Source organism: Pseudomonas sp. FW507-12TSA (genome assembly GCF_058781435.1).
In genome coordinates this window covers 1-55,636 of sequence record NZ_JBYSWT010000009.1, presented here as the reverse complement: position 1 = coordinate 55,636, position 55,636 = coordinate 1, and the positions used below count along the sequence as shown (strand labels likewise).

General features: G+C 63.8%; 54 protein-coding genes. 28 read left to right on the top strand and 26 right to left on the bottom strand.

The features are described from left to right. Nucleotides 1-96: 96 nt before the first annotated feature. Nucleotides 97-2,220 carry a DNA helicase RecQ gene (gene recQ / locus AC3WK8_RS10875; RefSeq protein ID WP_103324867.1) on the bottom strand — a complete coding sequence of 708 codons (2,124 nt, stop codon included), beginning with the start codon at nt 2,218-2,220 and terminating at the stop codon, nt 97-99. A gap of 332 nt (nt 2,221-2,552) precedes the next feature. Here recQ and AC3WK8_RS10870 point away from each other — a divergent pair, with 332 nt between their 5' ends. Together AC3WK8_RS10870 and AC3WK8_RS10865 are read left to right on the top strand one after the other, a co-directional pair. Further along, nucleotides 2,553-3,140, top strand: a complete 588-nt coding sequence (locus AC3WK8_RS10870) for a UPF0149 family protein (protein ID WP_053135167.1) — start codon at nt 2,553-2,555, stop codon at nt 3,138-3,140. A gap of 10 nt (nt 3,141-3,150) precedes the next feature. Beyond that, nucleotides 3,151-3,546: a YbaN family protein gene (locus tag AC3WK8_RS10865; protein ID WP_022642976.1), complete on the top strand. Its 396-nt coding sequence runs from the start codon at nt 3,151-3,153 to the stop codon at nt 3,544-3,546. 15 nt (nt 3,547-3,561) lie between these two features. Here the strand turns inward: AC3WK8_RS10865 and AC3WK8_RS10860 are convergent, their stop codons facing one another. Together AC3WK8_RS10860 and AC3WK8_RS10855 are read right to left on the bottom strand one after the other, a co-directional pair. Beyond that, the gene (locus tag AC3WK8_RS10860) at nt 3,562-4,158 is read right to left on the bottom strand and encodes a tRNA-uridine aminocarboxypropyltransferase (RefSeq protein ID WP_085595956.1); all 597 of its coding nucleotides are present in this window, start codon (nt 4,156-4,158) and stop codon (nt 3,562-3,564) included. Nucleotides 4,159-4,330: 172 nt separating this feature from the next. After that, entirely contained in the window at nt 4,331-5,224 is an 894-nt protein-coding gene (locus AC3WK8_RS10855; RefSeq protein ID WP_031321135.1) for a LysR family transcriptional regulator, read from the bottom strand. 357 nt (nt 5,225-5,581) lie between these two features. On the opposite strand from AC3WK8_RS10855, the gene speB reads away from it, so the two are divergent. From speB to AC3WK8_RS10830, 5 genes are all read left to right on the top strand, one after another. Continuing rightward, nucleotides 5,582-6,532 (top strand): agmatinase, encoded by a 951-nt coding sequence (gene speB, locus AC3WK8_RS10850; RefSeq protein WP_022642973.1) that lies wholly within the window; start codon nt 5,582-5,584, stop codon nt 6,530-6,532. Between the two features lie 10 nt (nt 6,533-6,542). Beyond that, nucleotides 6,543-6,911 (top strand): DUF4440 domain-containing protein, encoded by a 369-nt coding sequence (locus tag AC3WK8_RS10845; protein WP_103324868.1) that lies wholly within the window; start codon nt 6,543-6,545, stop codon nt 6,909-6,911. A 423-nt stretch (nt 6,912-7,334) separates the two neighbouring features. Further along, a complete protein-coding gene (locus AC3WK8_RS10840) occupies nt 7,335-8,714 on the top strand; it encodes a sodium:solute symporter family protein (RefSeq protein ID WP_103324869.1) in 1,380 nt (459 codons plus the stop codon). 280 nt (nt 8,715-8,994) lie between these two features. Beyond that, nucleotides 8,995-9,258, top strand: coding sequence for a hypothetical protein (locus AC3WK8_RS10835; protein ID WP_022642971.1), 264 nt, complete (start codon nt 8,995-8,997; stop codon nt 9,256-9,258). 27 nt (nt 9,259-9,285) lie between these two features. Beyond that, the gene (locus AC3WK8_RS10830) at nt 9,286-9,546 is read left to right on the top strand and encodes a hypothetical protein (protein WP_085595962.1); all 261 of its coding nucleotides are present in this window, start codon (nt 9,286-9,288) and stop codon (nt 9,544-9,546) included. 78 nt (nt 9,547-9,624) lie between these two features. Here the strand turns inward: AC3WK8_RS10830 and AC3WK8_RS10825 are convergent, their stop codons facing one another. Both AC3WK8_RS10825 and ptrR read right to left on the bottom strand, forming a co-directional pair. Further along, nucleotides 9,625-9,753, bottom strand: a complete 129-nt coding sequence (locus tag AC3WK8_RS10825) for a PA1414 family protein (protein WP_022642969.1) — start codon at nt 9,751-9,753, stop codon at nt 9,625-9,627. 134 nt (nt 9,754-9,887) lie between these two features. Then, nucleotides 9,888-10,781: a putrescine utilization regulator PtrR gene (gene ptrR / locus AC3WK8_RS10820; RefSeq protein ID WP_103324870.1), complete on the bottom strand. Its 894-nt coding sequence runs from the start codon at nt 10,779-10,781 to the stop codon at nt 9,888-9,890. Between the two features lie 104 nt (nt 10,782-10,885). On the opposite strand from ptrR, the gene AC3WK8_RS10815 reads away from it, so the two are divergent. Next, the gene (locus tag AC3WK8_RS10815; RefSeq protein ID WP_103324871.1) at nt 10,886-12,046 is read left to right on the top strand and encodes an MFS transporter; all 1,161 of its coding nucleotides are present in this window, start codon (nt 10,886-10,888) and stop codon (nt 12,044-12,046) included. A gap of 6 nt (nt 12,047-12,052) precedes the next feature. On the opposite strand, the gene AC3WK8_RS10810 is transcribed toward AC3WK8_RS10815, so the two are convergent. Then, on the bottom strand, nt 12,053-12,898 hold the full coding sequence (locus AC3WK8_RS10810) for an SDR family NAD(P)-dependent oxidoreductase (protein ID WP_103324872.1): 846 nt from the start codon (nt 12,896-12,898) through the stop codon (nt 12,053-12,055). A 175-nt stretch (nt 12,899-13,073) separates the two neighbouring features. Between AC3WK8_RS10810 and AC3WK8_RS10805 the strand changes: the two genes are divergently transcribed. Then, nucleotides 13,074-13,994, top strand: coding sequence for a LysR family transcriptional regulator (locus tag AC3WK8_RS10805; protein ID WP_103324873.1), 921 nt, complete (start codon nt 13,074-13,076; stop codon nt 13,992-13,994). Between the two features lie 47 nt (nt 13,995-14,041). On the opposite strand, the gene AC3WK8_RS10800 is transcribed toward AC3WK8_RS10805, so the two are convergent. Continuing rightward, nucleotides 14,042-14,878, bottom strand: coding sequence for a CvfB family protein (locus tag AC3WK8_RS10800; protein WP_103324874.1), 837 nt, complete (start codon nt 14,876-14,878; stop codon nt 14,042-14,044). Between the two features lie 349 nt (nt 14,879-15,227). Here AC3WK8_RS10800 and AC3WK8_RS10795 point away from each other — a divergent pair, with 349 nt between their 5' ends. From AC3WK8_RS10795 to AC3WK8_RS10785, 3 genes are all read left to right on the top strand, one after another. After that, entirely contained in the window at nt 15,228-15,416 is a 189-nt protein-coding gene (locus AC3WK8_RS10795) for a PFL_1563 family small protein (RefSeq protein ID WP_022642963.1), read from the top strand. Between the two features lie 192 nt (nt 15,417-15,608). Beyond that, entirely contained in the window at nt 15,609-16,328 is a 720-nt protein-coding gene (locus AC3WK8_RS10790) for a TorF family putative porin (protein ID WP_085595974.1), read from the top strand. A 66-nt stretch (nt 16,329-16,394) separates the two neighbouring features. Then, nucleotides 16,395-17,264 (top strand): DUF6279 family lipoprotein, encoded by an 870-nt coding sequence (locus AC3WK8_RS10785; protein WP_085595976.1) that lies wholly within the window; start codon nt 16,395-16,397, stop codon nt 17,262-17,264. 1 nt (nt 17,265) lies between these two features. Here AC3WK8_RS10785 and AC3WK8_RS10780 read toward each other — a convergent pair whose 3' ends face one another. After that, nucleotides 17,266-17,658, bottom strand: a complete 393-nt coding sequence (locus AC3WK8_RS10780; protein ID WP_103324875.1) for a transcriptional regulator — start codon at nt 17,656-17,658, stop codon at nt 17,266-17,268. 159 nt (nt 17,659-17,817) lie between these two features. Between AC3WK8_RS10780 and AC3WK8_RS10775 the strand changes: the two genes are divergently transcribed. Together AC3WK8_RS10775 and AC3WK8_RS10770 are read left to right on the top strand one after the other, a co-directional pair. Next, on the top strand, nt 17,818-18,564 hold the full coding sequence (locus tag AC3WK8_RS10775) for a DUF899 domain-containing protein (protein WP_103324876.1): 747 nt from the start codon (nt 17,818-17,820) through the stop codon (nt 18,562-18,564). 67 nt (nt 18,565-18,631) lie between these two features. Continuing rightward, nucleotides 18,632-19,576, top strand: a complete 945-nt coding sequence (locus tag AC3WK8_RS10770; protein WP_085595982.1) for an AraC family transcriptional regulator — start codon at nt 18,632-18,634, stop codon at nt 19,574-19,576. A gap of 210 nt (nt 19,577-19,786) precedes the next feature. Here the strand turns inward: AC3WK8_RS10770 and AC3WK8_RS10765 are convergent, their stop codons facing one another. Further along, nucleotides 19,787-20,368 carry a hypothetical protein gene (locus AC3WK8_RS10765; RefSeq protein WP_085595984.1) on the bottom strand — a complete coding sequence of 194 codons (582 nt, stop codon included), beginning with the start codon at nt 20,366-20,368 and terminating at the stop codon, nt 19,787-19,789. Between the two features lie 291 nt (nt 20,369-20,659). Here AC3WK8_RS10765 and AC3WK8_RS10760 point away from each other — a divergent pair, with 291 nt between their 5' ends. Further along, complete coding sequence (locus AC3WK8_RS10760) at nt 20,660-20,935, top strand: hypothetical protein (protein ID WP_085595986.1); 276 nt, start codon at nt 20,660-20,662, stop codon at nt 20,933-20,935. Between the two features lie 64 nt (nt 20,936-20,999). Here AC3WK8_RS10760 and AC3WK8_RS10755 read toward each other — a convergent pair whose 3' ends face one another. After that, nucleotides 21,000-22,343, bottom strand: coding sequence for a DEAD/DEAH box helicase (locus AC3WK8_RS10755; protein WP_103324889.1), 1,344 nt, complete (start codon nt 22,341-22,343; stop codon nt 21,000-21,002). A gap of 193 nt (nt 22,344-22,536) precedes the next feature. Here AC3WK8_RS10755 and AC3WK8_RS10750 point away from each other — a divergent pair, with 193 nt between their 5' ends. Continuing rightward, entirely contained in the window at nt 22,537-23,835 is a 1,299-nt protein-coding gene (locus AC3WK8_RS10750) for a mechanosensitive ion channel family protein (protein ID WP_022642952.1), read from the top strand. 216 nt (nt 23,836-24,051) lie between these two features. Here the strand turns inward: AC3WK8_RS10750 and AC3WK8_RS10745 are convergent, their stop codons facing one another. Then, nucleotides 24,052-25,296 (bottom strand): MFS transporter, encoded by a 1,245-nt coding sequence (locus tag AC3WK8_RS10745; RefSeq protein ID WP_103324890.1) that lies wholly within the window; start codon nt 25,294-25,296, stop codon nt 24,052-24,054. Nucleotides 25,297-25,570: 274 nt separating this feature from the next. Beyond that, nucleotides 25,571-26,434, bottom strand: coding sequence for a carboxylate/amino acid/amine transporter (locus AC3WK8_RS10740; RefSeq protein ID WP_103324877.1), 864 nt, complete (start codon nt 26,432-26,434; stop codon nt 25,571-25,573). Here AC3WK8_RS10740 and AC3WK8_RS10735 point away from each other — a divergent pair. Then, entirely contained in the window at nt 26,433-26,591 is a 159-nt protein-coding gene (locus AC3WK8_RS10735) for a hypothetical protein (RefSeq protein WP_158091410.1), read from the top strand. The two genes, AC3WK8_RS10740 and AC3WK8_RS10735, sit on opposite strands and share 2 nt — an antisense overlap. Nucleotides 26,592-26,645: 54 nt before the next feature. On the opposite strand, the gene AC3WK8_RS10730 is transcribed toward AC3WK8_RS10735, so the two are convergent. After that, a complete protein-coding gene (locus AC3WK8_RS10730) occupies nt 26,646-27,245 on the bottom strand; it encodes an FMN-dependent NADH-azoreductase (protein WP_022642949.1) in 600 nt (199 codons plus the stop codon). 158 nt (nt 27,246-27,403) lie between these two features. Beyond that, complete coding sequence (locus tag AC3WK8_RS10725; RefSeq protein WP_031321127.1) at nt 27,404-27,718, bottom strand: hypothetical protein; 315 nt, start codon at nt 27,716-27,718, stop codon at nt 27,404-27,406. Nucleotides 27,719-27,768: 50 nt separating this feature from the next. Between AC3WK8_RS10725 and AC3WK8_RS10720 the strand changes: the two genes are divergently transcribed. The 5 genes from AC3WK8_RS10720 (at nt 27,769) to aqpZ (ending at nt 33,196) form a co-directional block, all read left to right on the top strand. Beyond that, entirely contained in the window at nt 27,769-28,692 is a 924-nt protein-coding gene (locus tag AC3WK8_RS10720) for a PA3225 family LysR-type transcriptional regulator (RefSeq protein ID WP_103324878.1), read from the top strand. Between the two features lie 31 nt (nt 28,693-28,723). Then, complete coding sequence (locus AC3WK8_RS10715) at nt 28,724-29,527, top strand: alpha/beta fold hydrolase (protein WP_022642946.1); 804 nt, start codon at nt 28,724-28,726, stop codon at nt 29,525-29,527. A 3-nt stretch (nt 29,528-29,530) separates the two neighbouring features. Next, nucleotides 29,531-30,094 (top strand): peptidylprolyl isomerase, encoded by a 564-nt coding sequence (locus tag AC3WK8_RS10710; protein WP_022642945.1) that lies wholly within the window; start codon nt 29,531-29,533, stop codon nt 30,092-30,094. Nucleotides 30,095-30,326: 232 nt separating this feature from the next. Beyond that, nucleotides 30,327-32,159: an ABC transporter ATP-binding protein gene (locus AC3WK8_RS10705; RefSeq protein WP_103324879.1), complete on the top strand. Its 1,833-nt coding sequence runs from the start codon at nt 30,327-30,329 to the stop codon at nt 32,157-32,159. A 338-nt stretch (nt 32,160-32,497) separates the two neighbouring features. Continuing rightward, on the top strand, nt 32,498-33,196 hold the full coding sequence (aqpZ, locus tag AC3WK8_RS10700; RefSeq protein WP_103324880.1) for an aquaporin Z: 699 nt from the start codon (nt 32,498-32,500) through the stop codon (nt 33,194-33,196). A 3-nt stretch (nt 33,197-33,199) separates the two neighbouring features. On the opposite strand, the gene AC3WK8_RS10695 is transcribed toward aqpZ, so the two are convergent. Further along, nucleotides 33,200-34,324 (bottom strand): GNAT family N-acetyltransferase, encoded by a 1,125-nt coding sequence (locus AC3WK8_RS10695; RefSeq protein WP_085595994.1) that lies wholly within the window; start codon nt 34,322-34,324, stop codon nt 33,200-33,202. A gap of 70 nt (nt 34,325-34,394) precedes the next feature. Then, on the bottom strand, nt 34,395-35,303 hold the full coding sequence (locus AC3WK8_RS10690; protein WP_083456953.1) for a LysR family transcriptional regulator: 909 nt from the start codon (nt 35,301-35,303) through the stop codon (nt 34,395-34,397). Nucleotides 35,304-35,387: 84 nt separating this feature from the next. Here AC3WK8_RS10690 and AC3WK8_RS10685 point away from each other — a divergent pair, with 84 nt between their 5' ends. After that, complete coding sequence (locus AC3WK8_RS10685) at nt 35,388-36,758, top strand: MFS transporter (protein ID WP_103324881.1); 1,371 nt, start codon at nt 35,388-35,390, stop codon at nt 36,756-36,758. Next, complete coding sequence (locus AC3WK8_RS10680) at nt 36,739-37,140, top strand: nuclear transport factor 2 family protein (RefSeq protein WP_085595996.1); 402 nt, start codon at nt 36,739-36,741, stop codon at nt 37,138-37,140. Before AC3WK8_RS10685 ends, AC3WK8_RS10680 begins: the two co-directional genes overlap by 20 nt. A 95-nt stretch (nt 37,141-37,235) precedes the next feature. On the opposite strand, the gene AC3WK8_RS10675 is transcribed toward AC3WK8_RS10680, so the two are convergent. The 6 genes from AC3WK8_RS10675 to aceK form a co-directional block, all read right to left on the bottom strand. After that, nucleotides 37,236-38,570, bottom strand: a complete 1,335-nt coding sequence (locus AC3WK8_RS10675; RefSeq protein ID WP_103324882.1) for an OprO/OprP family phosphate-selective porin — start codon at nt 38,568-38,570, stop codon at nt 37,236-37,238. Nucleotides 38,571-38,920: 350 nt separating this feature from the next. Beyond that, nucleotides 38,921-39,154 carry an anti-sigma factor family protein gene (locus AC3WK8_RS10670; protein ID WP_022642937.1) on the bottom strand — a complete coding sequence of 78 codons (234 nt, stop codon included), beginning with the start codon at nt 39,152-39,154 and terminating at the stop codon, nt 38,921-38,923. Beyond that, entirely contained in the window at nt 39,148-39,762 is a 615-nt protein-coding gene (locus AC3WK8_RS10665; RefSeq protein WP_022642936.1) for an RNA polymerase sigma factor, read from the bottom strand. Before AC3WK8_RS10665 ends, AC3WK8_RS10670 begins: the two co-directional genes overlap by 7 nt. 79 nt (nt 39,763-39,841) lie before the next feature. Next, nucleotides 39,842-40,963, bottom strand: a complete 1,122-nt coding sequence (locus AC3WK8_RS10660) for a beta-ketoacyl-ACP synthase III (protein WP_103324883.1) — start codon at nt 40,961-40,963, stop codon at nt 39,842-39,844. A gap of 252 nt (nt 40,964-41,215) precedes the next feature. After that, nucleotides 41,216-45,127: an ATP-dependent RNA helicase HrpA gene (hrpA, locus tag AC3WK8_RS10655; RefSeq protein ID WP_103324884.1), complete on the bottom strand. Its 3,912-nt coding sequence runs from the start codon at nt 45,125-45,127 to the stop codon at nt 41,216-41,218. Nucleotides 45,128-45,218: 91 nt separating this feature from the next. Next, the gene (gene aceK / locus AC3WK8_RS10650) at nt 45,219-46,940 is read right to left on the bottom strand and encodes a bifunctional isocitrate dehydrogenase kinase/phosphatase (RefSeq protein WP_053135220.1); all 1,722 of its coding nucleotides are present in this window, start codon (nt 46,938-46,940) and stop codon (nt 45,219-45,221) included. Between the two features lie 251 nt (nt 46,941-47,191). Here aceK and AC3WK8_RS10645 point away from each other — a divergent pair, with 251 nt between their 5' ends. Next, a complete protein-coding gene (locus tag AC3WK8_RS10645; RefSeq protein WP_053135223.1) occupies nt 47,192-48,085 on the top strand; it encodes a DMT family transporter in 894 nt (297 codons plus the stop codon). 64 nt (nt 48,086-48,149) lie between these two features. Here the strand turns inward: AC3WK8_RS10645 and AC3WK8_RS10640 are convergent, their stop codons facing one another. The 3 genes from AC3WK8_RS10640 to cysK all read right to left on the bottom strand — a co-directional run bounded on the left by AC3WK8_RS10640 (nt 48,150) and on the right by cysK (nt 51,504). Beyond that, nucleotides 48,150-49,013 (bottom strand): DMT family transporter, encoded by an 864-nt coding sequence (locus tag AC3WK8_RS10640; protein ID WP_053135243.1) that lies wholly within the window; start codon nt 49,011-49,013, stop codon nt 48,150-48,152. A gap of 351 nt (nt 49,014-49,364) precedes the next feature. Next, nucleotides 49,365-50,303: an aspartyl/asparaginyl beta-hydroxylase domain-containing protein gene (locus AC3WK8_RS10635; protein ID WP_022642926.1), complete on the bottom strand. Its 939-nt coding sequence runs from the start codon at nt 50,301-50,303 to the stop codon at nt 49,365-49,367. 226 nt (nt 50,304-50,529) lie between these two features. Further along, nucleotides 50,530-51,504, bottom strand: coding sequence for a cysteine synthase A (cysK, locus tag AC3WK8_RS10630; protein WP_103324885.1), 975 nt, complete (start codon nt 51,502-51,504; stop codon nt 50,530-50,532). Between the two features lie 126 nt (nt 51,505-51,630). On the opposite strand from cysK, the gene AC3WK8_RS10625 reads away from it, so the two are divergent. From AC3WK8_RS10625 to AC3WK8_RS10615, 3 genes are all read left to right on the top strand, one after another. Next, nucleotides 51,631-52,704: a DUF748 domain-containing protein gene (locus AC3WK8_RS10625; RefSeq protein WP_103324886.1), complete on the top strand. Its 1,074-nt coding sequence runs from the start codon at nt 51,631-51,633 to the stop codon at nt 52,702-52,704. Between the two features lie 143 nt (nt 52,705-52,847). Continuing rightward, nucleotides 52,848-53,693 carry an AAA family ATPase gene (locus AC3WK8_RS10620; protein WP_085596012.1) on the top strand — a complete coding sequence of 282 codons (846 nt, stop codon included), beginning with the start codon at nt 52,848-52,850 and terminating at the stop codon, nt 53,691-53,693. Nucleotides 53,694-53,857: 164 nt separating this feature from the next. Further along, nucleotides 53,858-55,036 carry a vWA domain-containing protein gene (locus AC3WK8_RS10615; RefSeq protein WP_103324887.1) on the top strand — a complete coding sequence of 393 codons (1,179 nt, stop codon included), beginning with the start codon at nt 53,858-53,860 and terminating at the stop codon, nt 55,034-55,036. A 131-nt stretch (nt 55,037-55,167) separates the two neighbouring features. Here the strand turns inward: AC3WK8_RS10615 and AC3WK8_RS10610 are convergent. Further along, nucleotides 55,168-55,636, bottom strand: a 469-nt coding sequence (locus AC3WK8_RS10610) for a 5-oxoprolinase subunit C family protein (protein ID WP_492574069.1), incomplete at its 5' end; no start/stop codon positions are given.

Below are 55,636 nucleotides of genomic sequence, written 5' to 3'. Positions count from 1 at the left end.
TAAAGAAAAACTAATTATTAGTCAGCTAAGCATGCCCCTTGCCAGTAGGCAAGTTCTGTAAGGCACTGAATCGTTACAACATTGACGCACCCAAGTTTAAATCTCGAACTCCGATTGCAGCGCCGCACGCACGCAGTACAACACGCCCTCGGGCACCCGGCCGGCGAACAACTCGATCACCTCGGCCACGGGCGGCAACTCGCCTTCGCCATCGAGGAACGCGTCCTGGATTTCCCCCAGCAAGTCCTCGGGCAAATCCAGCGCCTGCTCCAGGGATAATTGCTGCTTGCCGATCGCTTCGGCGAGCAGGGTGTAGACGTTCTTTTCGGTGCATTGCAACTGGCCGGCGATCTGCACCGGAGTCATGCCGGCACGGGCCAGGGTGATCAGTTCATGACGAATATCGGCAACCACCTTCGGCGCCTCGGCAGTTCCGCCCAGCACCTCGAGGAACGCCGCACCATAGCGCTCCAGCTTGCGGGCACCGACACCGCTGACCCGAGCCATCTCGGCCTTGGACCCAGGCTGGCTGCGGAGCATTTCCAGCAAGGTCGAATCAGGGAAGATGACATAGGGCGGTACGCCGTGCTCTTCCGCCAGCTTGCGGCGCAACGCCCGCAGCGCTTCCCACTGCTCGCGCTCTTCGCCCCGAACCAGCTGGCTGGCCTGACTGGTGCTCTTGGCCGCGGTTTGCGGCTTGAGATCGCGGCGCAGCTCCAGGGAGACTTCGCCCTTGAGCAACGGCCGGCAACTGTCACTCAAGCGCAAGCCGCCGTAGCCTTCCAGGTCGATGTCGGCCAACCCGCGAGCCACCAGTTGGCGGAACAGCGAGCGCCACTCGCCTTCGCTACGGGCCTTGCCGACACCGAACACCGACAAGTGCTGATGACCGAAGCTGCGGACCTTTTCCGTGTCCTTGCCCAACAGCACGTCCACCAGGTGCCCGACGCCATAGCGCTGGCCGGTGCGGTAGATCGCCGACAGCGCCTGGCGCGCCGGCTCGGTGGCATCCCAGGTCTGCACTCCATCGACACAGTTGTCGCAATGACCGCAGGGCTGCGGCATGTCTTCATCGAAATAGGCCAGCAGCGCCTGGCGCCGGCAACGGGTTTCCTCGCACAGCGCCAGCATCGCGTCGAGCTTGTGCTGCTCGAGACGTTTGTGGCGCTCGTCGCCCTCGGAATTCTGCAGCATCTGCTTGAGCATCAGCACGTCCTGCAGCCCATAGGCCATCCAGGCATCGGCCGGCAGGCCGTCACGACCGGCACGCCCGGTTTCCTGGTAGTAGGCCTCCAGGGACTTGGGCAAGTCCAGGTGGGCGACGAAACGTACGTTGGGTTTGTCGATACCCATGCCGAAGGCGATGGTCGCCACCATGATCAGCCCCTCCTCGTTGAGGAAGCGCTTCTGGTTATAGGCGCGCAACTCGGCCGGCAACCCCGCGTGGTAGGGCAAGGCGGTGAAGCCCTGCTCGCAGAGGAACGCCGCCACCTCGTCGACTTTCTTGCGCGACAGGCAGTAGACGATCCCGGCATCGCTGCGCCGCTCGTTGAGAAATGCCTGCAACTGCTTGCGCGGCTGCTCCTTGGGCACGATCCGATAAAAGATGTTCGGCCGGTCGAAACTGGACAGGAAGCGCTCGGCGTTCTCCAGGTGCAGGCGATTGACGATCTCTTCGCGGGTTCGCTTGTCGGCGGTGGCCGTCAGGGCGATTCGCGGCACCTCGGGGAACATTTCCGCCAGTTGCCCCAGTTGCAGGTACTCGGGACGGAAGTCATGCCCCCATTGGGATACGCAGTGGGCTTCGTCGATGGCGAACAGGGCAATATCCAGGCTCTGCAAGAACGCCAGCATCCGCGGCTGGACCAACCGCTCGGGAGCGAGGTAGAGCATCTTCACTTCGCCACGCCGGATACGCACCGCCAGGTCACGCTGCTGCTCGGGGCTCAGGGTAGAGTTCAGCGCCGCGGCTGCGACCCCCAGCTCCTCCAGGGTGGCGACCTGGTCCTCCATCAGCGCGATCAATGGCGAAACCACCACCGCCAGGCCAGGGCGCAACAATGCGGGGACCTGGAAGCACAGGGACTTGCCGCCACCGGTGGGCATCAGCACCAGCGCGTCGCCACCGCTAGCCACGCGCTCGATGATCGCCCCCTGGCGACCACGGAAACTGTCGTAGCCAAAGATGTCCTTGAGGACGCGCTGAGCCTGTTCGAGCATGAAAAACTCCAAAAATTACGGAAATCACCAGGGGGACGCCGTTGCCCGGCCGCCTGTGCGATGGGGCTTGGCAAGGCGTCGCCGCCAGGTTGCAACGCCCACTTGCACCGGTGCTTGGAACCGCGGCACCTGCCTGGGCGGGCGGACCCGGCCTGGCCATCGGCCTGGCGGGTCACACGAAACGCGCGAGTATACCCGAGCCCTCCCCCGCAAAGGGCGCCGACAATGGACCGCTGGTAACCTTTGGAACCGCTCGCAGCTGCATCGTGGCTGGCCTGGGCGCTCAAGAAAGCCTAGAATTCAGCATCGTTTATTCCCCAAGGTAGCCGTCAATGTCCTTCGCTGAGCAACTAACCCGCCTGCAAGTCTTCCTCGATGCAGATGATCTGCACGACGAGGCGCTGGACTACGTGGCCGCTCACGGCTACCTGACCGCGCTGTCGATCTGCTCGGAAAGCGTCCCCGAGCGTGAATGGATCGACACCCTCTTCGCCGAGGAGCCGCACTACCGCGATGCCGCCGAGCGCGAAGCCATCGAATCGACCCTGCTGGCCCTGAAGGCGCACATCGCGCGCCAACTGGCCTCGGATGAAGAATTCGAACTGCCTTGCGATCTCGACCTGGGCGACGACCCGGACGACTCCGACCTGCGCGGCTGGTGCATCGGCTTCATGGAAGGCGTATTCCTGCGTGAAGCGGCCTGGTTCGAAACCGCCGAGGAAGAAGTCAGCGAGATGCTCCTGCCGATCATGGTGGGTTCCGGCCTGTTCGACGAACAGCCCGAGTTCTCCGACATTGCCAGCGATGCCAACCTGATGGACGACATGATCGTGCAGATTCCTGAAGCACTGACCGCGTTGTACTTGCTGTGCAACGCACCCGACGAAAAACCGGCACTGCTCAAGCCTCGCCACCACTGAGCCCGAGCCTATGGCCAAGCCCATAGGCCAGCGTCCCCTGCTGTTGCGTTACGTTCTACTGGCCATCGGCTGGTCGAGCGTAGCGCTAGGGGTACTCGGCATCTTCCTCCCGGTACTGCCCACCACTCCTTTCCTGCTGCTGGCGGCCGCCTGCTTCGCTCGCAGTTCTCCGCGCTTCTACCGATGGCTGGTAGACCACCCGCGCCTGGGTCCATGGATCCGCGACTATCTGGAAGGCAACGGCATTCCGCTCAAGGGCAAGATCTATGCGATCGGCCTGATGTGGCTGAGCATCGGCTTGTCCTGCTACCTGGTGCCATTGCCCTGGGCCCGCGGTTTCATGCTCACCAGCGCGGTGCTGGTGAGCATCTACATCCTGCGCCAGAAGACCCTGCGCCGGCCCTGAAAAACCCGAGCGGGATCAGGGCTTGGCGTGGTTGCGCTGGTAGGTTTCGGCGCCCATGGCGGCGATCTGGCCTTCGATCAAGGCGTCGAAGGGACGCAGCAGCGGCTCGAACGAAGCCGGTGCCTCTAGGGCCTGCAATGCCTCGACTATGGCCTCCAGGGTCGACAGGGCACCGGGACCGGGGGCCTTGCGCAGGCGATAGCGCGAGGCCGGCGTAGCCTCCAGGGTGACCCGGGGCAATTGCGCCAACAGCGGGTTGAGATGCAACAGCTTGCGCGCCTTGCGCCAGGTACCATCGGGGACCACCAGCAACATCGGCTCCTGGCTTGGCGAGTAGGCCCGCAGCGGTTGGGCAGCGTCCGCCGGAAACAGCAGGTGCGGCTGGTATCCGGGACGCCCGAGCAGCTCCGGCAGGTCCTCGAACACTTCCCCGACCCTCAGCTCGGCATTGCTCAGCCCCAGTGCCGCCAGCCGCGCGGTATTCAGGGCGTGATTGACCTCGCTCGGATGCTGCAACACCAATACCCGGGTGCGACTGGATAACCGTGGAATCAGCGGACACAGGCAATGGCCAGCTGGACGCAGGCATCGCTCGCAACGTGCTCGAGACATGAAAACTCCTTGCAGGCTGTTGAAAAATGTAGGCGAGGCAGCCAGCGCAGGGCGAAAACAAGCGAAAAAGCGCAGTTTACGCGTGGTAAATGAGCATTTTGACCAGGCTGGCGCACCAGCCTGTTTTCAACGCAGCGATGGCAACGCAGGTAGTTTTTTAACGACCTGCTAGCTAGACCTGGTTCAACTGGGCCTTGAGCAGGTCCCGGAAAGTCTGGATCAATGGCTCCCGGCCACGGCCACGGCGCATGATCATGGAAAACGGCGCCTGGTAACCGAAGGTCGCAGGCAGCAACACCCGCAGATCGCCCCTGTCGGCCCAGGCTTGGGCATAGTGCTCCGGCAGGTAGCCGATATAGGCCCCGGAGAGCACCAGGATCAACTGCGCCTCCATGCTCTCCACCGTCGCCGCGCTGTGCTTGAAGCCATGCCGGGCCAACTCGGCCTGGCTCCAGTAACCACGCCCCACCATGCGCTGCTGGGTGATCACCTGCTCGGGGATCCGCCGCTCGCTGTACAGCGGATGGCGGTTGCTGCAATACAGCCAGTGCTGCTCGCGGTACAGCGGCATGTACACCAGGCCGCTCATGCGCGTGGAAAAAGCCCCGATGGCCAGGTCCAGGCGATTGTCCTGCACCCCCAATTGCAGCTCGTGGGGGCTCATCACCGACAAGTGCAGGTGTACCGCCGGGTGTTCCTGGCTATAGGCGCCAATCGCTTCGGCGAACGGCAGGGCCTTGTCGCTCACGGTGGAGTCGATCACCCCCAGGTTCAGGGTGCCGCGCAACTCGCCCTTGAGCGCGGCGGCATACTGTTCGAAGCCCTCCAGCTCACCCAGCAGGCGCAGGGTTTCCTGGTGGAACAACTCGCCCTTGCTGGTCAGGCTGAACCCGCCCCGTCCCCGGTGGCACAACACCAACCCCAGGGACGCTTCCAGCTGGCTCATGTAGGTGCTGATGGCCGACGTCGACAGATTGAGCTCATGCTGGGCATTGGCGAACCCCTGATGCCTCACCACGCTGACGAAGATGCGCAATAGTTTCAGATCAGGTAAAGCGTTGGCCATGACAGGCTCCGCTAGCAGGTGAAAAAGACACCTTCCCTGTGGCGCACAGGCTCGCGACGCTGGGCGGTCGAGCAACTGCGATGACGTCCATGTGCACTTCAAATCAGCCCCGGCAACCCGGATGACGGCGACTGCATTACCAGCCGGGAGCGAGCGCCTGCGCCATGCAGGGCCTTGGAAAGCGCGCCAGAGTCTAGCCTGCCCGCTGCAATTAGTTTAGAAAAATCTGAACTAAGTATTTGCCCGTAGCGATTCTTTCCCCGCACTACATTTCGCAGAATCGGCCTCACTCGGTCGAATGGGCAGGACCTGCTGCGCCCTCGACCCCATAAATAGAACAACGATGAGGCCTATCCCGTGGACAAGACTCTCCACCAACCACTGGGCGGCAACGAAATGCCGCGTTTCGGCGGCATCGCCACCATGATGCGTCTTCCCCATGTCACCACCCCTGCCGGCCTGGATGCCGCATTCGTCGGCGTTCCCCTGGACATCGGCACCTCGCTGCGCTCCGGCACCCGCTTCGGCCCGCGGGAGATCCGCGCCGAATCGGTGATGATCCGTCCCTACAACATGGCCACCGGCGCCGCGCCGTTCGACTCGCTGAACGTGGCCGATATCGGCGACGTGGCGATCAACACCTTCAACTTGCTGGACGCCGTGCGCATCATCGAGGAAGCCTACGACGCCATCCTCGAACACAACGTCATTCCCATGACCCTGGGCGGCGACCACACCATCACCCTGCCGATCCTGCGGGCCATCCACAAGAAACACGGCAAGGTCGGCCTGGTGCACATCGACGCCCACGCGGACGTCAACGACCACATGTTCGGCGAGAAGATCGCCCATGGCACGACCTTCCGCCGCGCCGTGGAAGAAGGCCTGCTGGATTGCGACCGCGTGGTGCAGATCGGCCTGCGGGCCCAGGGCTACACCGCCGAGGACTTCAACTGGAGCCGCAAGCAGGGCTTCCGTGTGGTGCAGGCCGAAGAGTGCTGGCACAAGTCCCTGGCCCCGCTGATGGCCGAAGTCCGCGAGAAGGTCGGCAACGGTCCGGTGTACCTGAGCTTCGACATCGACGGCATCGACCCGGCCTGGGCACCAGGCACCGGCACCCCCGAAATCGGCGGCCTGACCACCATCCAGGCCATGGAAATCGTCCGTGGCTGCCAGGGCCTGGACCTGGTGGGCTGCGACCTGGTGGAGGTCTCGCCGCCCTACGACACCACCGGCAACACCTCGCTGCTGGGGGCCAACCTGCTCTACGAAATGCTCTGCGTGTTGCCCGGCGTGACTCATCGCTGAGAACCAAGGCATGAGCCACTGGCATTACGTGCTCGACGCCGCAGCCGGATGGCTCGCGGCGCCAACGGCCGATGCCGGCTTGCGTCACCACCATCCCCAACCGTCGCTGTCCCGTGATGCCGAACCGGCATCGCAGTGTCGGCGGCGGACCAGGGATGATTTCGCGGTACGGACACGTAGCGCGAACAACGTTGGCGCCGGCCTGCAAGCCGATGCCGGCGGGTTAATTCATGACGTGGCTACGATGTCGCGCATGCAAGGGGAGCAACACTTTAGCCAGGAGCGCGCCACCTTCGGGTTGCGCCAACAACAAGAAGGCCTATGGCTGGCCTGCCACGAATTTTTGTCCGCGATGCCGGAAGGGCTGCCACCCCCTTAGCCAATGTGATCGGAGCAGATCATGAATAACAAAAACAAAGAAACACGCCTTAGCGGTACTGAATTCAACAGGGTCGAACAGATCCCCGGTGGCGCACACAACGCGGGAGCCCGCGACCGCCTGCGCCCTATCTCCGCCGACATCCGACTTACTGTGCCCGAACGCCTCAGTGGCTCGCTGCGCGGCCTGTCGCCCTCCCTCGCCCCCTCTTCGCTAGGTAGCTGCGGCAACGCTCTGTCGGGCCCCTGCCCGAAACCTGCCCAGACCTCCCGCCCCGAGGATTCGTGCGACCACCAGCATGCCCGTCGTTGCCGGCGTAGCTCCCTGCGCCAAGTCGCCTGACCTGCGCGCGGTGGCGCGCCAGCCACCGCGGCACATGACCTGTTTGTTTCACATAAAAAAGATAATCGGAGACACGCCATCATGGCTCTAGATCTATTCGTCGTACTCATCTACGCCGCCGGCATGCTGGTGCTCGGCTACTACGGCATGCGCAAGGCCAAGACCCACGAAGACTACCTGGTGGCCGGACGCAACCTGGGACCGACCCTGTACATGGGCACCATGGCCGCCACCGTGCTGGGCGGCGCGTCCACCGTCGGCACCGTGCGCCTGGGCTACGTCCATGGCATCTCCGGCTTCTGGCTGTGCGCCGCCCTCGGCGCCGGGATCATCGCCCTGAACCTGCTGCTGGCCAAGCCGCTGCTCAAGCTGCGGATCTTCACCGTGACCCAGGTCCTGGAAAAGCGCTACAACCCCATGGCCCGCCAGGCTAGCGCGGTGATCATGCTGGCCTACGCGCTGATGATCGGCGTGACCTCGATCCTCGCCATCGGCACCGTGCTGCAAGTGCTGTTCAACCTGCCGTTCTGGCTCTCGGTGCTGCTGGGCGGCGGCGTTGTGGTGATCTACTCGGCGATCGGCGGCATGTGGTCGCTGACCCTGACCGACATCGTCCAGTTCGTGATCAAGACCGTCGGCCTGATGTTCCTGCTGCTGCCCATCTGCCTCTACCGCGTCGGTGGCTGGGATGAACTGGTGGCCAAGCTGCCGGCGGCGAGCTTCAGCTTCACCACCATCGGCTGGGACACCATCATCACCTACTTCATGATCTACTTCTTCGGCATCCTGATCGGCCAGGACATCTGGCAGCGGGTATTCACCGCCAAGACCGAGAAAGTCGCCCAGTACGCCGGCACCCTGGCGGGCTTCTACTGCGTGCTCTACGGCCTGGCCTGCGCCCTGATCGGCATGGCCGCCCACGTGCTGCTGCCGGATCTGGATAACGCGAACAACGCCTTCGCCGCCATCGTCAAGGCTTCGTTGCCGGACGGCATCCGTGGCCTGGTGATCGCTGCCGCCCTGGCCGCCATGATGTCCACCGCCAGCGCCGGCCTGCTGGCCGCTTCCACCACCCTGACCGAGGACCTGCTGCCACGGCTGCGTGGCGGCAAGCAATCGAGCCTGGGGATCAACCGCCTGTTCACCCTGCTCACCGGCATCGTGGTGCTGGGTATCGCGCTGGTGGTCAACGACGTGATCAGTGCCCTGACCCTGGCCTACAACCTGCTGGTAGGCGGCATGCTGATCCCGCTGATCGGGGCGATCTTCTGGAAGCGCGCCACCACCGCCGGAGCCATCGCCAGCATGAGCCTGGGGTTCATCACCGCCCTGGTGTTCATGTTCAAGGACGGCCTGGATGCCAACACTCCGATCTACTACAGCCTGATGGCGGGCCTGGTGAGCTTCGTGGCGGTCAGCCTGGCTTCGCGACGCACGGCCCCGCTGGCCAGCGCGATCTGAGCTGAAGAGCGGTAGCTGAAGTTTTTCTTCGACGGGTGCGGCGTCGGTGGCCGCACCCGTTTTTTTTACGCCCAGGCAACGCAGCACAAGGCTTGCGGCATTTCCCAGGGGACGAATGGTCACCCCTGCGGCAAAATTCCTGTGCTGTACTCTGACTCAGCGACGATCGTTCCTGCAGGAGAACGGTACAAGGATCGCTGGCAGCAACTGTGCGCGCTATCGCATCACCCTTGGACGGGGTCATAACAATAAAAACCTCTCCCCCTGCCCCGAGGTGTTTATGGACCGTTTCGACATCCAGCAAAGCATCCGCCAGGCCATCGAAGCCCAAATGGCGCAGAAATGGCGGACCCCTCCCAGCCAGGCGCAAACCAGCGACACCTACTCCCTGGACCTCAAGGCCCTGTTGCACAGCCTGGAAAACGAGTTCGACATCCGACTCGACGCCGAACACGACCTGTACTGGATCCACTCCATCAGCGAGCTGAGCCTGTTCATCCTGGAAAAGACCCGGCGCCGGGACCTTCGCCCCATGCATCCGTGACCCGCGATCATCGCCCAAGGCGGTCCGATGAACCGCAGCGAAGCCCGTCGGGCCGTGCATGCACTCATTCGCTGCTGGCTGGGCGAACGCACCTGCCTGGACGATGGCAGCGAGCTCAGGGACCTTGGGCTGGAGCGGGATGATCTGGAAGAGTTGCTGTGGCGCCTGGAGGATCGCTTCGGCCTGTGCGTTCCCACCGGCGAGGAACAGCGCGCGCTCCAGGAACTGCGCTGCGTTCAGGAACTGATCGAGTGGTTACTGGAGATGTCTCGGCGACAAGAGGATTGATTCGCAGGGCCGGCTTGCGGCCCGGCGTCAGGGAGCTGCGGGCGAGAGCCGGGGCCTGTCCCCGCTCTCGCAGCGAGATCAGCGACGACGTTGCCGACGGCGCCGCAGTTCTTCCTCGGTAGGAATCGGCACCGGTTGCAGCGGTGGCTCGATCAGGCCCAGTGCAACGCCAAGGTCGTGCAGCCAGCTTTGCAGTTTGTCTTTCATAGTGCCCCCTCAAGGGTCATGCCAAGCGGCTGTCATACGCCGCCTCAAGCAGATAATAGTCCTAAGTTTTCCCGCGCGCTGCCCTGTAATGGCAATGAACTGTTACTGGATTATGGCCAATCGCCCAGGACCGCTCATGCCAAGGCACGCACCGACTGCTCTATCGGACCAGCGGAGCCTTGTTGCAGTTCGATCCAGGCATTGAGGTTGGCCCCCACCATGCCCTTGCGCCACATCAGCCAGGTGGTGGAGTGGGCGAACGGCTCGGCCAGGGGATGCACCGCCACGCTTTCGCGCCCGGGCAGGCTATCGAGCATCGACCGAGTCATCAGGGCAATCCCGGAACCGGCGATCACGCAGGCCAGCATGCTCTGATAGGACTCGATCTCCATGGCCCGGCCCATTGCCGCATGGTAATGGGCGAACCACGACTCCAGGCGCATGCGATAGGAACAGCCCTGGCGAAAGGTGAATACCGCCCGCCCCTCGACATCCAGGGCCGTGTGCACCGGCGGATGATCGACCTCGCTGATCAACACCAGGTTCTCCTTGCACAAAGGCACGCCGTCCAGCCCCGCCAGTTCCATCGGCCCGTCCACCAGCGCGGCATCCAGGCGTCCGGCGAGCAGCCCTTCGAGCAGCTCGCCCGTGGGGCCGGATTGCACATGCAGGTTCACCGCCGGATAGGTACGGTGGTACCGCGCCAGGAGCCCCGGCAGGTGAATGGCCGCCGTGCTGTACATGGTACCCAGGACAAAATCGCCGGCCGGCTGCCCCCCCAGCACCGCCGCCTGGGCCTCGTCGTGCAGGGCGAACAGGCGCGCGGCATAGTCCAGCAACACCTTGCCCGCCGGCGACAGTTGCAGGCGCTGGCGCTCGCGCAGAAACAGCTCGACGCCCAGTTGATCCTCCAACTGCTTGAGCCGGGTGGACAGGTTCGACGGCACCCGGTGCAAGCGCTCGGCGGCCCGGGTGATAGAGCCTTCTTCGGCTACGGCCTGGAAGATACGCAGTTGGCTGAACTCCATGACCTTCTCCAAAACTGAACAAGTTGCTCAATATTATTCATTTTTAAAGAAAGTCAATCGGCTCTAGCCTGACGGTCATCCTCCCTGTCACTGGAACAACGACCATGTCTCCCCTGATCCGTCTGCTCGCCAGTTTCGTTGCCCTGATGCTGGCCATGGGCATTGGCCGCTTCGCCCTGACCCCGCAATTGCCGCACCTGATCAGCGAAGGCCAGGTCGACCTGACTGCCGGCGGACTGATCGCCGCCGCCAACTACCTGGGTTATCTCATCGGCGCCCTGGATGCGATGCTGGCACGACGCCCGTCCCAGGTGCGCGGGCGCCTGCTGGGAGGGTTGTGGCTGTGCGTGCTGCTGACCCTGGCGTCGTTCTGGGCCCAGGGCTTCTGGCCGCATTTGCTCCTGCGCTTCGGCACCGGGGTGGCCAGCGCCTGGGCTCTGGTGATGATCACCGCCTTGAGCCAGCCCCTGGCCCAGGCTGCCGGGCGCCCGCGGCTGGGAGCACTGGTGTTCGCCGGCCCCGGGCTGGGCATCATGCTCACCGGCCTGCTGGCCCTGGGCTCCAATCTGCTGGGGCACGACTCGGCCGAGCTGTGGCTGCTGTACGCCGCAGTGGCCTTGTTGATGCTGCTGGTCATCCTGCCGATCCTGCCCCAGGCCGGCACCGGCCCGCAGGCTGCCGTCCAGGCCAACCCCGTGAGCGAGCCTGGCGTGGGCCGCCTGGGACTGGTCTACGGTTTGTACGGCATGGGCTACATCATCCCCGCGACCTTTCTCGCGCAGATGGCCAGCGCCCAATTCCATGGCCAATGGCAGGCCGACCTGTTCTGGCCCGGGTTCGGCATGGCCGCCGCCCTGGGGGTATTGCTGGTCAGCCTGCGCCGGCACTATCCGGACAGCACCCGCCACTGGCTGGTCGCGACTTTGTGGCTACAGGCCATCGGCGTCTTTGTCTGCCTGCTGGACAGCGGCTGGGGGCTGTTGCTGGGGGTGCTGCTGTGCGGCACGCCGTTCCTGGCCTGCATGCAACTGGTGATGCAACGTTCCCGGGAGTTGGCGCCCCACGCCGTCCAGCGCAACACCGGCTTGCTCACCGCCTGTTTCGCCGTGGGCCAGTTGAGCGGCCCACTCCTGGCGGCGCTGAGCAGCCACTTCAGTGGCAGCCTGCAACTGGCCCTGCTGGTTGCGGGTGGCGGCCTGCTGCTTGGCGGGGGCCTGCTGCTGAGCCGACAACGGCTGCAGCCCTCGTGCGCGGCGCTGTCCTGAGACTGCTCAGCCTTCCTTGATTTGCTCCCACAGGCGGGCGACATCCTCGACACTGCTCGCCGCGACCCGAGCCAGGCTCCGGGGATAGTCGACCCCGGGGTTCTCACTGAAGCGGGTCGCGGTGAACTGGCCATTGCTGGCCCGCAGTACGTAGCCACTATCACGGCAAGCGGCGCTGGCCAGGTAGAGCACTCCCGGGGTCACCCATTCCGGCTTGAGCTCGACCGGGGCCTCGGTCACGCCCCACATCCGGGTCTTGGCCACCGGCGAGACGGCGTTCACCAGGATCCCGTGCTCCCGCCCCTCCATGCCCAGGGCATTCATGATGCCCAACTGGGCCATCTTGCCGGCCGCATAGGCCAACAGCCCGGGTTGGGCATACTGCTGATACATGGCCCGGTCCGAGGTGGTCAGGACCACCCGCGCCACGCCAGAGCGCTTGAGATAGGGCCAGGCGTGCTTGCACAACCAGGTCGGCGCCTGCACGTTGACGTCCAGCGCCCGCGAAAGAAACTCGCGGTCGGTGTCCTCGATGCCCTGGTAACCGACCCAGCCGGCGTTATGGATGATGATGTCCACCCCGGCGAAAGTATCGACGGCCAGGGCCACCAACTGCCGGGCCGTGGCTTCATCGGCCAGGTCGCCCGCATGGGCGACCACCTGCCCGCCTTCGGCCTGCAGCATGCGCGCCGCGGTGACGGCCACCTGCTCATCGGCGCCCGCGCCCAGGCGATCGGTGCCCAGGTCGCTGATCACCACCTGGGCGCCCAGCCCGGCCAACGCGCGGGCATAGTCCAGGCCCAGGCCGCGCCCGCCCCCGGTGACGATGGCAGTCCTACCCTTGAAATCCATGTTGGCCTCTCCTGTTGTGTCGCCCGCACCTTAACAACAAACAACGGGAGGACTTGATACTTTATCGATGCGCCACTGATACCCCGCAGCTATCAGCCCGGGCCCGGTTGGAGCCTGCCGGCGGCGCCTCTATGATGACGGCCTGTCGCTCAATGCCAACGAGGGAATGCGAGAAATGGTCGAGACCCGCCTGCTCAGGCAGTTCATCGCGGTCGCCGAGGAACTGAACTTCCACAAGGCCGCCAACCGCCTGTTCATGGCGCAACCGGCCCTGAGCCAGGCTATCCATCGCCTCGAGCAGAAGCTCGGCTTCGGCCTCTTCATCCGCAACCGGCGCGAGGTCAGGCTGACCCCGGCCGGCTCGACATTCCTCGATGTCGCCTACCGTACCCTGAAGGACCTGGAGCAGGGTATCGAGCAAGCGCGCCAGGTCGGTGCAGGTATTGCCGGCCAGCTCACCATCTGTACCCTGTCCCTGACCTACTACGATGGCCTGCTCCATGGCCTGCGGCGTTTTCGCGAAAGCTATCCCAAGGTCCGGCTGGTCATCCGCGAGATGCCCTCCGCCAGCCAGGCCAAGGCCCTGTTGGCGGGCGAGGCGGATATCGCCTTCATGCGCCTGTTGCCCTTGCCTGCCGACTCCATCGAATCACGCTTGATCCTCGACGAGCGGATCGTCATGGCCCTGCCTGCCGGGCATCCACTGGCCAACAGCCAGGAGGTGCGCTTGCAGGAGTTTGCCGACGAGGCTTTCGTGTTCACCCCCCAGCCCCTGGGCAGCGGATACCACAGCCAGTTGATGGGCCTGTGTGCAGCCGCCGGTTTCCAGCCCCGGGTGGCCCAGGAAGCGGCGCGGGTCCATACCCAGATCGGCTTGGTAGCCTGTGGTTTCGGAGTGGCGCTGGTACCGGAATCGGTGGCCGATACCACCCTGCGGAACAAGGTGGTGTTCCGCCCGTTGACAGCGCTGGAGCGCAAGCCGAATCCCGGCATCGGCCTGTACATGAGCCACAACCGGCTCAATGCTTCGCCACTGCTGGAGAACTTCATCGACTTGCTGGATTTTGCGCCACCGGCGTCCGCCGAAGTGGCCTGAGAGCCGCCCCGGGGACGCCAAGCCCCCGGAATGGAAGGGAACGAGCCTTAGCTGAGCTCGATACGATCGGCGTGGATGACGATCTCGCCCTGCTTGTAGAGGGCGCCGATGGCCTTCTTGAAATTGCCCTTGCTGACCCCGAACAGGCGGCTGATCAGGGCCGGGTCGCTCTTGTCGCTGACCTCCAGGGTGCCGTTGTTTTCCCGCAGCCTGGCCAGGATCTTGGCGTTCAGGCTGCTGGCGGCCTGGGCCCCCACAGGTTGCAGGCTGAGGCTGATCTTGCCATCGGCACGCAGCTCCTTGATGAAGCCCTTTTCCTGCATGCCGGAACGCAGGAACTTGAACACCTCGTTCTTGTGGATCAGGCCCCAGTGCTTGTTGTTGATGATCGCCTTGAAACCCATGTCGGTGAACTCCACCACCAGCAGGTCGACTTCCTGGCCGGCCTGGTAGTTGGCCGGGGTCTTGTCCAGGTAACGGTCCAGGCGAGCGGTGGCGGTGATGCGGCGGGTGTGGCGGTCCAGGTAGACATGCACCACGCAGTAATCACCGGCATTGAGCTGGCGCTTTTCCTCGGAATACGGCAACAGCAGGTCCTTGGACAGTCCCCAGTCCAGGAAAACGCCGATGCTGTTGACTTCGACGACCTTGAGGCTGGCGAACTCACCGACCTGGACTTTCGGCTTCTCGGTTGTTGCAATCAACTTGTCTGCACTATCCAGGTAAACAAAAACGTTCAGCCAATCTTCATCTTCACTGGGAATATCCTTGGGAATATAACGATTGGGCAGCAATATCTCGCCATCCGCACCGCCATCCAGATACAAACCGAAGTTGGTGTGTTTAACCACTTGCAAACTGTTGTAACGCCCGACTAAAGCCATTTCCAATACCCTCATTGCGTGGGCGGCATTCTACCTGTTTTCCATGGCCAGGTTGGCGCCGCTGTGGCACCGCGGCGGAAAATCCGCGCCAGGCAGCGGTTTTCCTGGCTTTGGCGACAGACTGCAGTCCATTCGTCAGGCCAGGGGGCACCGTCTTGGCCATTTTCCCTCGCGCCGCAGTCGCCACTGGCCGGGCAGGTCTTATTTAAAACAGCGACTTAGCGACATATTCGAGATACCGCTTCAGGAACAAGGATAAACTCCGACCTGCACTAACACCCGGGGAAACAAACAATTATCGGGCGACTCTGTTAAGATGGCTGGCCAAATTAATTTTCCCAAAGGTTAAATGGCAATCATGCGAGTAAAAAACTCCAGCAGCAAAGTCAAACCTGTCCCCGTGGTGGAAACCAGCGAATCGATCAATGAACAGGTCGCGGCCTTCCTGAAATCCGGTGGCCAGATCCAGCAGATCGCCAAGGGCGTCAGCGGCCAGACCTTCAGCCCGTCCAAGCAGATCAGCCTCGGCAAGAAGTAATACTCCCCCGCTTTTCCTGGTCCCCTGGCGCTTGCTCCAAGCGTCGGGGCCGGCGCTACCTTCTCCCCCCGCTCCAGCAAAAATCGACGAACGGCCCGAACCTGCAGGCCACGACCGGTATCCTTGCAGCCCTCTGGATAAATCGTTTCAGCCATCCCAGGCTGTCACTCCCCGTAGTCCAAGGAGTGCTGCATGCGCAAACTCACTTTCCTGGCCATCTGCCTGGCCCTGGCGTGCCCGCTGGCCCAGGCGCAGATCTTCCAGCGCGAGCTGGGCGACTTCGACCTCAAGCTGGGCACCAGCCCCAGTCGCAGCATGGCCCAGGGCCTGGTCAAACCATCTTCCAGCGGCTCCTTCCATGGCGGCCTCGACCTGGACCACGACAGCGGCTGGTACTTCGGCCAGTGGTCGCCAAGCCTGGGCCTGAGCCCCGCGAGCCGCCTGGAGGTCGATTCCTACCTGGGCTTCAAGCAGTCCCTCGACCAGAACCTGGGCTATGAACTGGGAGTGATCCACTACAACTATCCGCAATTGCGCACCCAGGACAGCCAGCAGCTCTACGGCGGCCTGAGCCTGCTGGGCAGCCGTTTCGGCGCGGCCTTCAGCAACGACCCGGACCGACGCAACAGCACCCTGTTCGCCGACTTGGGCGGCAACCCTCCGTTCGGGATCGGGGTCAGCGTCAAGTACAGCACCTACCGCCTGAACAATGCCGTGTCGGTGGCCAAGGGCGGCTACATCTCCAGCTTCAACGACTGGTCGATCAAGTTCTCCCGCCCATGGCTGGGGATCGATCTCAACCTGATCTACAGCGACTCCAGCCTCAACGGCAGCGATTGCCCGGCCTATTCTGGACACAACAGCCGCTGCGACGGCCTGCTGACCTTCAAGGCCGAGCGGAGCTTCTACTAGAAGCGCTGAACTGCCGGGGGCCTTCGGGGTTCAGATGCAGCAACCCGCACACCCAAGGACCTGGATATGTCGCGCCGGTGCTACCTCTTCATCGCCTTGCTGATCGCCAGCCTGCTGCTGGGTGCCTGTAGCCGGGTGGGCCTGGCCTACCGCAACCTGGACGTGATCATTCCCTGGACCCTTGACGATTACCTGGATATGAACAGCGAGCAGAAGAGCTGGCTCAACCAGCGCCTGCAGCAGCACCTGAGCTGGCATTGCAGCACCCAGCTACCAGGCTACCTGGACTGGCTCGACCGCCTGCAGTCGATGGTCCGCGACAACCAGGTCAATGATGCGGCGCTGCAGGCACGCACCCGTGAAGCCAAGCAAGCCATCGCCGAGATCGCCCGCCAGATCACCCCATCGGCCGTGGAGTTGCTGCAAGGCCTGGATGAGCGGCAAGTGGCGCAGATGAACAGCTCCCTGGCCAAGGACCTGCAGGAACACCGCGAGCAGTACCTCCAGCCGCCCCTGGCACGGCAGATCGAACAGCGCAGCCAGCGCATGGAAAAACGCCTCAGGGCCTGGCTCGGTACCTTGAACCCGCAACAACGCCTGCGTGTCGAGCGATGGTCCGTCTCTCTGGGCGAGCAGAACCGCCAGTGGCTCGCCAACCGCGCCCACTGGCAGGCGCTGTTCAGCACTGCAGTACAGCAGCGGCGGGCCAGCGACTTCCCGCAGCGCATCGAACAATTGCTGGTGGACCGCGAAAGCCTGTGGACCGCCAGCTACCGCCAGGCCTACGAGCACACCGAACAGGCCGCACGCAGCCTCGTGGTGGACCTGATGGCCAGCAGCAGTCCCGAGCAACGCCAGCGCCTGCTGAAAAAGATCGACGGCGTGCGCCAGGACTTCACCAACCTGAAATGCCTGCAGGACGCTCGCCGTCCCTGACTCAGGCGATCTGGGCCTTGGACGCCAGCTCGTCGAAGGTCAGTGGGTCCAGGGCATCGGCCTGTTCGTCCAGTACCTGGCGTGGATGCTCGTTGCCCGGAATGCTGCTGTCGAGCAAGCACAACAGGCTCGAGCCCCGGGGCGTGAGCATGAAGTTCTCGCCGTTACCGCCCTCCTGCTCCGGCCTGCTCTGGATGAACTCCCGGTCCAGCAGCAGTTTTTCGTATTCGGTGGCGGTGCTCTTCAGTTCATCCAGGTTACCCGTGGGCTCGCCTTCGGCGGCCATGGCCGCCGCATGCTGCTCGGCATAAGGCCGTGGGGTGAAGCTGTGGCCAGCACCGTTCTGCACTTCGTGCAGCAAGCGTTCTATCAGATCCCAGTTGTAAGTCGCCATTTCGATTCAACCTCCAGAATGCAGTGCCTTGCCTGGGTTGTGACCGGTGGCTACGCCAGCCGTTCAGGAATTTCGCACCACCTGGCAGCTTGTCGATCTGCTTGCCCACCAAACGACTAGCGTGTGTAGAACCCATCCCCCGCCCTGAGGAACGACATCATGGATATCAGCGATCATCCCGTGGTCAGCCGGGAACAATGGCTGGAAGCACGCAAGCAGCACCTGCTCAACGAAAAGGCATTCACGCGCCAACGTGACCGGCTCAGCGCCGAACGCCGGGCACTGCCCTGGGTGAGGATCGACAAGCCCTACCGCTTCCACGGGCCCCATGGCGCACTGACGCTGGCCGAGTTGTTCGGCGGTCGCAGCCAGTTGGTGGTCTATCACTTCATGTTCGCAGACGGCTGGGAAGAAGGCTGCAAGGGTTGCTCATTCCTGGCCGATCATTTCGATGGGGCCAACCTGCACCTGGCCCACCATGACGTGGCGTTGGTGGCGGTGTCCCATGCGCCCTACGAGCAGTTCCAAGCCTTTGGCCAGCGCATGGGCTGGCGCTTCGACTGGCTTTCCAGCGCCGGCGACGACTTCAACCAGGACTTTGGCGTCAGCTTCGACAGCGAACAGCTGGCCAGCGCCACAGCCAGCTACAACTATGCGCCAGTGAGCGGCAACGAGCTGGAGCTGCCCGGCTTGAGCGTGTTCTATCGCAACGAGCAGGGACAGATATTCCACACCTACTCCACTTATGCCCGGGGCCTGGACCTGCTGCTGGGGGCGTACAACTTCCTGGACCTCACGCCCAAAGGGCGCAACGAGGGGCCGATCATGAACTGGGTTCGCCACCATGACCGCTATGCGCCAACCCCAGTTGCAAAACAGGGGGCGAGATGCTGCTGCAACGACTGAACACTCGGCACGATCGACGGCGGGACCGCGCTAGCGGTTCCACCACAGCGCCAGCTAAGCTGTAGGCATGACCCCCGCCTACCACAGTCTCCACGAATACACCCTGCGCATGAACCGGGTGCTGGAGCATATCGACCAACACCTGGACCAACCCCTGGAGCTGGGCGACTTGGCGCAGGTGGCGCATTTCTCGCCTTATCATTTTCATCGCCTGTTCAGCGCCTGGGTCGGCGAACCCCTGGGCGTCTACCTGAGGCGCCGGCGCCTGGCCCGCGGCGCACACCTGCTGGCCAGCCGGCCTGAGGCCTCGATCCTGGAGATCGCACTGGAAGTGGGTTTTGGCTCCGGCGAGGCCTTTTCCCGGGCGTTCAAGCAGCACTTCTCGGTCTCGCCCAGCACCTGGCGCGATACCGAGCCCAAGCGTTGGCACCGCCGCCTGGACGACATTCGCGAACGCCGCCTGCGGCAATTGCGCAATCCTGATCAGACCCACATCCCGGCTTTCGACGATCCTGATGCCTTCATTCACCTGAAGGAGCTCACAATGAAGGTCACCATCAAGGAACTGCCCCCCGTACGCGTCGCCTACCTGCGCTATACCGGCGCCTACGGGCCGGGGATCGGCCTGTTCTGGCAGCAGGCCGTCATCCCCTGGATGGCCGAGAACGGGCTCATGGGCCGCGCACGCTACGGCATCGGCCATGACGACCCTTACGTCACCCCACCCGAGAAGTGCCGCTACGACGCCTGCGTCGAAGTCCCCCTCGACTTCAAGGGACGGGCTCCCGCGGTCGTCACCACCCTGCCCGGTGGCCTCTATGCGATCACGCACTATCAGGGCAAAGGCCCCGATATCGCCGATACCTGGAGCGAGTTGTGCCGCGATTGGCTGCCCAAGAGTGGTATGCAGCCCGACGCACGGCCGGCCTTCGAGCTGTATCCGATGGACGCCTGGAGCGATCGAACCGGTGATCTGGAGTTCGATATCTGCTTTCCGGTCAAGGCGCTGTAAGCCATAGAGAATCTGAATGCGCAGGAGGTAGCAGGCCGCCCGGATTCGAAGCTTATCCGGTGGATGCCCACCACGCTCCCTGCGTCGGTGGGCCGGAATGCCAGCCCGGCATGCGCTCACGGTCCTGCAGCCGCCAGTGCCGGAATGCAAACGGGGGAGCCTGTGCTCCCCCGTCATTTTTTTGCCAGGCCCATGACCAGCGGGCTTGCCTCAGCGGGACGGAATGGCCCTGATATCGCGCACGATGAAGCGCGGCAGAACCCGGACATAGAAGGTCTCCACATCGGAGTTACCGCTGTTGGTAATCACCCCAAGCATGGTTTTCATATTGCGTAACTGGCCCATTGCGCCGGCAGGCTGGAGCCCATCGCGTTGCTGGGCGAAGTGCAACACTTCGACACCGGCACGCTTGACCTGGACCTTGTAGCCGAAGTCGACACTGGCCAGGATCGTATTATCGTCGACGATCTTGGACACCAGCCCACCTTGGGAGTCACTGAGCCGGCGCTTGTACACCGCCTCTACATCCAGCAGGTAATCGGCACTGTCCTTGCTCGCCGCGTAGCGATTGGCATTGCCCAGTTGCTGGATCAACTCCGTGCCCAATTGCTGGCGCAGCTTGTCCTCAGGCAAGAAGCGCGGGCTCTCGCCGATCAGTTGCAGATCGAAATGGTCGATCCAGTAGGTGGCGTCGGCAGGAATCTGCACGGGTTTGGACGAGATGTAGTAATCCGGCCGGGAGGCACACCCGACGAGCAAGACACAGGTGAACAACAGCGACAGCAGGCGCATTAAGGATCTTCCTTGAAAGCGATTTCGTTGGGTGCACTGGCGCGGATCAAGGAAACGCATCCAGGCGCTTGGCGCTCGCCCATGACCCGGAACGCTTGAGGGGAGCGTGAAGATTCGCCCCTTCGGGACAGCAGCGATACCGGGAAAGGCGCGCGATATTAGTTCGCCACTATCCAGGCGTCAATTGAACCCAGCTTGCAGAACTGGCGTGCCGGGGCCGATCCAACTGAACTTTGCCCGTTCCAGGCGCCTCAACCGGATGTCCCCTGTCCACCACATGAGGCGCAGCCCATGAAAACCCTGAACCTGCTCATCCTCGCCGGCAGCCTGCTGCTGGCCCTGCCCGCCTGGGCCTGTACCCCGGACGAAGCCACCGCCAAGCGCGAGCAACTGGCCCGGGAGGTCAGCAAGATCACCGAGCAGAACCCGGCCAAGGCCAAGGAAATCAACGATGAGTTGCAGAAGATGAACCTGGGCAGCGCCAGCAAGGATCTGCCCGACGATTGCCAGTTGATCGACCAACGCCTCAAGGAACTGGCCGACGCCGAGAATAAAGCCGACCACTGAAAGTCCGGAAAACAAAAAGCCCGGACCAGGTCCGGGCTTTCTAACTGGCACTCAGGCCTGCACTTTACTCAGCAGCTGGTGCTGGCTTGCGGCGCTTGAGAGGCGCCAGGCCGTCCTGGCTGACCAGGGCCGGGCCGTCGCTCTTGGGCCGGTTGGCGCTCTTGCGCTTGGTCGGCGACTTGGCCAGGGACTTTTTCTTGTCGCCCTTGGCATCGGTCTTTTTCTTCTTGGTACCAGCGGCCTTGCCCGAGGCCTTGACCTTCTTCGGACCGCCGTAGGTGCCCTTGACCTCCTTGATGGTGCGACGCTCGAAGCTCTGCTTGAGGTAGCGCTCGATGCTCGACATCAGGTTCCAGTCGCCATGGCAGATCAGCGAGATAGCCAGGCCTTCGTTGCCGGCGCGGCCGGTACGGCCAATGCGGTGCACGTACTCGTCGCCACTGCGAGGCATGTCGAAGTTGATCACCAGGTCCAGGCCCTCGACGTCCAGGCCGCGGGCAGCGACATCGGTGGCCACCAGGATCTTCACCCCGCCCTGCTTCAGGCGGTCGATGGCCAGCTTGCGATCCTTCTGGTCCTTGTCGCCGTGGAGGACGAACGCCTTGTAGTCCTGGGCCACCAGGCGGCCGTAGATGCGGTCGGCCATGGCCCGGGTGTTGGTGAAGATAATGGCCTTCTGGTAGATCTCGTTGGCCAGCAGCCAGTTGACGATCTGCTCTTTGTGCTGGTTGTGGTCGGCCGTGATGATCTGCTGGCGCGTGGTCTCGTTGAGCTGGCTGACGCTGTTGAGTTGCAGGTGCTCGGGGTTGTCGAGGACCTTGGCGACCATTTCCCGCAGGCCGGAACCACCGGTGGTGGCGGAGAACAGCATGGTCTGCTGGCGGCTCGGGCACTCATCCACCAGGCGTTGCACGTCTTCGGCAAAGCCCATGTCGAGCATGCGGTCGGCTTCGTCGAGCACCAGCACTTCGACTTCCTTGAGGTCCAGGTTCCCGGCGTTGAGGTGTTCCAGCAGGCGACCCGGGGTACCGATGAGGATATCCGGCACCTTGCGCAGCATGGCGGCCTGGACCTTGAAGTCCTCGCCACCGGTGATCAGGCCGGACTTGATGAAGGTGAACTGGGAGAAACGCTCGGCTTCCTTCAGGGTCTGCTGGGCCAGCTCCCGGGTCGGCAGCAGGATCAGGGTCTTGATGCTGACGCGGATCTTCGCCGGGCCGATCAGGCGATTGAGGATCGGCAGGATGAAGGCCGCGGTCTTGCCGCTACCGGTTTGTGCCGTCACCCGCAGGTCACGCCCTTGCAGCGCGAGCGGAATAGCCGCGGCCTGTACCGGAGTCGGCTCGACAAATTTAAGCTCGGCCACGGCTTTGAGCAGGCGTTCGTGCAGGGCGAATTGGGAAAACACGGGTGCTACCTCGAAGATGTGCAAAAAAACAGCTGCATAGGGTAACGGTTTCGGAGGCCCAGGCCGAGTTTCTTTGTGCAAACGGTGGCAAAGAGTTGGTTTTTTGTTAGCCGATTTTTCTCAAGCCGTAACTTTGCCGGGGTTAGATGCTCTAATCCCCCCCTTGTGCCACACAGAAGAATCGTTTTAGCCCATGGACTTCAAACAGCTCTGGCTCGATACCCAGGACCTCTGGGGAGCCCTCGACCAACACCCGCTCCTCCACGCCGGCCTGGGCCTGGCCCTGTTGCTGGTGGTCGCCCTGGTACTCGGACGGGTGGCCCGCTACCTGGTGCTGCATGGCGTGCGGCTGCTGGGGCGGCAGCCGGCCCTGCACTGGCTCAACGACCTGCGCCAGAACAAGGTGTTCCACCGCCTGGCGCAGATGACCCCGTCCGTGGTGATCCAGTTCGGCCTGCACCTGGTGCCGGAGTTGAGCCAGGCCAGCCAGCTGTTCCTCGGCAACCTGGCCATGGCCTTCACCATCCTGTTCCAGCTCCTGGCCCTGAGCGCCCTGCTCAATGCCCTGCTGGACATCTACGCCCGCACCGAGCACGCCCGCACCCGCTCGATCAAGGGTTATGTGCAACTGGCGAAGATGGTGCTGTACGTGTTCGGCGCCATCATCATCGTCGCCACCCTCATCGACCGCTCGCCGCTGTTGCTGCTCTCGGGCCTGGGCGCCATGTCGGCGGTGATCCTGTTGGTGTACAAGGACACCCTCTTGTCCTTCGTCGCCAGCGTGCAACTGACCAGCAACGACATGCTGCGGGTCGGCGACTGGATCGAGATGCCCCAGGTAGGCGCCGACGGCGACGTGGTGGACATCACCCTGCACACGGTCAAGGTGCAGAACTTCGACAAGACCATCGTTTCCATCCCCACCTGGCGACTGATGTCCGAATCGTTCCGCAACTGGCGCGGCATGCAGCAGTCCGGCGGTCGGCGGATCAAGCGCAGCCTGTTCATCGACGCCAGCGGCGTGCGTTTCCTGCATGACGACGAAGAGGCGCGGCTGAGCGGGGTACGCCTGCTAACCGACTACATCGGGCGCAAGCAGGCCGAGCTAAAAAGCTGGAACGAGGCCCAGGGCAACGTTGCCGCACTGTCGGCCAACCGCCGGCGCATGACCAACCTCGGCACCTTCCGCGCCTATGCCCTGGCCTACCTGAAGAGCCACCCCGAGATCCAACCGAACATGACCTGCATGGTGCGCCAGATGCAGACCACGGCCCAGGGCATTCCCCTGGAGATCTACTGCTTCACCCGCACCACGGTATGGGCCGACTACGAACGGATCCAGGGGGATATCTTCGACTACCTGCTGGCGGTGATGCCGGAGTTCGGCCTGAGCCTGTACCAGCAACCCAGCGGCAACGACCTGCGCGCCGGCCTGCTACCGGCGGTTCTGGGTGCCAGCCATATCGGCCCGAGCCAGAAGCAGGCGCTCTGACTAATGCCGATCAGTTAAGGCAACGGTAGGAGCGAGGCTTGCACGCGATGGGCTTCAGAGCGCTGTGTTTACCCCGTAAGCAGGCGCTACCTTTGACGAACATCGCGAGCAATCGAGCGTCGACCGGCTGCTCCTGCAGGGGATCACCTCGCCTAACTGAGCGGCATTGGGCGCTCTGCGCCCAACGCAAACGCCAGTCCCCGATTCCTGGCGTTTTCAGGCTGCCGTCGGTGCTGCCTGCGACAGCGGGTCAGGCAGCGAACGGCAAGCCAGCAGGATGAACAGCACGGACAGCAACGCGCAGGCAGCCCCCAGGCAAATCGCCGCACCGTAGCCCTGGTACAGGTCGAACAGCCAGCCGGCGAGACTGCCGCCCAGCAATGCCGCGATACCTACCGACATGTACAGGGCGCCGAGTATTGCCCCCAGGTTGGCGGTGCCGAACCAATCGGCCGCCACCGCCGGGTAGAGCGAAATGCAACCGCCGTTGGCCACGCCAAAGCACAGGGCGAACAACGCCAGGGCCATGAAGCCGTCGGCCACCAGCCACAGCAGGTTCAACAGCACCAGGACCAAGGTCAGGGCGATCAGCAGGCGCCGGCTGCCGATCCGGTCGCCCAGGCTGCCGAGGAATAGGCGACCGCCGACGTTGCCAACGCCGATCAGGCCAATCAGCAAGTTGGCTGCGGAAACCCCCAGCCCTGCCTGCCGGGCATAGGGATTGATGTGCACCAACGCCACGAACAACCCCACCGAACCGCACAGGATCGCCGCGAAATACCACCAGAAGCGCGCCATGCCCAGGGCTTCGCTCAGGCGCAAGCCAGCCGTGGCCGCCTGGGGCCGCTCGGCCATGGCGGGCAGGCCGTCCGCGAACAGCCCCAGCTCCTGGGGGCCGCTGCGCATCAGGGCCGTGGCACCCAGGCCAAGCAGCAGGATCGCGCCGGCGAAGATCTGCAAGGTCGCCTCCCAGGAAAAATGCTCCATCAGCCAGCCGGCCAGCAGCGGCCCGGCAAAGGTCCCGACCCCGGTTCCCGCCAGGGCAAGGCCCGAGGCCTGGCTACGCCGCCTGACGAACCAGCGCTGGACCACCGCCACCGCCGGCACATACACCAGGCCGACACCCAGTCCCACCAGCACGCAGAAGCACAGCAGGAACCACCACAACGACCCGGACGCCAGGCTCGCGCAGAAAAAACCCAGGGCCAGGGACAAGATGCCGGCCCCCACCACCCGCCGGGTGGAAGTGCGATCGGCCAGCACGCCGGCGACAACCCCCATGGCGTAGTAGATCAACGCAGTCAGGGAAAACACCGAGGCCACGGAAAAGCTCCCCACCGCGAAATTGGCCTGGATCTGCGAGAAGAACGCACCGAAGGAATAGGCACCGCCAAAAATCAGCGCCAACAGCACATGGGTGGCCAACACCACATACCAGCCGTGGAATACCTGGAACTTCATGGCGCAACGCCCTCCCTTGCCTGGAGCCGGCTTCAGCAAAGCCAGCCCCATCTTGTAACGTCTTGTATATACATATGAATGCAATTTCATGGCCAGCCGCGTCACCTTGCGCTCGGCCCTTTGCTTCAACTAGCTAACTATTTGTTTTAAATGACAAAAACAGTGACAAAAAAGAACCCGCCGATGTGGCGGGTCCTGGGCAGAGCATCGCTCCTGGGGATGGGGGTAACAGCTGCGTAGAACCGCTACCCAATCTGGCTGGCGCCCGTAACCTTCACGCCACGGCCACCCTGCGCTGGCCATGGCGGCTGACCCACACCGCCAGCAGGATCACCAGCCCGCCAAGGGCCAGGCGTCCCAGGTCTTCATGGCGGTTCCAGATCAGCAAATTGAGCAACAGGCCCACCGGCACATGCAGGTTGTTCATCACCGCCAGGGTCGCGCCGGTGACCATGCAGGCGCCCTTGTTCCACCAGTACAGCCCCAGGGCCGTGGCCACCAGCCCGAGGAACAGCAGCACCGCCCAGGTCACCGGGGCATCCGGCAAGAAGTGCGCCTTGCCGAACAGCAGGAACGCCGGCAACACCACCAGCAAGGCTCCCAGGTAGAAGTAGCCGAAACGCCGGTAATGCGGCAGGTCGCTGGGGTAGCGGGCCACCAGGTGCTTGTACAGCACCTGCCCGGCGGCATAGGTGAAGTTGGCCAATTGCAGCAGCAAGAAACCCATGAAGAAGTCCGGGTTGATCCGGTCATAACGGATCACTGCGGCGCCCGCCACCGCCACCAGGGCCGCCAGCAGGCCCCAGGGATTGAAGCGCCGGTTCAGGGCGTCCTCGATCAGGGTCACGTGCAACGGCGTGAGGATGGTGAACAACAGCACCTCCGGCACGCTCAGCACCCGGAAGCTCAGGTACAGGCACACATAGGTAATGCCGAACTGCAGCGCGCCGATCAGCAGCATGCCGCGCATGAAGGCCGGCTCCACCCGGCGCCAGCGGGTCAGCGGGATGAAGACCAACCCGGCCAGCAGCACCCGCACCAGCACCGCGAAGTAGCTATCGACATGCCCGGCCAGGTACTCGCCGATCAGATTGAAGGAAAACGCCTGGATCAGGGTGACAACAAGTAGATAGCCCATGCTCGCCTCATCTTTGGATGGCGGCGACGATAACGGTTTTGCCGGCGCGGGTGAAATCGCCGGCAAAAAAAGCCCGATCTCGCAAGGCGTTCGATCGGGCATTGGCACTGAAGGAGCACGCAGTGCAAAGGGAGGTTCGATGCGCGAACCGGCTTGAAGGGGGTACGCAAGAGCTACTTGAACATCCTGCGATTATCTGGGGATTAACCCGTCAGGCCACCTGGGCCAGCCTGGCGTTGGCCTGGTTCAGGCCCTTCTCGTGGAAATCGCCACCCAGGTTCAGGCCCTCGGCATGGATGAACTGCACGTCGTGGATCCCGATGAAGGCCATGACCTGGCGCAGGTAGGGTTCCTGATGGTCAGTGCTGCTGCCGGCGTAGATCCCGCCACGGGCCGTCAGCACGAAGGCACGCTTGCCAGTGAGCAGGCCCTGGGGACCGGTCTGGGTGTACTTGAAGGTGACCCCGGCGCGCAGCACATGGTCGAGCCAGGCCTTGAGGGTGCTGGGGATGGCGAAGTTGTACATGGGCGCCGCCATCACCAGGACGTCGGCCGCCAACAGCTCCTCGGTCAGCTCATTGGAGCGTTGCAGCGAATCCTGCTCGGCGGCGTTGCGTTGCTCGGCAGGCTTCATCCAGCCGCCCAGCAGGTTGGCGTCCAGGTGCGGCACCGGGTTGCGAGCCAGGTCGCGCACGGTGATCGAGTCCGCCGGATAGGCCGCTTGCCACTGCTGGATAAAGGTCTGGGTCAGTTGGCGGGATACGGAATCCTGTTGGCGGGCACTGCTTTCGATGATCAGGACGCGGGACATGGGTGAAGCCTCCATCGGGGTATGCGTAAGTCGATGGGGCGCAGATTAAACAGAGATATATCGATGAAAAAGCGCAAATAACTGCTATAACCAATCAATAATTTCGTTTATAAGCGAAGCCAGTCCCAACGTTGTCGTCGACCCTGGCTTCACTGGAGTCACTTGGCCTGGCAGCTCAGGTCCAGGCGCAGCTTGATGATCTTGCGGTTGAACTTGGCGGTGACGTTCCGGCTCTGCCCCGCCGCGACCTCCACCCGGCGGGTGCGAGGCGATTCGGGACCGTTGCGAAACACCACGGTGCAGGTAGCGTCGGTCTTGCCATAGTTGTTCAACTGGATGGAACCGATGTCCTCATCGGTGTCGTAGGCGGTGTAGTCGATGCCCAGGCCGTTGAGTTGCTTGTCGACATCGATGGGATAGGCCCAGGCCCCCAGGGGCAACAGGGCCAGCAGCACACAACAGAATTTTCTCATTCGGCGCTCTCCAATGCGGGAGCGCCAGCTTAGGACAAGAGGAGCCCCTCATGAAAGCGCCCCGCGTGAGCCTGGATCAATGGCGCACCCTGCAGGCCGTGGTCGATCACGGCGGCTTCGCCCAAGCCGCCGAAGCCCTGCATCGTTCGCAATCCTCGGTCAGCTATACCGTGGCACGCATGCAGGACCAGCTCGGCGTGCCGCTGCTGCGTATCGATGGGCGCAAGGCGGTGCTCACCGAAGCTGGCGGCGTGCTGCTGCGCCGCTCCCGGCAGTTGGTCAAGCAGGCCAGCCAGCTCGAAGACCTGGCCCATCACATGGAGCAGGGCTGGGAAGCCGAGGTCCGCCTGGTGGTGGATGCCGCCTACCCCAATGCGCGCCTGGTCCGCGCCCTTACCGCATTCATGCCGCAGAGCCGCGGCTGCCGCGTGCGCCTGCGCGAGGAAGTGCTGTCCGGGGTCGAGGAAGTGCTGCTCGAGGGCGTTGCCGACCTGGCCATCAGCGGTTTCAACATCCCCGGCTACCTGGGGACCGAGATGAGTTCGGTGGAATTCGTCGCCGTGGCCCATCCCGAGCACGCCCTGCACCGCCTGCAACGACAACTGGCCTTCCAGGACCTGGAAAGCCAGTTGCAGGTAGTGATCCGCGACTCCGGCCGCCAGCAACCGCGGGACGTGGGCTGGCTGGGTGCCGAGCAGCGCTGGACCGTGGGCAGCCTGGCCACCGCCGCGAAGTTCGTCAGCAGCGGCCTGGGTTTCGCCTGGCTGCCACGGCACATGATCGAGCGCGAGCTGAACGAAGGCCTGCTCAAGGTGCTGCCCCTGGACCAGGGCGGCAGCCGCCATCCGACCTTCTTCCTGTACTCCAACAAGGACAAACCCCTGGGCCCGGCGACGCAGATCCTCGTGGAACTGCTGCGCACCTTCGACACCGCGCCGCTGGACGCGCCGTTCGCCGCCCCCGAGCAAGCCTGAAGTCCCAACCACCAGAACAAGGAGTTCTGCCATGGCGTATTTCGAGCATGAAGGTTGCACCCTGCACTACGAAGAATACGGCCGGGGCGAGCCCCTGCTGCTGGTCCACGGCCTGGGTTCCAGCGCCCAGGACTGGGAAAAGCAGGTCCCGGAACTGGCGACCCGCTATCGCCTGATCATCCCGGACGTACGCGGCCATGGCCGCTCCGACAAGCCCCGGGAACGCTACAGCATCCCCGGATTTGCCGCCGACCTCATGGCCCTGGTCGAACACCTGGGCCTGGGGCCGGTGCACTATGTCGGGCTGTCCATGGGCGGCATGATCGGCTTCCAGCTGGCAGTGGACCAGCCGCACCTGTTCAAGAGCCTGTGCATCGTCAACAGCGCGCCCGAGGTCAAGCTGCGCTCGGCCGACGACTATTGGCAGTGGTTCAAGCGCTGGAGCATGTCCCGGCTGCTGAGCATGGCGGCCATCGGCAAGGCCCTGGGCCAGCGACTGTTTCCCAAGCCCGAGCAAGCCGAGTTGCGGCAGAAGATGGCCGAACGCTGGGCAAGAAACGACAAACGTGCTTATCTCGCCAGCTTCGACGCCATCGTCGGCTGGGGAGTCCAGGAACGCCTGGGCCGTATCACCTGTCCAACCCTGGTCGTCAGCGCCGACCACGACTACACCCCGGTGGCGCTCAAGGAGGCTTACGTCAAACTGCTGCCGCACGCGCAGCTGGTGGTGATCGAGGACTCCCGGCACGCCACACCGCTTGACCAACCGCAGCGCTTCAACCAGACCCTGCTGCACTTCATCAATACAGTCGACACCACCACCCAGGATCACTGACCCATGCTGAAAAAAATCGCCCTCGTCGCCGGTTCCGTACTCTTCGCCGCCAACCTGATGGCAGCGCAACCGGCCAAGGCACCCCACGTCATGCTGGACACGAGCTTCGGCAAGATCGAGATCGAACTGGATCCGGTCAAGGCGCCGGTCTCCAGCAAGAACTTCCTCGACTACGTCGACAGCGGCTTCTACTCCAACACCATCTTCCACCGGGTGATCCCCGGCTTCATGGTCCAGGGCGGTGGCTTCACCGCGCAGATGGTGCAGAAGGACACCCGTGACCCGATCAAGAACGAAGCCTCCAACGGCCTGCACAACGTGCGCGGCACCCTGGCCATGGCCCGGACTTCGAACCCCAACTCGGCCACCAGCCAGTTCTTCATCAACGTCGCCGACAACGCCTTCCTCGATCCGGGCCGCGATGCCGGCTACGCGGTATTCGGCAAGGTGGTGAACGGCATGGAAGTCGTGGACCAGATCGTCAACTCCCAGACCACCACCAAGCAAGGCATGCAGAACGTCCCGGTCGACCCGGTACTGATCAAGTCGGCCAAGCGCATCGACTGATCACGCAGCCTGTCCCCGACGGCGGCGCCCTACCCGGCCGTTTAAAAACCTAGGCGAGGCAGCCAGCGCAAGGCGAAAACAGGCGAAAAAGCGCAGTTTACGAGCGCTAAATGAGCATTTTGAGCCTGTTTTCAACGCAGCGATGGCAACGCAGATAGTTTTTCAGCGGCCTGCTACCCGGCGCCCCGTCCGCTATAGCACAGGAGAGCCCGTACAACGGGCTGCAGACCCCATGCTCTATCGTCGTTTCGAACAACTGATCGATATCTTCCGCGACACCCCCGCGACCGCCCCGCCCAACCGGGTCCTGCCCTTCTATTTCCACTACATCAAGCAAGTCTGGCCGAGCTTCGTCGCCCTGCTGGTGGTGGGCCTGTTCGTGGCCCTGATCGAGGTGTCGCTGTTCAGCTACCTGAGCACCATCATCGACCTGGCCCAGGGCACGCCCAGCGTCCAGGTCTTCAGCGACCATGGCCTGGAACTGGCCTGGATGGCGGTGGTGGCGCTGTTGCTGCGCCCGCTGATGGTCGGCCTGCACGACCTGCTGATGCACCAGACCATCACCCCCGGCATGACCAGCCTGATCCGCTGGCAGAACCACAGCTATGTGCTGCGCCAGAGCCTGAACTTCTTCCAGAACGACTTCGCCGGGCGCATCGCCCAGCGCATCATGCAGACCGGCTACTCGCTGCAGGACTCCTCGGTGCAGGTGATCGACGCCCTGTGGCACGTGACCATCTACGCGGTCGGCGCCCTGGTGCTGTTCGCCGATGCCGACTGGCGCCTGATGATCCCGCTGCTGCTGTGGATCGTCGGTTTCATCGGCGCCATGCGGTTCTTCGTGCCGCGCATCCAGAAACGCTCGGTGGATGCCTCCGACGCCCGCTCCAAGCTCATGGGGCGGATCGTCGACGGCTACACCAACATCGCCACCCTGAAGCTGTTCGCCCATACCCATTTCGAGCAGAGCTACGCCCGCGAGGCCATCGCCGAACAGACCGAGAAGAGCCAGTTGGCCGGTCGCGTGGTGACCTCCATGGACGTCACCATCACCACCCTCAACGGCCTGTTGATCGCCGGCACCACGGGCCTGGCCCTGTGGTTGTGGAGCCAGTCGCTGATCAGCGCCGGGGCCATCGCCCTGGCCACCGGCCTGGTGATCCGGATCGTCAACATGTCCGGCTGGATCATGTGGGTGATCAACGGCATCTTCGAGAACATCGGCATGGTCCAGGACGGCCTGCAGACCATCGCCCAGCCGCTGCAACTGACCGACCGCGAACAGGCACCCAAGCTCGAAGTGACCCGAGGCGCGGTGAACTTCGAGCATGTCGAGTTCCACTACGGCAAGGCCAACAAGGTCATCAGCGATCTCAACCTGCACATCCGTCCCGGGGAAAAGATCGGCCTGATCGGCCCCTCCGGGGCGGGCAAGTCGACCCTGGTCAACCTGCTGCTGCGCCTCTACGACCTGCAGGACGGGCAGATCCTGATCGACGGCCAGGACATCGCCGGGGTGACCCAGGAAAGCCTGCGCGAGCGTATCGGCATGATCACCCAGGACACCTCGCTGCTGCACCGCTCGATCCGTGACAACCTGCTCTACGGACGTCCCGACGCCACTGACGAGGAACTCTGGGAAGCCGTGCACAAGGCCCGCGCCGACGAGTTCATCCCGCTGTTGTCCGACGCCCAGGGCCGTACCGGCTTCGACGCCCACGTGGGCGAGCGCGGGGTCAAGCTGTCCGGCGGCCAGCGCCAGCGCATCGCCATCGCCCGGGTGCTGCTCAAGGACGCGCCGATCCTGATCATGGACGAAGCCACCTCGGCCCTGGACTCGGAAGTCGAGGCGGCGATCCAGGAAAGCCTGGAGACCCTGATGCAGGGCAAGACCGTGATCGCCATTGCCCACCGGCTCTCCACCATCGCCCGCATGGACCGCCTGGTAGTGCTGGAACAGGGCCGCATCGCCGAAACCGGCACCCATGCCGAACTGCTGGCCCACGGCGGCCTGTATGCGCGGCTGTGGCAACACCAGACCGGCGGCTTCGTCGGCATCGACTGAGCGCTGAGCAGCGGCTACAGGTGGTTGGTGTAGCCGCTGCCGCAGGCTACGTACGGGCGCATAGCGGCCGCAGGATCGGGTAGCCACCACCACCGCAGGAAGGCCCTTCGGGCCTTGGCGCAGCTTCGCAGGCCCAGCAGCGGCTACAGACTCAGCACAACATCCTGAAAAGACGCCAGAGCCCCAGCCCACGGGGCCTGGCGTTTTTCATGGGTGGGTGGAATTGCCGCCAAAGCCTGCTGTACTGAGCCTAGGTTGCGGAGCGAAACCTGTAGTTAATCTGCTGGATGCATAACAGCTGTAGCGCGTTGATAGGTCGACCTATCAAGGACTCTCCCATGTCGTTGTTCAAGCGTTCCATGACTGAAATGCTCGGTACCTTCTGGCTGGTGTTGGGCGGTTGCGGCAGCGCCGTACTCGCGGCAGCCTTTCCCAATGTCGGCATCGGCCTGCTGGGGGTCGCCCTGGCCTTCGGCCTGACCGTCCTGACCATGGCCTTCGCCATCGGCCATATCTCCGGTTGCCACCTCAACCCCGCGGTATCCGTGGGCCTGGTGGTGGGTGGACGCTTCCCGGCCAGGGAACTGCCGGCGTACGTGGTGGCCCAGGTGATCGGCGCAGTGATCGCCGCGGCGTTGCTGTACTTCATCGCCAGTGGCAAGCCCGGCTTCGAGCTGGCCTCGGGGCTGGCCGCCAATGGTTATGGCGAGCACTCGCCCGGCGGCTACTCGCTGGCTGCGGGTTTGGTCTGCGAACTAGTGATGACCGCCATGTTCGTGGTGATCATCCTCGGCGCCACCGACAAACGCGCCCCGGCGGGGCTTGCGCCCATCGCCATCGGCCTGGCACTGACCCTGATCCACCTGATCTCGATCCCGGTGACCAACACCTCGGTCAACCCGGCCCGCAGCACCGGCCCGGCCTTGATCGTCGGCGGCTGGGCGCTGCAGCAATTGTGGTTGTTCTGGCTGGCGCCGATCCTCGGCGCGGTGGTCGGTGGCCTGGTCTACCGCTGGCTGGGCCAGGAAGACCGCTGAGGCTCAGGCCTGGCGGTAGGGCAAGGCGTCCCTGGCCTGTTCGGCATAGGCCTGGACGCCGGCCCGCTCACGCTGGAGGAAATCCTGCACCGCAGTCTTCAACCCGGGATGGCGCAGGTAATGCCAGGAGCGGGTGAGCACCGGCTCGAAACCGCGAATCAGCTTGTGCTCGCCCTGGGCTCCGGCGTCGAAGCGCTGCAGCCCATGGGCGATCGCATAGTCCATGCCCTGGTAGAAGCACGTCTCGAAATGCAGGCGGTCGAACTCCGCCAGGCAGCCCCAATAGCGCCCATAGAAACTGCCGCCCCCGACCAGGCTGAAAGCCATGGCCACCGGCCGCCCGCCCTGGCAAGCCAGGACCACGCGGATCGCCTCGGGCATGCGTTCGGCCAGCAGGCTGAAGAAGTCGCGGGTCAGGTAGGGTGACTGGCGGCGCACCGCATAGGTGTTGGCGTAGCAGGCATAGACGAAGTCCCACTGCGCCTCACTGAGTTCGGCCCCCTCCAGCCACTGGAAGTCCATGCCCTGCCCCGCCACCTGCTCGCGCTCCTTGCGCATTTGCTTGCGCTTGCGCGAACTCAGGGTATCGAGGAAGTCCTGGAAATCCCGATAGCCGCGATTGTGCCAGTGGAACTGGCAGCCCAGGCGCAGCATCCAGTCCGCCTGGCGCTCCAGGGCCTGGTCGCTGAAGTCGTCGGTGAAATTGACATGGGCACTGGATAGCCCCTCGATCTCCAGGTAGCCGGGCAAGCTCTTGAGCAGCTCCAGCGCGTCGGCCTGGGTCGCCGCCAGCACCCGCGCACCGCTCACCGGGCTGAACGGCACCGCGCTGAGCAACTTGGGGTAGTAGTCGATACCCGCTCGCTCGCAGGCCTCGGCCCAACCATGGTCGAACACATATTCACCGTAGGAGTGCCACTTGCGATAGCTGGGCAGCGCCGCCAGCAGCCGGCCATCTTCCACATGCAGCAGGTGTTCGGCTTGCCAGCCGGAACGCGGCCCGAGGCTGCCGCTGTCTTCCAGGGCACTGAGAAAGGCGTGGCGGACGAAGGGTTGCCCATCCTTGAGCAGTCCATCCCATTGCACGGGATCGACGGCGGAAAGGCTGTTCAAGGATTGCAGCGGCATCAGGTTCCCCGGGAGTCAGCTCGAACGACCCGCCGAGTATATCCCCCCATCGACGGCCGCGCCGAGACACTCAGGCAGGGCCCAGGTGCTCGGCCAGGAAGTCGATGAACACCCGGGACTTGCGCGGCAAGTGCGGGCTGTTGGGAAACAGCACATGGACCGGCTGCCGGGCCAGGCTGTAGTCGGGCAGCACCCGTACCAGCCGTCCCTCGCCCAGGTCGCCCAGGACCAGCCACTCCGGCAACACCGCCAGGCCCATCCCGCCCAGGGCCATGGCGCGGATCGCCGACGCCGAGTTCGACTCGTGCCCGGGCGTGACCCGCACCTGCACCTCGCCCCGGCGCGGGTGGCTGAAGGTCCAGCCCGGCGGCCCGCCCAGGTTGCTGTTGCCGATCCAGGGGCAGTTCGCCAACTCCTCGGGGCGGCTCACGGCGAGGCTCTCCTGCAACCCCGGGCTGGCCACCAGAACAATGCCGTAGTCCGCCAATTGGCGGCCCTTGAACCCCGAGTCGACCAGGTGCCCAAGGCGGATCACCAGGTCGAGCTTCTCCGCCACCAGGTCGTTCAACGACGAGTTGAAGTGATAACTCAGGCGCACCTCGGGATAACGCGCGGTGAACAGCGGCAGCAGCGGCAGGATGAAGGCCTGGGCGTATTCGGCGGTGGAGCTGATGCGCAACTTGCCCGACACCCGGTTGCGCCCATGCAGCACGTTGTCGAAGGCCGTATCGATATTGGCGACAATTCCCTTGAATTCATCGTAGAGATCCTGGCCGGTCTCCGTGAGGGCGATATGCCGCGTGGTCCGGGTCAGCAAGGGCGTCGCCAGCACTTGCTCCAGGGTCTTGATATGCAGGCTGGCCATGGCCTTGCTGATCCCCAGGTAATCCGCGGCACGGGTATAGGAGGCAAAGTCCACCACCGCGAGAAAGGTCTGGATCCGGTGCAACTGGCCGTGAAGGTTCTCGTTCACTGTCAAATTTCCTAGAACAATGAATCAAGTATAGGCGCCTCGACAGGCTCGGCCCAGGCTCCCTAAGCTGCGGGCAAAACGGGAGGCGGCATGACCTACAGATATAAAGTGGCGGTGGTATTCCTCCTCGGCTTCTTCATCGATTGCGTGAACATCTTCATGTCGGCGGTGGCGCTGCCCAGCATCGCCACCCAGTTGCAGGTTTCCAGCGCCAGCGTGGCCTGGGTGGCCAACGCCTACATCCTCGGCCTGACCCTGGTGATCCCCATCAGCCCCTGGCTGGCGGCACGCCTGGGCAACCGCCAGGTCATCGCCGCCTCGATGCTGCTGTTCAGTCTCGCCGGGCTGTTCTGCGGGCTGGCCGAAGGCTTCCTGCCGCTGGTGGCCTGGCGCTTGCTCCAGGGCATGGCCGGCGGCCTGTTGATCCCCCTCGGGCAGGCCCTGACCTTCAACCTGTTCCAGGGCTCGCAGCGGGCGCGGATCTCGACCCTGGTGATGGCGGTGGCGCTGCTGGCGCCGGCGCTGTCGCCGACCCTGGGCGGGACCATCGTCGACCTGGGTTCCTGGCGCTGGGTGTTCTTCGCCAGCCTGCCCCTGTCGCTACTGACCGCGCTGCTGGCCTGGTGCTGGATCGCCAATGAAGACCGCCAGGTGGCCAGGCGCCCGGATCTGCGCGGCCTGTTGCTGGTCAGCGGCGCCCTGGCCGGACTGCTCCTGGGCATGTCGCTGTACGGCAGCGGATATCCAACCCAGCAGGCCCTGGCCTGCCTGGCCGGCGGCCTGGCGTTCGCCCTGGCATACCGCTGGCATTGCCGGCGCAATCCACAGCCCATCGTCGACCTGCGCCTGCTGGGCAATGTCCGCCTCGGCCTGTCGGTGGCGATCTACCACGCCATTCCCGGGATCTTCACCGGGGTCAACCTGCTGAGCCTGTTCTTTCTCCAGGACAACCTGCACCTGAGCGCCCGGCACAGCGGGATGTTCATGCTGCTGTACGCCGCCGGCGCGCTGTTGGCGATGCTGGCCTGCGGGCGCTTCTACAACAAGCTCGGCGCCGCCCGGCTGTTCGCCATCGCCCTGGTGCTACACAGCGCCGGTATCGCCACCTTGTGCTGGGTCGACTCGAGCCGCGACCTGCCATTGCTCATCGCTGCCTACCTGCTCATGGGCCTGGGCGGCGGCGCCGGCGCCAATACCGCGCAGACCACCGCCCTGCTGGACTTCAGCGGCAGCGACACACACCAGGCCAGCGTGATCTGGAACATCAACCGGCAGGTGGCCTTCAGCCTCGGCGCCGCCTGGCTGCTGATGCTCTACAACCTGTTGCTCGGGCATGTCCCGGCCACCAGCGCCTTTCACCTGAGCCTGCTGCTGGCCGCCCTGGCCGGCCTGCTCATCCTGCCGCTGCTCGGCAAGCTCACCCCACCGAAGAAGGTCCTTCATGCACCAGTCGATCGTTAAACAGGCATTGCACAGCGTTCACCAGATCCACCAGTTGATCCATGGCGTCTTCACTCACTCCCAGGGCGACGGCGCGGCACTGATCGAACAGGTCATGGCACTGCTGGCCGAGGACTTCCAGATGGTCACCACCGCCGGAACCATGGCCGATCGCGAGCAGGTCGAGCAGCTGTTTCGCGGCGCCCTGGGCGCCCGCCAAGGCTTGCAGATCGAGGTCAGCGACCTGCGCTGCGTATGGCAGGAAGGCCAGTGCGCGGCGATTCGCTACAAGGAGACCCATCGCCTGGATCAAGTGGCGACAGCGCGCCTGTCCCTGGCGTTGATCCGCATCCAGGGCGACTCGGCGCAGTGGCTCTACCTGCATGAAACCAACTGCCCCTGAGCCTGGCCGACAGGCAAAAAAAACCCCGCCAGGGCGGGGTCAAAACGAGAGGAGCTATAACGGATGAGAAAGAGCTCGACTTTGTTGCGACAGCCTTAGAACACGTACTGCACGCGGGCTACCAGGGCATCGCCGCTGTCGTCGCCAACGCTGTTGGTGATCTTGTCGGTGTTGACCTTGATGTAGTTCGCGGAAACCTTGATCGCCTCGTTGGCATACCAGTTGACGCCGATGGTGTTCATGTTGGCCTTGGCATCGCCCACTTCGCGGGTCGCGGTGGAGGTCACGATGTTCTTGTCATCGACCTTGATGTTGTCGTAGCGGTAGAACACTTCCCAGGCACCGTACTGCTTGTTCTCGGGCTTGATGGTGTCGAACTTGGCGCCATCGAGCTTGTACACGCGGGACTCGCCGGTCAGGGTGTAGGCCAGTTGGCCGTAGAAGCCGGTGGCCTTGACGTCCTTGTAGGAGGCGCTGTCGGCCTTCATCTTGCGGGTCAGGTATTCGGCCTGGGCCGAGAACGGACCGCTGGCGAAGGCGAATTCACCGCCGAACACCCGGTCGTTGTCGTAGGCGCCAGCAGCGGTCAGGTTCGAACCGTTGAGGCCGGCACCGCCGCCGAAGGTAGCGCGGTTGCCGTTGGCACCGGCATCGTTGCCGCCATTGGTGGCGATACCACGCACGCCGAGGCGTGGGCGGATCCGCGAGTCGAAGGCAGTATCGCCAAGATCGCGGCTGGCGAAGTCCAGGCCGAAGTGCAGGACGTTGCCGGTTTCGTGCAGCGGGGCGAACACCGCACGGGCGTTGAACTGCTTGACGCTGTCGCCGTCGCTGTCGTTGATGTCCTTGGCGGACACGCTACCGGACAGGTAGGCCATGTCGGCCACCACGGAACTGACCTGCAGGCCCATGCCGTTCTCGTGGGAGTTGACCCAGTCGGCCAGCTCGTAGGCGGCGTTACGCTCCATGGCGGTGATCCACTTGGAACTGGTGGCTTTCTCCAGGCCGAAGTCCTGGTCGAAACGCCCGGCGCGGATGGTCACCGGCTTGAAGCCCACATAGGAAATGGTCGCTTCGTCGAAGTAACCATCATCGGAAGAACCGGAGTTGTGGGAGAAGTCGTAGTTGATCTGGTATTTCCAGTCCTTGTAGGCGGTACCGCCCAATTCCAGATAGGCGCGGCGGAAGTACGCGCCGTCACCGGTATTCCCATTCTTGGTATAGAACCCGTCGAAACGGCCATAGTCGGCTTGCAGGCGACCGCCCAGCTTGAAGCTGAAGGCGGAATCGGTGGTAGCAACCTCAAGGCCGCCCTTGGTCTTGACTACGATATCGGCGCCGTCGGTGGTGACGGTGCCAGCGAAAGCCTGGGCGGTCACTGCCAGGGCCAGGGCGCTGGCGGCAAAACCGGCGAAGTGCTTACGGATCATCGAAGAGTTCCCCTAATTGGTGGTCTGTAGCGTTGGAAAACACGCGGACTGGGCCGCTGGTGTCGGGGGGAATCTTGGGGTTCGAGGATTTCAGCCAGGTTGCTGGAAAATAAAGATTTGATTACAGAGGAACTTTTTTACTTCGAAAAGAAATAAGGCGAAAAGCCCGTCCTAGAGCGGTTTGCGGCTGTTTTCAGGGACAATGCCGAAGATGACGAAATGGTTATTTTTGTGCGGACCGCCGCGCAGCGAGCACGACGGGAGGGGGAATCACGAACGTGATTCCCTGGCAGGAACAGGCAGAAAAACATCGCGGCGGATGCCTGGCGACATCCGCGGCTTCATGGCGCTCAGCGCTCGCGTTTACTCTCGGCGGCCAGGCGTTCGGCCAGTTCGTCGAGACCTTCCAGCGGTGGTTCCGGCAACACGCGCAAGGTGGCCTGCAGCAGGCGCATCTGGCGAATGAAACGCCGGCAATTGGGGCAGAACAGCAGGTGATGGCGAACCATCAAGCGTTCGCGAAAGCTCAATTGGCCATCGAGATAATCGCTGGAGCGCGCCACTTGTTCCTTACAGGTCAGCATTGGCCGGTTTCCTCAAAATGCTCCACCGTGGCGAACACCTTCAACCGCGCCCGGTGCAGCAGTACCCGGACATTGGACAGGGTGATCCCCAGAAGATTACAGATTTCCTCGAGCTCCAATCCCTCGCGCTCACGCAGCTTCAGCACGCTGCCTTGTAGCTCGGAGAGACTGAGCAAGGTGTGCTCCAGGCAATCACGCAGCTCGGCTTCGGTCAGCAGCGCTTCGGGGGTGTCCTCGTGCCAGGCGAAGGGCGCCACCAGCCAGTGGCCGTCACTGGAGGAGAACCGCTCGTCGCCCACCGTGCCATGGGGCGCGGGCAGGTCATCGAGCAGGACCTCGCGGCGATTCTGCTTGTAGCGGCCCTTGGCCGCGTTGGCGGTGATGGTCAGCAGCCAGGTCTTGAGGCTGGAACGCCCCTGGAAGCCCGACAGGTTGCGTACCACCGAAAGCCAGGCATCCTGCACCACCTCGTCGGCGTGCCGGTTGCCGACGATGGCGTAGGCTACCGCGCGCATGGCGCTCTGGTAGGTACCGACCAGTTCCTTGAAAGCCTTCTGTTCGCCCGCCAGAAGGCGCTTGAGCAGTTGCGTGTCATCAACAGCAGCCATTCGTGCCTCGTTCAATCATGCGGGGTTGCCCGGGTGTGACGCCTCGCAGGCGCCTCGCGCCACACCCGGCCCGCGCCGATCAACGCTTGCGCAGGAGCACGCTGCCGATGGAGTAGCCCGCGCCGAAGGAGCTGAGCACCGCCAGGGCACCACTGGCCAGGTCGTCCTGGTACTTGTGGAAAGCGATCACCGACCCCGCCGAACTGGTGTTGGCATAGGTATCGAGGATCACCGGAGCCTCTTCCAGCGTAGCCTCGCGGCCCAGCAGTTTCTTGACGATCAGGTGGTTCATGCTGAGGTTGGCCTGGTGCAGCCAGAAACGCTTCACGTCGCTGACGTTGAGCTGGTTTTCTTCCAGGTGGGCGGCGATCAGCTCGGCCACCATCGGGCAGACGTCACGGAATACCTTGCGGCCTTCCTGCACGAACAGCTTGTCCCGGGCACCGATGCCTTCTTCCCCCGTGCGGTTGAGGAAGCCGAAGTTGTTGCGGATGTTGTTGGAGAACTGGGTCAGCAGCTTGGTGCTGACGATCTCGAACTGGTGGGCCGAGGTGGCCTGGTCGGCACGCTCGATGACCACCGCGGTGGCGGCATCGCCGAAGATGAAATGGCTGTCGCGATCGCGGAAGTTCAGGTGCCCGGTGCAGACTTCCGGGTTGACCATCAGGATCGCCCGGGCCTGGCCCAGCTGCACGCTGTTGCAGGCGGCCTGGATGCCGAAGGTGGCCGAGGAACAGGCGACGTTCATGTCGAAACCAAAGCCCTGGATACCCAGCGCGGCCTGGACCTCGATGGCGATGGCCGGATAGGCGCGCTGCAGGTTGGAGCAGGCGACGATCACCCCGTCGATGTCGGCGGCAGTGCGGCCGGCCCGTTGCAGGGCTTGCTCGGCGGCGGCCACGGCCATCTGGCAGAGCACCGACCACTCGTCGTTGGAGCGTTCCGGCAGGCGTGGAGTCATGCGTTGCGGATCGAGGATGCCGTCCTTGTCCATGACGAAGCGGCTCTTGATGCCCGAGGCTTTTTCGATGAAGGCGGCGTTGGATTCGGTCAGGGCCTGCACCTCGCCACGCTCGATGGCGGCGGCGTTGTCGCTGTTGAACTGGTGGACGTAGGTGTTGAAGGACTCCACCAGCTCTTCGTTGGAAATGCTGTTGGCCGGGGTAAACAGGCCGGTGCCGCTGATGACGACGTTATGCACGGTCGTTCCTCTAATGTGTATGAGGCAGAAGGTATTGGCACCCTCGTGCCAAACCGTAAAGGGAGCGCCCCGCTGCTCAGCCTGTGCTGGGGCGCGTTCCTGGCATCGCTTTATTCCGCTTCGCCCCGGTCGCCTGGAGTACAGGCTGCCGGGGCCGGCATTTATGACGGCGAAGTTTGCCATAACCTCTGGCGTTTCGCCGCAATTGCAAGATCGACGGAGCCCGGCTCCCGGGAGCCGGGCCGGCATGGATCAAGCCTCCACCTGGCTCCACTGCTTGTTCAGGCGCTTGTCGGAGATCGGCACCTTGGTCCCCAATTGCTGGGCGAACAGCGACACCCGGTACTCTTCCAGCCACCAGCGATACAGCTCCAGCTGCGGGTCACGCTTGCCTTCCTGGGCGTGCTTCTGGGCCCGGGCCTGGTACTGGGCCCAGAGCCCGGCGAGCTCGGTGCTCCACACCCGATCCTTCTGCACCTGGCTACCCAGCTTGTCGAACCGCAGTTCCACCGCCTTGAGGTAGCGCGGCAGCTCCTTGAACCACAGGGCCGGAGTCTCGCGGACGAAGCCCGGGTACACCAGGCTGCCGAGCTGGGCCTTGATATCGTTGAGGGCCACCGCCTGGGCCAGGTCGATCTTGCCCTTGAAGCGCTTCTGCAGGCCGTGCCAGAGCTTGAGGATCTCCAGCGTCAGGCGGGCCAGGCGCTCGGCATGTTCGGTCCAGGCACCACGCTTGCGTTCGGCCAGGGAGGCCAGGCCAGCGCCATCCCGGGGCAGGCTGGCCTCGCCGTCGAGAATGCAGCTGTCGAGGCTGGCCAGGAGGATGTCTTCCACCAGGGCCTCGATCCGTCCCAGCTCGCGGTACAACAGGCCCAGTTCGGTGAGCCCCGGCAGCTTGCCGCGCAGGAACTTGGCCGGCTCGGCCAACTGTTGCAACAGCAAGCGCTGCAAGGCCCGGCGATGCTGGAACTCGGCCTCGGCAGCGGTGGAGAAGCGCCCTTCCTTGACCGTCCCGGCTTCTTCCACCAGGGCCGGATAGACCGTCATCGACAACCCGGCGATCTTCTGCTGGGTCTTCTGCGCCACCGCGGCGAACACCTTGGCCTCCACCGGCTGCTGGCTCTTGGCGGTCTGCGGCACCGCCAGGGCAGCCTGGCTGGCCTCGGCGAAGCGCGCGGTGAGTTCGGCCAGGTCCCGGCCTTCGCCGAGGAACTTGCCCTGGGCATCGACGATTTCCAGGTTCATCCGCAAGTGGCTTTCCACCTGCTGCGCGGATTCGCTCCAGGCTTCGTCGCTGACCCGCGCGCCGGTCATGCGCAGCAACTCGCGCCCCAGGGCCTGGGGCAGCGAGCCGTCGGCAAAGTCCATGCGCTGCAGGGCCGCCTTGACGAAGTCCGGCACCGGCACGAAGTTCTTGCGCAGGGCCTTGGGCAGGTTGCGTACCAGGGCGATGCACTTGGCCTCGATCAGGCCCGGCACCAGCCATTCCAGGCGCTCGGCAGGCAACGCCGGCAGCAGCGGCGCCGGCACCCGCAGGGTCACGCCATCGCGGGGATGGTTGGGCTCGAAGTGATAACTCAGGGCCAGCTCCAGGTCGCCGATATGCAGGGTGTCCGGGTACTGCCTGGCGGTGACTTCGCTGGCCTCGCGGGCCAGCACGTCTTCCTCGCGCATGATCAGCAGTTGCGGGTCTTTCTGGCTGTTGACTCGGTACCAGCTGTCGAAGGTGGCGGTCTGGTGGATCTGTTCCGGCAAGCGTGCGTCGTAGAAAGCGAACAGGGTTTCCTCATCCGCCAGGATGTCCCGGCGCCGGGCCTTGGCCTCCAGGGCATCGAGCTGCTCCAGCAACTGGGTATTGGCCGTCAGGCACTTGGCCTTGGACTGGATCTCGCCCCGCACCAGGGCCTCGCGGATGAACAGCTCGCGGGATACCACCGGGTCCACCGGGCCGTAGTGCACTGGCCGGCGGCCGACCACGATCAGGCCGAACAGGGTGATCTGTTCGTAGGCCACCACTTGGCCGCGCTTCTTTTCCCAATGGGGTTCGAAGTGGTTCTTCTTCACCAGGTGCCCGGCCAGGGGTTCGATCCAGTCCGGCTCGATCTTGGCCACCATGCGCGCATAGAGCTTGGTGGTCTCCACCAGCTCGGCGGTCATCAGCCACTGCGGGCGTTTCTTGCCCAGGCCCGAGGACGGGTGGATCCAGAAGCGCCGCTGGCGGGCGCCCAGGTAGTCGCCATCCTCGGTCTTCTGGCCGATCTGGCTCAGCAGGCCCACCAGCACCGCCTTGTGCAGTTTCTGGTAGTCCGCCGGTTCCTTGTTCAGGCTCAACTGCAAGTCACGGCAGATCAGGCTCAACTGGCGATGGGCGTCGCGCCACTCGCGCAGGCGCAGGTAGTTGAGGAAATTCTTGCGGCACCAGTTACGCAGCGGGCTGGCCGTCAGGGCCTGGCGCTGTTCTTCGAAACCACGCCACAGGTTGACCAGTGCGGCGAAGTCCGAGTCGGCGTCCTTCCACTGGGCATGGGCCTGGTCCGCCGCCTGCTGGCGCTCCGGTGGGCGCTCGCGCGGATCCTGGATCGACATCGCACTGGCGACGATCAGCACTTCCTGGAGACTGCCCAGGCGCGCCGCCTCCAGCAGCATGCGGCCCATGCGCGGGTCCACCGGCAAACGCGCCAGTTGCCGGCCCAGGGGGGTCAGCTGGCCGTTGCGATCCACCGCCGAGAGTTCTTGCAGCAGGTTGAAGCCGTCGCTGATGGCCTTGCCGTCCGGCGGCTCGATGAAGGGGAATGCGGTGATTTCACCCAGGCGCAGGTGGAGCATCTGCAGGATCACCGCCGCCAGGTTGGTCCGCAGGATCTCCGGATCGGTGAATTCCGGCCGGCCGAGGAAATCCTCTTCGCTGTACAGGCGCACGCAAATGCCCGGCTCGACCCGGCCGCAACGGCCCTTGCGCTGGTTGGCGCTGGCCTGGGAAACGGCCTCGATGGGCAGGCGCTGGACCTTGGCCCGGTAGCTGTAGCGACTGATGCGCGCGGTACCGCTGTCGATCACGTAGCGAATGCCAGGCACCGTCAGCGAGGTCTCGGCGACGTTGGTCGCCAGCACCACCCGCCGTCCTGGGTGGGACTGGAAGATGCGCTGCTGTTCGGCCGGCGACAGCCGCGCGTACAAGGGCAGGATCTCGGTGTGCTTGAGCTGGGCCTTGCGCAGCATTTCCGCAGCATCGCGGATTTCCCGCTCGCCCGGCAGGAATACCAGCACATCGCCGGGGCTGCGGCGCTCGCTGCGCTCATGGGCGGCGATCTCGTCCAGGGTGGCGAGGATCGCCTGGTCCACCGTCAGGTCGTCCTCGACGCGGTTGCCATCCTCGTCCTGCTCCAGGGTCAAGGGCCGGTACCAGGTTTCCACCGGGAAGGTACGACCGGAGACCTCGACGATCGGCGCATCGTCGAAGTGCTTGGAGAAGCGCGCAAGGTCGATGGTGGCCGAGGTGATGATCACCTTGAGGTCAGGGCGCCGTGGCAGCAGGGTCTTGAGGTAGCCCAGGAGGAAGTCGATGTTCAGGCTGCGCTCGTGGGCCTCGTCGACGATGATGGTGTCGTAGCGCTCGAGGAAGCGGTCGTTCTGGGTTTCCGCCAGCAGGATGCCGTCGGTCATCAGCTTGACCAGGGTGTTGGCATCGCTCTGGTCTTCGAAGCGCACCTGGTAACCCACCAGCGCCCCCAGGGGCGTGGCCAGTTCTTCGGCGACCCGGCTGGCAACGCTGCGGGCGGCGATCCGCCGGGGCTGGGTATGACCGATCAGGCCATGCTGGCCGCGGCCGATCTCCAGGCAGATCTTGGGCAACTGGGTGGTTTTGCCCGAACCGGTCTCGCCGGCGATGATCAGCACCTGGTGCTTTTGCAGCGCGTCCTTGATCTCGTCGCGCTTGGCGGCGATCGGCAGGCTGTCGTCGTAGCGGATAGTGGGCACGCTGTCGCGCCGCGCCGTCACCAGGTTGCACGAAGCCTGCATCCGCTCCAGCCACTGGGCGAGCTTGGCCTCGTCGGGCTTCTTGCGCAGTTCGAGCAGCTGCCGACGCAACCGGTGGCGGTCGGCGAGCATGGCTTGATCGAGGTTTTTCAGTAGTTGGTCGATAGCAGGCGATTGGTCGGTCATGGGAAAGCAGCGACTGGCTTCAAGCGAAAAGCCGCAAGGTTAACGCAGCTTGGCGCTTTTAGCTTGCAGCTTGTGAGGGCCTTTCGCCGCGTTATTCCTCGTCGCGCCCCTTGCGCCGGTACGGGAAGACATCGATCACCTTGCCGGCGAGGATCGCGTCCTGCAGTCCCTTCCAGTAATCGGCGTTGTACAGCTCGCCGTGCAACTGGTCGAACAGGCGGCGCTGGCCGATATCGGCGAACAGGAACGGCGGGAACTCCTCGGGGAACACATCGTGGGGGCCGATGGAGTACCAGGGCTCGGACGCCATCTCGTCCTCTGGCGTGCGCGGCGCCGGGATATGGCGGAAATTGACCTCGGTGAGGTAGCTGATTTCATCGTAGTCGTAGAACACCACCCGGCCGTGGCGGGTGACCCCGAAATTCTTCAGCAGCATATCGCCTGGGAAGATATTGGCCGCCGCCAGTTGCTTGATGGCCAGGCCGTAGTCTTCCAGGGCCTCGCGCACCTGGGCTTCGTTGGCGTGCTCCAGGTAGAGGTTGAGCGGGGTCATGCGCCGCTCGGTCCAGCAGTGGCGGATCAGCACCGTATCGCCCTCCACCACCACGGTGGACGGCGCCACCTCCAGCAGCTCCTCGAGGCAGGCCGGATCGAACTTGGACAGGGGGAAGCGGAAGTCGGCGAACTCCTGGGTATCGGCCATGCGCCCTACCCGGTCGACGCTCTTCACCAACCGGTACTTCTCGATCACCGTGGCCCGGTCGACGTTCTTGGACGGCGAGAAACGGTCCTTGATGATCTTGAACACGGTATTGAAGCCCGGCAGGGTGAACACGCTCATGACCATCCCGCGGACCCCGGGCGCCATGATGAAACGATCGTCGGTATTGGCCAGGTGGTTGATCAGCGCCCGGTAGAACTCCGACTTGCCGTGCTTGTAGAAACCGATGGAGGTGTACAGCTCGGCGACGTGCTTGCCCGGCAGGATGCGCTTGAGGAACCCGATGAACTCCACCGGCACCGATACATCCACCATGAAGTAGGAACGGGTGAAGGAAAAGATGATCGAGACCTCGGCCTCGTCGGTGATCAGCGCGTCGACCTGGATGCCCCGACCTTCGCGGTGCAGCAGCGGGATCACCAGCGGCCACTGCTCCTCGTGGGTATAGATGCGCCCCACCAGGTAGGCGCCCTTGTTGCGGTAGAGCACCGAGGAAAACAGCTCCACGGTCAGCTCCGGGTCCTTGCAGACCCAATCTGGCAGGTTCTCGCGCAGTTGCGCCTCCAGGCGCCGCATATCCCCGGACAGGTCGGCGTAGTCCACGCTGAAGCGGTAGTCGGTGAATATCTGCCTGAGCATGCTCGACAGCTCGCCCCGAGGCGTATAGCTGCGGGTCTGGGCAGCCCGGGCGCGGCGCAGGCTGGGCCGGGTGGTATGGATGAACATGCAGCCGTCGCTGATCAGGTCATGGCTGAACAGCCCGCAGAAGATCGAGTTGTACCAGGTCTCGGAGAGTTCATCGTCCAGGCGCAGGTCGATCATGCCGATGCAGGCGCTCTTGGCCAGCGGCCATTGGCTGACGTCCATCAGCACCTCGTCGCTGAAGGCCTGGTGCAGTCGGGCCACGGTTTCCCCGACCTTCTCCTCGTAGAGGTTGATCCGCGCGGTGGAGGCCCTCTGCGCTTCCTGCCATTGCGCTTGTTCGAAGCGATGCCGGGCGCCATCGGCGATCCGGCGGAAGTTGTCGCGGTAGTCGTCGAAGCCACTCAGGATGATTCGAGCGATGTCGGCGGCGGGCCATGACTGCGGCATAGGAAGACCTCTACGGGAATTTGGATTGCCTGAGCTTAGCCACTGCAATGGCCCGAGGAGAAGCGCATTTTTGTGACCCGACGGTCGCCTCGCCCTGTATCGGTCGCCAGGGATCGGCCCCGGGAAAATCCGCCACGACAATCGAACGCAACAATCGGAGTGCAGGCTTGGCCCGGCCCGTGCACCAATAAGGTTTGCCATGCCCACCCGCGCTGGGCAAGATTCCCGCCCTGCCACCCAAGGAACCTCCCGTGAGACCTGTCGATCTGTTGCGCCTGTTGTCGCTAGCCGCCATCTGGGGCGCGAGCTTTCTGTTCATGCGCATCATCGCCCCGGTCCTGGGCAGCGTGCCCACGGCCTTCTTTCGTGTGTCGATCGCCGCCGTCGGCTTGCTGGCCATGCTGGCGCTGATGCGCGTCAGCTGGAATTTCCACGGCAAGTTCAAGACCGTCCTGCTGCTGGGCGTGATCAACTCGGGGCTGCCCGCCACCCTGTACTCGGTGGCGGCCCTGGTGCTGCCTGCCGGTTACTCGGCGATCTTCAACGCCACCACGCCGCTGATGGGGGTGCTGATCGGCGGCCTGTTCTTCCATGAGCGCCTGACCCCGGCCAAGCTCGCCGGCGTGTTCCTGGGGCTGCTCGGGGTCGGCATCCTGAGCCGCGCCGGGCCGGTGGCCTTCGACCATGAACTGGCGCTCGGCGCCCTGTCCTGCCTGCTGGCCACCACCTGCTATGGCTTCGCCGGCTTCCTCGCACGGCGCTGGCTGGACCAGGCCGGGGGCCTGGACAGCCGCCTCTCGGCCCTGGGCAGCATGCTCGGCGCCACGCTGTTCCTGTTGCCGCTGTTCGCCTACAGCGCCCTGAGCCAGCCACCGGCCAGCTGGGGCGGCGTGAGTGTCTGGCTGTCGTTGCTGGGCCTGGGCCTGGGTTGCACTGCCTTCGCCTATGTCCTGTACTTCCGCCTGCTGAGCTCCATCGGCCCGGTGCGCTCCATGACCGTTACCTTCATGATCCCGCCGTTCGGCGTGCTCTGGGGTGCCCTGTTGCTGGACGAGCCGCTGTCCATGGGCCATCTGTATGGCGGGGTGCTGATCGCCGCGGCCTTGTGGCTGGTCCTCAGGCCAGCGGCGAAGACCGCGGCCTGAGCAGCAGATAGTTGCAGGAAAAACAGCCACCGACCGGGCATTGCACCCGGCCGGCGCGCCTCGATCAGGCGCTCTTGCGGAACACGAACACCAGCCCGACGATGATCAGGCCCATGCCGAACAGGCTCAGCAGCGCCAGGCGATTACCGAAGATCAGGTAGTCCATCAGCGCCGTCACCGCCGGCACCAGGTAGAACAGGCTGGTGACATTCACCAGGTTGCCCTGGGCGATCAGGCGGTACAGCAGCAAGGTGGCCAGCACCGAAACCACCAGCCCCATCCACAGCACCGGGATCAGAAAACCTGCGTCGTATTCGAAGTGGAACGGCTGGAACGGCACGAACAACGCACACAACAACAGCCCGGCCAGGTATTGCACCGGCAGGGTACCCAGGGGGTTGTCGGTGATGCGTTTCTGCATGATCGAGCCGGCGGTCATGCTCACCAGGGCCAGCAGGCCGCAGAGCATGCCGGAGATCGAGATGCCTGCCAGGCCGATGCCCTGGTACACCACCATGATCAGGCCGGCGAGCCCCAGGCCCAGGCCGAACAGACGGCTCCAGGAGCGCTGGCGCTCCATCAGCACCACGGTGAGGATCGGCTGCACCCCCATGATGGTGGCCATCACCCCGGGGGTGACCTTCAGGTCCAGGGCCAGGATGTAGAAGATCTGGTAGGCGCCCAGCAGCACCAGGCCCGTGGCCACGGCAAACCCCATGGCCCGGCGGCCCCTGGGCCAGCGCAGCTTGAGCAGCGGCACCAGCAGCACCAGGCCGGCCAGGGCAATGGCGAAGCGCACCAGCAAGAAGGCGAAGGGCGAGGCATGGGCCAGCCCCCATTTGGAGAAGATCGCGCCGCTGCTCCAGAGCAGGACGAACAGACTCGTGGAGGCCGCCGCAAAAGCGGACTTTTTCGAAATGAGCAACATGAAACCACCTGTAGTCAGGCAAGAAGCCAATTCAGCCGGAGCTGAAGTTCAGTAGTGTTTTTTCAGGCGGGCGGAGGAAACAGCAGCGGTTGCTGAGTCAGCCCGAGAAGCCAACGCCCGACGGCGATACTACTGCGTATACCGGCGTGCTACTGACAGGTGGGGGGTTCTGACCGATCTGCACAGGCTGCTGATTCCCGCACGGCACGACGCCAGCGTTGACCGCTGAAACCACTACCGCGTTGATGAGGGATAAGGCCATGTGCCAAGGGTTCTCGAAGGAGGAAAAGAATGAGTCGCTTGACTCATCGAGCGCCGAATATAACCAGCGCCCGATATTCATTGCAAGATTTATCCGAACAGCCATTTCCACAGGATAACCAGCACCACCACCGCCAAGACTGGGCGCAGGATGCGGTACAGCTTGGGATTGCGGCGTTTCCACTGCTTGACCACACCACTGAAGCTGTCGCTGAAACGCTTGCTCCAGGCGTAGGCCTGGTTGATGCCGCCAACCCGCTCGTCGTCCAGGTTCTGCGGTGCGGTGGCCCGCCCCAGCTGGGCGCTGACCCAACGGTTGATGCGGGTCATCAGGCCACTGCTCAACGGACGCTCGATGTCGCAGAACAGGATCACCCGGGTGATCTCGGTTTCGTTCTTCACCCAGTGCACGTAGGTCTCGTCGAACATCACGTCCTCACCGTCGCGCCAGGCGTATTCCTCGCCGTCGACGAAGATCCGGCAAGCGTCGGAGTTGGGCGTCGACAGGCCCAGGTGATAACGCAGCGAGCCGGCGAAGGGGTCGCGATGCGGGTTCAGGTGGCTGCCGCCGGGCAACAGCGCGAACATCGCGCCCTTGACGTTGGGGATGGCGCTCACCAGCTCGACCGTCTTGGGGCACAGGGCCGCGGCCGAGGGCAGCGGCTTGTCGTACCACTTGAGGTAGAAGCGCTTCCAGCCCTTCTTGAAGAAGGAACCGAAACCGGCATCGTTGTTCTTCTCGGCGGCGCGGATGTAACCCTCGTCGAACAGGTGCATGGCCTCGTCGCGAATGGTTTCCCAGTTGTCGCGCAGTACATCCAGCTCGGGGAACTTGCTGCGGTCCAGGTACGGCTTGGAGGGCACGCCGGAGAACAGGTACATCAGGGTGTTGTAGGGAGCGAACAGCGCCGAATGGTTGACGAACTGGCGCAGTACCGGCAGGCGCGCCTTGCCGCGCAGATGCACGAAAAGGATGCTGCCGATGAACAGCGACAACACCGCGAACTTGGCGGCAAAGGAAAAGCTCATGCAACAACTCCTTGGAAATAGGCACCGGTGGGGGGAGCGATCACCCGACCTGGCAGCCGGTCATGATAAACACTCCTGAACCCCGGAAAAACCCGCACGACCGAACATTCAGCATTAACGGTCGTGCAACAAAGGCGTTAAGTAGCATAAGCGGCACAAGCAGCGACTGATATGGATCAGCCATCGGCCCATGGGGCCAGCGCCATGGACCGACGGCCAGCCGACGTTACTGCTGGGTCTCCTGCTCGGTGAACAGGTCGCTGAACAGCATGCTGGAGAGGTAGCGCTCGCCGGAGTCCGGCAGGATCACCACGATGGTCTTGCCTTGCATTTCCGGGGTTTCCGCCAGGCGTACCGCCACCGCCATCGCCGCGCCGCAGGAAATCCCGCAGAGGATGCCCTCCTCCTGCATCAGGCGCAGGGCCATGGCCTTGGACTCCTCGTCGGTCACCAGCTCCACCCGGTCGACCATTTCCAGGTCCAGGTTCTTGGGTACGAAACCGGCGCCAATGCCCTGGATCTTGTGCGGGCTGGGCTTGATCTCCTGCCCGGCGAGCCTCTGGCTGATCACCGGCGAAGTGGCCGGCTCTACCGCCACCGCGAGGATCGGCTTGCCCTGGGTCTTCTTGATGTAGCGCGACACGCCGCTGATGGTGCCACCGGTGCCGACACCCGCCACCAGCACGTCCACCGCGCCGTCGGTGTCATTCCAGATCTCCGGGCCAGTGGTCTTTTCGTGGATCGCCGGGTTGGCCGGGTTATCGAACTGCTGCGGCATGAAGTACTTGCCCGGGTCGCTGGCGACGATTTCCGCCGCCTTGTCGATCGCGCCCTTCATGCCCTTGGCCGGCTCGGTGAGCACCAGCTCTGCCCCCAGGGCCTTGAGCACCTTGCGTCGCTCGATGCTCATGGAGGCCGGCATGGTCAGCATCAGCTTGTAGCCACGGGCAGCCGCCACGAACGCCAGGCCGATCCCGGTGTTGCCCGAGGTGGGTTCGACGATGGTCATGCCCGGCTTGAGCCGGCCCGTGCTTTCGGCGTCCCAGATCATGTTGGCGCCGATCCGGCATTTCACCGAGTAGCCCGGGTTACGCCCTTCGATCTTGGCCAGGATGGTCACCCCACGCGGGGCGATGCGGTTGATCTGCACCAAGGGCGTATTACCGATGGAATGGGCATTGTCAGCAAAAATTCGGCTCATGGCTGGGTCCTTATGCAGCAGTGAAGAAGTCCCCAAGGGTATGCCTGGCATCCTTGAGCGTCCAGTCGCGCCGAACGACCTGGAGCCTGGGCAGTCAATGCCTTTATAGGACTGGAGGCTGCCCCCATGAAACGTCGCTATCGTTGGCCCCTGTGGACCCTGGCGGGCCTGGTCGTACTGCTGGTCGGCCTGCACATCGCCCTGCCCTACCTGGTGCGTGACTACCTGAACGACAAGCTCGCGGACATGGGCGACTACCGCGGCCGGGTCAGCGATGTCGACCTGGCCCTGTGGCGCGGCGCCTACCGCATCAACGGCCTGGAGATCGTCAAGGTCAGCGGCAAGGTGCCGGTGCCTTTCGTCAAGGCGCCGTTGATCGACCTGGCGGTGAGCTGGCATGCGCTGTGGTACGACCATGCGGTGGTGGCGCGGGTGCAGTTCGTCCAGCCCCAGGTGAACTTCGTCGATGGCGGCGACCGCCAGGCCTCGCAGACCGGTGCCGGCACCGACTGGCGGGCGCAACTGGGCAAGCTGTTGCCCATCACCCTGGATGAAGTGCGGATCGACGACGGCACCCTCCACTTTCGCAACTTCGGCTCCAATCCACCGGTGAACCTGGGCGCGACCCAGGTCAATGCCAGCTTCTACAACCTGACCAATGTGGTCGACACCCAGGGCAAGCGCGACGCCCGCTTCGAGGGCAAGGCCCTGCTGCTGGGCCAGGCGCCCCTGGAAGCCAGTGCCACCTTCGATCCCCTGAGTAACTTCGAGGAGTTCGAGTTCCGCCTGCGGGCCCGGGATATCGAGCTCAGGCGTTTCAACGACTTCGCCTCGGCCTACGGCAAGTTCGACTTCAAGGCCGGGCACGGCGACCTGGTGATCGAGGCCCAGGCCGAGAAGGGCCAACTGCGCGGCTACATCAAGCCGCTGCTGCGGGACGTGGAAGTCTTCGACTGGCAACAGGACGTGGAGAACCGCGACAAGAATGTGTTCCGCTCGGTCTGGGAAGCCCTGGTGGGCGCCGGGGAAACCCTGCTGAAGAACCAGCGCAAGAACCAGTTCGCCACCCGGGTCGAGCTCAGTGGCAACGTACACCAGCAGGATGTCAGCGCATTCCAGGCGTTTTTGCAGATTTTGCGCAACGGTTTCATCCAGGCCTTCAATGCCCGCTATGAACAACCCAAGCCGTCGACTGACTGAGTCACCCCGTGACGCTCCATTCAGAGACTGAATGGGGCGTCTGCGTTCACAGTCAAGCGAGCGCCGCGTTATAGTCGCGCCATTCGTGTCCATTCAAGCGACCTGCCCCGGGCAGCTCGTCGTCACCGTTCGAGGAATTCCAGATGAAGTTCGAAGGCACCAGCGCATACGTTGCCACCGATGACCTGAAGCTGGCGGTCAACGCCGCCATCACCCTGGAGCGTCCGCTGCTGGTCAAGGGCGAACCCGGCACCGGCAAGACCATGCTCGCCGAGCAACTGGCCGAATCCTTCGGTGCCAAGCTGATCACCTGGCACATCAAGTCCACTACCAAGGCCCACCAAGGGCTCTACGAGTACGACGCGGTGAGCCGCCTGCGCGATTCGCAACTGGGCGTGGACAAGGTCCACGACATCCGCAACTACCTGAAGAAGGGCAAGCTCTGGGAAGCCTTCGAGTCCGAGGAGCGGGTGATCCTGCTGATCGACGAGATCGACAAGGCCGACATCGAGTTCCCCAACGACCTGCTGCAAGAGCTCGACAAGATGGAGTTCTACGTCTACGAGATCGACCAGACCATCAAGGCCAAGCAGCGGCCGATCATCATCATTACCTCCAACAACGAGAAGGAACTGCCGGACGCCTTCCTGCGCCGCTGCTTCTTCCACTACATCGCCTTCCCTGACCGCACGACCCTGCAGAAGATCGTCGACGTGCACTACCCGGACATCAAGAAGGACCTGGTCAGCGAGGCGCTGGATGTGTTCTTCGACGTACGCAAGGTGCCGGGCCTGAAGAAGAAGCCCTCGACCTCCGAACTGGTGGACTGGCTCAAGCTGCTGATGGCCGACAACATCGGCGAGGCGGTACTGCGCGAACGCGATCCGACCAAGGCCATCCCACCGCTGGCCGGCGCCCTGGTGAAGAACGAGCAGGATGTACAGCTCCTCGAACGCCTGGCCTTCATGAGCCGGCGCGGCAGTCGTTAGGCTCTGCCCAGAAGCTGCCTGCGCGTCGATCATGCTGCGTTAGAAACCGGTTCGGAATGCTCATTTAGCTCGCTAAACTCCGCCTCCTCACCTGTTTCTGCCTTGCCTGATCACCGCTCGGCGAGCTTTTGAACAGATCCCTAGATCATTAGAGAGCGATAACCATGCTGCTCAACCTGTTCAATGAAATGCGCGCCGCCAAGGTACCGGTGTCGGTGCGCGAGCTGCTGGACCTGATCAACGCGCTCAAGCAGCGCGTGACCTTCGCCGACATGGACGAGTTCTACTACCTGGCCCGGGCGGTGCTGGTGAAGGACGAGCGCCACTTCGACAAGTTCGACCGGGCCTTCAGCGCCTATTTCAACGGCCTGGAGAAACTCGACGACCACCTGCAGGCACTGATCCCCGAGGACTGGCTGCGCAAGGAGTTCGAGCGTTCGCTCAGCGATGAGGAACGGGCGCAGATCCAGTCCCTGGGCGGCCTGGACAAACTGATCGAGGAGTTCAAGAAGCGCCTGGAAGAACAGAAGGAACGCCACGCCGGCGGCAACAAGTGGATCGGCACCGGCGGCACCAGCCCCTTCGGCTCCGGCGGCTTCAACCCCGAGGGCATCCGCGTCGGCGATGCCGGCAAGCGCCAGGGCAAGGCGGCCAAGGTCTGGGACCAGCGCGAATACAAGAACCTCGACGACTCGGTGGAACTGGGCACCCGCAACATCAAGGTGGCCCTGCGCCGGCTGCGCAAGTTCGCCCGCCAGGGCGCGGCCGAGGAGCTGGATATCGACGGCACCATCGACCACACCGCCCGGGATGCCGGCTTGTTGAACATCCAGATGCGTCCGGAGCGGCGCAACAGCGTCAAGCTGTTGTTGCTGTTCGACATCGGTGGCTCCATGGATGCCCACGTGAAGATCTGCGAGGAACTGTTCTCGGCCTGCAAGACCGAGTTCAAGCACCTGGAGTACTACTACTTCCACAACTTCATCTATGAGTCGGTGTGGAAGAACAACCTGCGCCGCGGTTCGGAACGGACTTCGACCCAGGACCTGCTGCACAAGTACGGCGCCGACTACAAGGTGATCTTCGTCGGCGACGCCGCCATGGCGCCCTATGAAATCACCCAGGCCGGCGGCAGCGTCGAGCACTGGAACGAAGAAGCCGGCTACGTGTGGATGCAGCGCTTCATGGAGAAGTACAAGAAGCTCATCTGGATCAACCCCTACCCGAAGGACACCTGGGGCTACACCGCGTCCACCAACATCGTGCGCGAGCTGATCGAGGACCAGATGTATCCGCTGACCCTGCGTGGCCTGGAGGAAGGCATGCGGTTTCTGTCCAAGTAGGCCGTCAAGCAAGGCCCTGCGGGCCTTTTCGCAGTTTCGCCATGGCCTCGACAGCGGCTACAGAGCAATACCCTGGAGCCGCTGCCGCAGGCTGCGTACCGGCGCGCAGCGGCCGCCAAGGCCGTCAGCCACTACACAAAGCGGCGCAAGAACGCCAACTGCTGCCGATGCGCGGTCTCCTGCACCACCGGCGCCAGGCGCACCTTGCTGCCGGGCAGGCATTGCGCCAGCCGGGCCAGGGACAAGGGCGTCAATGCGCCCAGGCGCGGATAACCGCCGATGGTCTGCCGGTCGTTGAGCAGGATGATCGGCTGGCCATCCGGCGGCACCTGGACCGCCCCCAGGGCGATGCCTTCGGAAATCATCGGCTGGCCCTGGTACTCCAGCACCGGCCCCAACAACCTGGCGCCCATGCGGTCGGCCCGGCTATCCAGGGTCCAGTCGCGGTTGAAGGCATCGAACAGGCTCAGGCCACTGAACTGGCCGACCTGGGCCCCGAGGATCAGTTCCAACGGTGCAGCGCATTGCCAATCCGCCAGCTGTGCGGCCGACAAGCACTTGAGCGCACCACCGGTTCCGGAATACCCCAGCACCCCGCCC

Excerpts from the sequence above, each read along its gene's own strand:
- AC3WK8_RS10675 (WP_103324882.1), bottom strand. The coding sequence starts at position 38,570 with ATGATCCGTAAGCACTTCGCCGGTTTTGCCGCCAGCGCCCTGGCCCTG.
- AC3WK8_RS10785 (WP_085595976.1), top strand. The coding sequence starts at position 16,395 with ATGTCGCGCCGGTGCTACCTCTTCATCGCCTTGCTGATCGCCAGCCTG.
- AC3WK8_RS10865 (WP_022642976.1), top strand. The coding sequence starts at position 3,151 with ATGGCCAAGCCCATAGGCCAGCGTCCCCTGCTGTTGCGTTACGTTCTA.
- AC3WK8_RS10855 (WP_031321135.1), bottom strand. The coding sequence starts at position 5,224 with ATGGCCAACGCTTTACCTGATCTGAAACTATTGCGCATCTTCGTCAGC.
- AC3WK8_RS10845 (WP_103324868.1), top strand. The coding sequence starts at position 6,543 with ATGAGCCACTGGCATTACGTGCTCGACGCCGCAGCCGGATGGCTCGCG.
- AC3WK8_RS10665 (WP_022642936.1), bottom strand. The coding sequence starts at position 39,762 with ATGGCTGCTGTTGATGACACGCAACTGCTCAAGCGCCTTCTGGCGGGC.
- AC3WK8_RS10770 (WP_085595982.1), top strand. The coding sequence starts at position 18,632 with ATGACCCCCGCCTACCACAGTCTCCACGAATACACCCTGCGCATGAAC.
- AC3WK8_RS10685 (WP_103324881.1), top strand. The coding sequence starts at position 35,388 with ATGACCTACAGATATAAAGTGGCGGTGGTATTCCTCCTCGGCTTCTTC.
- AC3WK8_RS10760 (WP_085595986.1), top strand. The coding sequence starts at position 20,660 with ATGAAAACCCTGAACCTGCTCATCCTCGCCGGCAGCCTGCTGCTGGCC.
- AC3WK8_RS10750 (WP_022642952.1), top strand. The coding sequence starts at position 22,537 with ATGGACTTCAAACAGCTCTGGCTCGATACCCAGGACCTCTGGGGAGCC.
- AC3WK8_RS10680 (WP_085595996.1), top strand. The coding sequence starts at position 36,739 with ATGCACCAGTCGATCGTTAAACAGGCATTGCACAGCGTTCACCAGATC.
- AC3WK8_RS10795 (WP_022642963.1), top strand. The coding sequence starts at position 15,228 with ATGGCAATCATGCGAGTAAAAAACTCCAGCAGCAAAGTCAAACCTGTC.
- AC3WK8_RS10765 (WP_085595984.1), bottom strand. The coding sequence starts at position 20,368 with ATGCGCCTGCTGTCGCTGTTGTTCACCTGTGTCTTGCTCGTCGGGTGT.
- cysK (WP_103324885.1), bottom strand. The coding sequence starts at position 51,504 with ATGAGCCGAATTTTTGCTGACAATGCCCATTCCATCGGTAATACGCCC.
- AC3WK8_RS10730 (WP_022642949.1), bottom strand. The coding sequence starts at position 27,245 with ATGTCCCGCGTCCTGATCATCGAAAGCAGTGCCCGCCAACAGGATTCC.
- AC3WK8_RS10835 (WP_022642971.1), top strand. The coding sequence starts at position 8,995 with ATGGACCGTTTCGACATCCAGCAAAGCATCCGCCAGGCCATCGAAGCC.
- recQ (WP_103324867.1), bottom strand. The coding sequence starts at position 2,220 with ATGCTCGAACAGGCTCAGCGCGTCCTCAAGGACATCTTTGGCTACGAC.
- AC3WK8_RS10670 (WP_022642937.1), bottom strand. The coding sequence starts at position 39,154 with ATGCTGACCTGTAAGGAACAAGTGGCGCGCTCCAGCGATTATCTCGAT.
- AC3WK8_RS10735 (WP_158091410.1), top strand. The coding sequence starts at position 26,433 with ATGCTCGCCTCATCTTTGGATGGCGGCGACGATAACGGTTTTGCCGGC.
- hrpA (WP_103324884.1), bottom strand. The coding sequence starts at position 45,127 with ATGACCGACCAATCGCCTGCTATCGACCAACTACTGAAAAACCTCGAT.
- AC3WK8_RS10710 (WP_022642945.1), top strand. The coding sequence starts at position 29,531 with ATGCTGAAAAAAATCGCCCTCGTCGCCGGTTCCGTACTCTTCGCCGCC.
- AC3WK8_RS10810 (WP_103324872.1), bottom strand. The coding sequence starts at position 12,898 with ATGGATTTCAAGGGTAGGACTGCCATCGTCACCGGGGGCGGGCGCGGC.
- ptrR (WP_103324870.1), bottom strand. The coding sequence starts at position 10,781 with ATGGAGTTCAGCCAACTGCGTATCTTCCAGGCCGTAGCCGAAGAAGGC.
- AC3WK8_RS10725 (WP_031321127.1), bottom strand. The coding sequence starts at position 27,718 with ATGAGAAAATTCTGTTGTGTGCTGCTGGCCCTGTTGCCCCTGGGGGCC.
- AC3WK8_RS10815 (WP_103324871.1), top strand. The coding sequence starts at position 10,886 with ATGTCTCCCCTGATCCGTCTGCTCGCCAGTTTCGTTGCCCTGATGCTG.
- aqpZ (WP_103324880.1), top strand. The coding sequence starts at position 32,498 with ATGTCGTTGTTCAAGCGTTCCATGACTGAAATGCTCGGTACCTTCTGG.
- AC3WK8_RS10805 (WP_103324873.1), top strand. The coding sequence starts at position 13,074 with ATGGTCGAGACCCGCCTGCTCAGGCAGTTCATCGCGGTCGCCGAGGAA.
- AC3WK8_RS10780 (WP_103324875.1), bottom strand. The coding sequence starts at position 17,658 with ATGGCGACTTACAACTGGGATCTGATAGAACGCTTGCTGCACGAAGTG.
- AC3WK8_RS10830 (WP_085595962.1), top strand. The coding sequence starts at position 9,286 with ATGAACCGCAGCGAAGCCCGTCGGGCCGTGCATGCACTCATTCGCTGC.
- AC3WK8_RS10720 (WP_103324878.1), top strand. The coding sequence starts at position 27,769 with ATGAAAGCGCCCCGCGTGAGCCTGGATCAATGGCGCACCCTGCAGGCC.
- AC3WK8_RS10620 (WP_085596012.1), top strand. The coding sequence starts at position 52,848 with ATGAAGTTCGAAGGCACCAGCGCATACGTTGCCACCGATGACCTGAAG.
- AC3WK8_RS10715 (WP_022642946.1), top strand. The coding sequence starts at position 28,724 with ATGGCGTATTTCGAGCATGAAGGTTGCACCCTGCACTACGAAGAATAC.
- AC3WK8_RS10825 (WP_022642969.1), bottom strand. The coding sequence starts at position 9,753 with ATGAAAGACAAACTGCAAAGCTGGCTGCACGACCTTGGCGTTGCACTG.
- AC3WK8_RS10790 (WP_085595974.1), top strand. The coding sequence starts at position 15,609 with ATGCGCAAACTCACTTTCCTGGCCATCTGCCTGGCCCTGGCGTGCCCG.
- AC3WK8_RS10840 (WP_103324869.1), top strand. The coding sequence starts at position 7,335 with ATGGCTCTAGATCTATTCGTCGTACTCATCTACGCCGCCGGCATGCTG.
- AC3WK8_RS10705 (WP_103324879.1), top strand. The coding sequence starts at position 30,327 with ATGCTCTATCGTCGTTTCGAACAACTGATCGATATCTTCCGCGACACC.
- AC3WK8_RS10860 (WP_085595956.1), bottom strand. The coding sequence starts at position 4,158 with ATGTCTCGAGCACGTTGCGAGCGATGCCTGCGTCCAGCTGGCCATTGC.
- AC3WK8_RS10695 (WP_085595994.1), bottom strand. The coding sequence starts at position 34,324 with ATGCCGCTGCAATCCTTGAACAGCCTTTCCGCCGTCGATCCCGTGCAA.
- AC3WK8_RS10870 (WP_053135167.1), top strand. The coding sequence starts at position 2,553 with ATGTCCTTCGCTGAGCAACTAACCCGCCTGCAAGTCTTCCTCGATGCA.
- AC3WK8_RS10640 (WP_053135243.1), bottom strand. The coding sequence starts at position 49,013 with ATGTTGCTCATTTCGAAAAAGTCCGCTTTTGCGGCGGCCTCCACGAGT.
- AC3WK8_RS10800 (WP_103324874.1), bottom strand. The coding sequence starts at position 14,878 with ATGGCTTTAGTCGGGCGTTACAACAGTTTGCAAGTGGTTAAACACACC.
- AC3WK8_RS10745 (WP_103324890.1), bottom strand. The coding sequence starts at position 25,296 with ATGAAGTTCCAGGTATTCCACGGCTGGTATGTGGTGTTGGCCACCCAT.
- AC3WK8_RS10615 (WP_103324887.1), top strand. The coding sequence starts at position 53,858 with ATGCTGCTCAACCTGTTCAATGAAATGCGCGCCGCCAAGGTACCGGTG.
- AC3WK8_RS10625 (WP_103324886.1), top strand. The coding sequence starts at position 51,631 with ATGAAACGTCGCTATCGTTGGCCCCTGTGGACCCTGGCGGGCCTGGTC.
- AC3WK8_RS10775 (WP_103324876.1), top strand. The coding sequence starts at position 17,818 with ATGGATATCAGCGATCATCCCGTGGTCAGCCGGGAACAATGGCTGGAA.
- aceK (WP_053135220.1), bottom strand. The coding sequence starts at position 46,940 with ATGCCGCAGTCATGGCCCGCCGCCGACATCGCTCGAATCATCCTGAGT.
- AC3WK8_RS10635 (WP_022642926.1), bottom strand. The coding sequence starts at position 50,303 with ATGAGCTTTTCCTTTGCCGCCAAGTTCGCGGTGTTGTCGCTGTTCATC.
- AC3WK8_RS10740 (WP_103324877.1), bottom strand. The coding sequence starts at position 26,434 with ATGGGCTATCTACTTGTTGTCACCCTGATCCAGGCGTTTTCCTTCAAT.